This is a genomic window from Methyloceanibacter methanicus (assembly GCF_001723285.1).
GTDB classification, from domain to species: Bacteria; Pseudomonadota; Alphaproteobacteria; order Rhizobiales; family Methyloligellaceae; genus Methyloceanibacter; species Methyloceanibacter methanicus.
This window is the reverse complement of the sequence record NZ_LPWG01000012.1, coordinates 1-57,671: the sequence shown is the minus strand read 5'-3', so window position 1 is coordinate 57,671 and position 57,671 is coordinate 1. Positions and strand designations below refer to the sequence as shown.

Below are 57,671 nucleotides of genomic sequence, written 5' to 3'. Positions count from 1 at the left end.
ACCAGCGCCTGGTAGAGATCGTTGGCCGTATTCACCGCAGCCAACCAGCCGAGAAAGACCAGCACGAGCGTGAGCAGGCACTTGCCCACCTCGCGCGTCACCCAGACCCACATGCAAAGTGCGATGCCCGCCGCGAAGGCAAGACCGGCGTGAAGCGGACTGCTCGCCGCGTTGATGATGAGCCCATCGTCCTCGAGGCGGATCGAGGGCAATGGCGTGGGAAGACTGGAGATCAGTCCGGTCAAGACACCGACCGCGGCCATGGCCAAGACGATGCGAACGCGATCTGGCAACCGCGGCTCGGCATCGTCCTTCAGGAAGTCCCAAACCATTACCGATAGCGGGCAATGCCAATCTCGCCGCCGCCCCCTCTCGCCGTTGCTCTGTCCCGGCTGCCGCCGCACGGGCGCGCCCTACACGACGGACGGGAACGCCCATCGCAGGACGCGAGTATAGCGCAGGCGCCGGGCTCAAACCAATTGGCCTGGAACCAGTGCGAGCTCGATCAGGACTGCTCCGCGACCGCTTTCAGCTGGGACAGACCTTTATCGATGTCCTTGCCCATCATGCCGAGGCCGCCAAAGACGACACAGAACGCCTTCTCCACGAAACTGTGCGTGCCGTGCATGGCCCAGGCGACCTCGGTTTGATCACCCTTGGGTGTGAAGCTGAAATCGGAATTGGTCCCGCCTTCGAAGGGCCGGGTGAAGGTCACCTTGATGTTGACGGCCTTGTCCGGGTCGCTCTCGACGATGGTCATCTTACCGGCGCCGACATTGTCGTTGCCGTCCCAGCTCATCGCCGCGCCGTTGCCCGCTTCCGGGCCTTGGAACATCACCTTGGCGTTCGGATCGAGCTTGGCCCAAGGCGACCAGGCCTCCCATTTGCGCAGATTATTGACGTTCTCGAAGACCTTGGCGGCCGGCGCGGCCACCGTGACCGAACGTTCGACTTTGTACGCGTCGGGCTGGAGCGCGACGTAGATGACGAAGGCGGCGATGAGCGCCAGGAGCACAAGCAGAATTTTCTTGAACATGACGGATCCCTCCGAGGTGACGCGATCTAGTCGATCACGAGGTCGGCAAGATAGGGCATGTCTATGGCATTCACGACGGGCTCGATGTTCACATTTTCACGCGCGGCCCAGGCCAGGTGCTGCCACTGAATCGGCAGCAGCGCGGCCTCCTCGCTGAGGATCCGCTCGATCCTCTTCAGGACCTCGCGCGCGCGTCTCGTCCGTCATTGTCTGCGCTTGCAGCGTCAGCCGATCGACTTCGGGATTCGAATATCCGCCCGCATTGTATTGTCCGTAGCCGGTCGCAGAGTCCGGCGTCATGGCCAGGAACTCGTAGAAGTTCGCCGAGTCTTGCGTGTCGGATTGCCAGCCGATCATCAGGATGTCGCCGTCGCGCGCATCGAAGCGCTGCCAGTACTGCGCCTTCGGCATGGTCTGCAGATCGACCTTGATGTTGATCTTGGCGAGCATGGCGGCAACTGCCTCGGCAATACGGGCATCGCCCACATAGCGGTTGTTCGGCGCGATCATGGTCACCGAGAAACCGTCCTCGTAGCCGGCCTCCTTCATGAGAGCCTTGGCCTTTTCGAGATCGTAAGGCGGCGTCAGCGCCGGATCGTGGCCCGCATAGCCCTCCGGACTGAGCTGGCCCGCGGGCGTCGCGAAGCCGCGCATGATCTTCTTGGCGATGCCGTCCCGGTTGATGGCATAGCTCATGGCCTTGCGGACGCGCGGGTCCTTGAACGCTTCGACGCGATCCTGATTCAATTCGAATGTCAGGATCCGCGTGGACGGCATCGTGATGAGGTCGCAGCAGGGTGCCGCATCCACACGCTTGAAGTCCGTGGGCGGAACAGGCGCAATGAAGTCGACGTCGCCCGCGAGCAATGCCGCGACGCGCGTCGCCGGCTCCTTGATCGGCGTCAGCACGATCTTCTGCACATTGCCGGGCGAGGCTTTGTCCCAATAGTCGGGGACGCGCTCCAATTCGAGCCGGATGCCCTGCTCGCGCTTCGTCACCCGGAACGGCCCCGTCCCGCCGACATGGGACGAGGCGAACGAGGCGCCATGTTTCACCACCGCATCCTTGGGCCGGCCGTTCTCATCGGTGCCTGAGTAGAACACCCGGTCCATGGGGAAGATGTAGGTGGCCAGATTGAGCGTGAGCGGATACGGCGCCTTGGTGACGATGTCGACGGTGCGTTCGTCGACCGCGCTCGCCGATTCAAAAGGCTCGAACAAGGCCTTGAAATCAGGACTCTTCTTGAGGCGCTCGAAGGTCCAGACCACGTCGTCCGCCGTCAACTCGCGGCCCGAGTGAAACGTGACGCCGTCGCGCAAATGGAAGCGCAAGGTGACGTCGTCGACCTGCTCCCACCTTTTCGCCAGACGCGGCTCGAAGGAATTGTCCTTGCGGCGCCGCACCAGCGGATCGAACACGAGATGCGAGAGTTGGAGCGTCGCGCTGGCAAGCTGCTCATGAGGGTCGAGCGAGGTGGGATCCGCGTCGTAAGCCATGCGCAACGTCTTGCCCTCGGAGGCAGCAACCGAGAACGCGCAGGCCAGGAGCACAGCGACGAAGATCGGGACAAATCGGATCATAGAAGCGGTTTTTGGCCCGAAACCAGATGTCCCGTCCAGCCTCAAACGCACGTCGCGCGCATTTCGCGCACCGGCCGCCGCACGCGTCCTTGCCTCCTGTGCCCTGCCCGATAAAGTCCCCACCCGCGCCCGAACAACGCCAGGAGTGCCCTCGTGTCCGGCTTTTTCGTTACAGGCACCGACACCGAGGTCGGCAAGACGCTCGTGTCGGCCTGGCTGCTGACGCAGCTCGACGGGTCGTATTGGAAGCCCATCCAGGCGGGCACCGTTCCGACCACGGACTCTGCCACCGTGCAGCGTCTGGCGGAGCTCCCCGTGAGCCGCGTGCTGCCCGAGGCCTATCTCCTGCCCGAACCCATGGCGCCCCACGAGGCCGCGCGGCGGGCCAATATCGCGCTGGACATGGAGAAGCTCCAACTGCCGCCCCATGACGGGCTGGTGGTAGTCGAGGGCGCGGGCGGACTCATGGTGCCCATCGCGAGCGGCGCTTACATGATCGACCTTGCGGACTCGCTCGACCTGCCCATTATCCTCGTGGCCCGCTCCACGCTCGGCACGATCAATCACACGCTTCTGTCGCTGGAAGCCATCCGGCGCCGCGGGCTTCCGCTAGCCGGTGTCGTCATCAGCGGACCCGAAACCCCGCACAACCGGGCCGCGATCGAGCGCTTCGGCCAGGTCGAAGTAATTGCCGAGATTCCCTTCCTCGAGACCGTCAGCCGCGACACGCTGAAAGCGATTCCGCCCGAGCTCGATCTCCTCAAACTTGCAACGGTAAGGCCGTGAACGACCATTCGAATCCGTTAGGGACGTCCCCGAAAGACATCGTTGCGCGCGACAAGCGCTATGTCTGGCACCCCTACACACAGCACGGCACCGAGGTCGATCCGCAGGTGATCGCGCGGGCCAAGGGCGCTTCGCTGTTCGACACGAACGGCAACGAGATCCTGGACCTGATTTCGTCCTGGTGGACCTGCACCCATGGTCACGCGCACCCCAAGATCAACGCCGCAATCGCTCGTCAGGCGGAGACGATGGAGCACGTGATGTTCGCGGGCTTCACCCACGCGCCGGCGGTGGATCTCGCCGAAACGCTCGCGGGCCTGCTGCCCGGCGACCTCAACCGGGTGTTCTACTCGGACGATGGGTCCACCTCCGTGGAAGTGGCGATCAAGATCGCCTACCAGTCCTGGGTCAATCGCGGCGAGACGCGCCGCCGCACGCTGATTGCCTTCGATGGGGGCTATCATGGCGACACGCTGGGCGCGATGTCCGTCGGACGCTCCTCGCAGATGTTCGGCGCTTTCAAGGATTTATTGTGCGACGTGCGCATCCTGCCCTACCCCGCCACGTTCGAAGGAGACGATGCGGTGGAGGAACGCGAGGCGGGCGCGCTGTCGGCCATGGAAGCCTTGCTGTCGGACCATAAGGAGACCATCGCCGCGCTGATCGTCGAGCCGATGATGCAAGGCTCGGCGGGGATCCGCATCTGCCGCCCGAGCTTTCTCAAACGCCTCGTCGAGATGGCGCATGCGGCCAAGGTGCTCGTCATTTTCGACGAGGTGGCGACTGGCTTCGGGCGTACGGGCAAGCTGTTCGCCATGGAGCATGCAGGCGTCACGCCGGACCTCGTCTGCCTCTCCAAGGGCCTGACGGGCGGGTATATGCCGCTCGCCGCCACGGTGGTGCGGGATCGGCTGTTCGATCTGTTTCTCGGCCACAATTTCGATCGCGCCCTGCCGCACGGGCATTCCTTCACCGCGAACCCGCTGGCCTGTTCCGTGGCGCTCGCCGCGCTCGGTCTTTACGAGGAAGAACAGACACTGGCGCGGATCGCGGAGATCAACGCCCGCCATCGCACCATGCTCGACGTGCTGGCCGCGCGGTCCGATGTGACGCGGCAGCGCGTCCTCGGACCGGTGCTTGCGTTCGAAGTCGCGGAGGGCGGCGCCTATCAGTCCGAGGCCAGCCGCAAACTTCGCGCCTGGTACCTCGCCAACGGGTTCAACATCCGCCCGATCGGCTCGACGGTCTATCTGATGCCGCCCTACTGCATCACCGACGAGGAACTGGCCCGCGCCTATGCCGGCATGGTCGAAGGGCTCGACCGGCTTGCCTCAGGCTCGCTGTAGACGCCCATAGACGATGTGCCAGGTCACCCGGCCGCCAAAGCGGAAATTGGTGGCGCGGATGGCCCGCCGCAATTCGCCCGCCGTCAGCGGCACATAGCCGTCGCGCGGATGAAGTCCGCCGACCGCTTGCATGCGCCGCAGGAAGGAAAGCGAGTCCTTATCGGGCGTTACGTGCTCTTCTTCGACCACGCACGTCATCTCCGGCAGATGGGGCATACCGCTTCGCAGCCCCTCCGTCGAAAGCACGGTACGCCACTCGGCGAAGCAGTCCGGGCCAAGGGTCGCGAACAAGAGCACGCCGCCCGGTGCAAGTTGCCGCCGCAACCGCGTCAGCACGGCCAGCGGATCGCGGAGCCAGTGCAGCATCATACTGGTTACGATCAGGTCGAGATTGTCGTAGGCGATAGCGCGGCGGCATCCAGGACCTCGAAGGAGACATTCGCGTGGGCACCGTCCAGGTTGTTGCGGCAGGCCCGGATCATCTCCGGCGCGGCATCGGTCAGATGAAACTCGCCTTCCGGGTAACGCGCCACCAGATGGCGGCTGAGCAGCCCGGTGCCGCAACCGAGCTCCAGCACCTTCGGTGCATCAAAGTCAGGTAGGTGCTTTGCCAAGCGCGCGGCGACGCCGGCCTGCAACCCTGCGTGCGCTTCGTACACATCGGCCTTCGCGCCGAAACGCGCGGCGACGGCCGCGCTACGGCGAGACAGAATTGGCGAATTCAAGGACATGCTTGGCGACCAGCTCCGGAAATCTGCGCGGCAGGACATGCCCGCCCTCGGGCAGCCAGATCAAATTCTCCTTGCCCCAAATGGCTTCGGACATCGCCGGCGGGACGATGACATCGTCTCGGGTTGCAAGGCTAAGGACAGGACATCTAAGGGTTTTCCGAATGTCCTCCGCGTCCCACTGTATCAACCAATCCAGCCCTTCGCGCAAGCGATCCGCCTGCAAGGCCGATGCCGGCGCGAAGCCGGGCGCCCCGCAGGAGCGCCAGAAGGCTTCCATCGTGGCGGCCGGATCGCGATCGATCCCGCGCCTCAACGCCGTCACGCGGGATTCGGGGACGTGCGGGCAATAGCGGTCGAAGCCCTGGCATGAGACCAGCCCGCGAAATCGCCCGGCGCCCTGTTTCAGGAGCCACAGCACGCCAAGCGAATGGCCGACGGCGATGGCATCGCCGGGCCAGCTCGCAGCCTCGCTCGAGAGTGCTTCGTTCGGGGCCCGTCCACGAAACCGAGATCGACCAACGTCACGTCGCTTTGCCGAGCTGCGCGATCAGGGGCGTCCAGATGGACGCGTTGAATCCCCAACCATGAACGAGAACGACGTGCATGTTAGTCCGACGCCGCCCTGGCCATTTGGTTTGCCGAGGCCCGCAAGGCATCGGCCAAGCGGTCCACGTCCTCCGGCACATGCACGGCCGTGAACACGCAGCGGACCCGAGAGGTGCCTTGCGGCACGGTGGGGGGCCGGATCGCCGTCGCCCAGAACCCCGCCGCGCGCAAGGCTTCGCTGAGGCGCAGTGCCGCATCGGCCGTGCCCGCGACCACGGGAACGATCTGCGTGGACGAGCCTCCTGTATCGAAGCCGAGCCCATGGGCCAAGCGGCGGAAACGCGCCGACAGCGCCGCCACGCGATCGCGCTCCGCATCGAGAGACGGCACGAGGTCCAGCGCGGCATCGATGGCGCCCAGGACCTGCGGCGGCAGGGCCGTGGAGTAGATCAAGGCGCCGCAGCGGTTGACCAGATAATCGCGCATCACGTCGGAGCAGGCGACATAGGCGCCGAAACTGCCGAGCGCTTTCGAGAAGGTGCCGATCACCATGTCGGCCCCCTCCGACAGGCCGCGGCCGCCCTCGCCCAGGATTCCCGTCGCATGGGCATCGTCCACCACAAGAATCGCGTCGTGTTCGCGGGAAAGTTCTGCGATCTCCGCTATGGGGGCGACGTCGCCATCCATGGAGAACACGCTTTCGGTAAGAATGAATTTCGGGCGCGTATCGCCCGCATGCTTGGCGAGGAGCTCGGCAAGATGGGCCACATCCAAGTGCCGGTAGCGGAGCTGGGCGACACCGGCCGCCTGGCAGCCGAAATGCATGCTGGCGTGGTTCAGGCGGTCGGCGAAGACCAGCGGATCGGAGCCAAGGGGCCGTTTTGTCGAACAGGGCCTGCACGCCGGCATTGGCTTGAAAGCCCGAGGCCACGAGCGCGGCGGGCTTGTTCTCGCCGCGACCTTGCGCTCGATCGGCCCGAACAGCTCGAGATTGCCCGTCACGAGGCGCGATGCGCCCGAGCCTGTGCCGAACGCCCTCGCCCATTCGCAGGCCCGGTCGGCCAGGGCCGCGTGGAAGCGCAGTCCCAGATAGTCGTTGCTGGCCAGATTCACGTATGTCTCGCCACCGACGGTCAGCGTCCGTGCGTCCTTCGCGGCGACGCCCGTCAGGTCCCGGCGCAGGCTGTCCCGGCTCAGCTTCGTCAGGAAGGCTTCGTATCGGCTTTCGCTCCCACCCATGTTCCTGTATTAGCGTTAGCTCTTATCCCCAGCAATCGATGGCTTGGAGTCCCGTGACAGAAACGTTGGAAAGCTTGAATCCTTTCAATGGTCTCATTCGTCAGGCGGAGCGCGAAGACGAACCGCACACCGCGATCCGCCATGACTGGAAAACCGCCGAGATCGTGGACCTGCTCGAGGCGCCGCTGTTCGACCTGCTTGACCAAGCGCGCGCGGTGCATCGCCGCCATCACGCGGACGGCCAGGTTCAACTCGCGAGCCTGCTTTCCATCAAGACCGGCGCCTGCCCCGAAGACTGCAAGTACTGTCCGCAGTCGGCGCATTACGCGAAGAAGACGGGGCTCGAGCGCGAGTCCCTGCTCGATGTGGACGACGTTCTCTCCAAGGCACGGCTCGCCAGGGACGCCGGCGCCACGCGCTTTTGCATGGGCGCGCCTGGCGGCAGGAGGACGGCCCGGGACTTCGACAAGGTCCTGGATATGGTGCGCGGCGTGCGGGCCCTCGAAATGGAAGCGTGCGTCACGCTGGGCATGGTGACCAAGGACCAGGCCGACCGTCTCGCGGACGCCGGCCTCACCGCCTACAACCACAATCTCGATACCTCGCCGGAGTTCTACAAGGAGATCATCACCACGCGGACCTACGAGGACCGGCTGGAGACGATCGCGAATGTGCGCAGCGCCGGCGTCGAAGTGTGCAGCGGCGGCATCATCGGCATGGGCGAAACCATTGAGGACCGGGCACGCCTGCTTCAGGAACTGGCCACGCTCGATCCGCATCCGGACAGCGTACCGATCAACGCGCTGGTCCCCGTCCCCGGAACCCCCCTGGAGAGCCTCTCCAGGGTCGAGCCGCTCGAGCTCGTCCGCATGGTCGCCACCGCGCGCATCTTGATGCCGACAGCATTCGTGCGCCTGTCGGCCGGACGCGAAAGCCTGAACCGCGAAGCGCAGATCCTGTGCTTCCTCGCCGGCGCCAACTCGATCTTCTACGGCGAAAAGCTCCTCACCACCGCCAACAACGACGCGGCGGACGACCGGGCCTTGATCGAAGAGGCCGGCTTGCGGATCAAACCGGCCTGCGCCTCTTGAATCTACCGGCCTCGGATATGTCCCGCATCGTCTATGTGAACGGCGTCTTCGAACCGGAAGAAGACGCGAAGATCTCCATCTTCGATCGGGCTTCCTGTTCGGCGACGCCGTGTACGAGGTGACCGCCGTGCTCGACGGACGGCTGGTGGATTTCGAAGGCCATTTGGCCCGCCTCGACCGCTCCTTGCGGGAAATCGAGATGCCCCGGCCCATGCCCGACGAGGGTTTTCGGGAGGTGCATGAGACCCTTATCGCCGAGAACGGCCTCAAGGAAGGGATCGTCTATCTGGAAGTCAGCCGCGGTCCGGCCGAGCGCGACTTCGCCCATCCGCCCATGCCGACCCCGACCGTCGTAGCCTTCACGCAGGCGCGCCCCCTGGTCGACCATCCGCAGGCGGACACGGGCGTCGCCGTCATCACCATTCCCGATATCCGCTGGAAGCGCCGCGATATCAAATCGACCTCCATGCTGCCCCAAGTCATGGGCAAGCAGGAAGCGAAGACCCGCGGCGCCTACGAGGCCTGGATGGTGGAGGACGGCGCCGTGACCGAGGGAACCTCGTCGTCGGCCTTCATCGTGGACCGGGACGGCGTCCTCCGCACCCAGCCTCTCGGGTCGCACATCCTGCCCGGCGTGACCCGCCTGGCGGTGTTGCGTCTGGCCCAGGAAGACGGCGTGCCCGTGGAGGAACGCCCGTTCAGCGTCGAGGAAGCCTACGAGGCCCGCGAGGCCTTCATGACGGCCGCCTCGGCCTTCGTTCTGCCGATCGTGACGGTCGACGGGCGCCGTATCGGAACGGGCGAACCGGGTCCGATCGCCCGCGCCTTCCGGGCGCACTACATCGCCGCGGCGCGCGCGGCCTCCGCCTGAACGCGCCGCGCGTCCGGCGGCAACGCCGAGTAGTACTCCTTCTTCGTATTGTCGATGACGCACGAGAGCCAGTCGTCGTCGCCCCATTTGCAGCCGTGACGCTTGCTCTGGATCAGCGCCGCGACCGCGATGATCACGATCAACAAAAGCAGAATCCGCATTGGACGGTCCCTCCCGCGCGGGTCAGCCTATAACGGCCGGGCGCGGATCAGAAGACGCAGGCGACACCTTCCGGGACGATTGGGAACCGGCGCATGGGACGTTTCATCTGGCACACGGGATTCCTGACCTGCGTTGTGCCGGTGTGAGCGCGAGCACGCGTGATAATCTTGGGGTCACATCCAAAATGCGGGTCCGCCCCGGCTTGGGGGCGCCCCAAGGAGACACGCCATGCGCGCTACCGCTCGCCTTGCCGCCGTGCTCGCAACGGCGGTACTCCTGTCCTGGCCCTCCGCCGCCACGGCCGGCGAAGACGATCTACCGGATGTCTGGACGGCCTTGCGGGCCCAGACCTTCGGCGACCGGCCGATCACGGAGGACGACGGCACGGTGACACTCGATGCGCCCGTGACCGCGCTGGACGCGGCGGTCGTCCCGCTCACTGTGCATATTCCCTCCTCGGTCAAGGGCCGGCCCAAATCGCTGACCCTCTTCATCGACCAGAACCCCGATCCCAGGGTCGCGACCCTGACATTCGGGCCGGCCGTCGGCGATGGCGGCGCGCGCTTCTTCACACCCGCGTCAGGATCGAACGCTTCACGCATGTGCGGGCCGTCCTCGAGACCGAAGACGGGTCGCTGCACATGGCGACGAAATACGTGCAGGCCGCGGGCGGCTGCGCGGCGATGAACGCGAAGGACGCAGACGAGGAGCGGAAGGGACTCGGCCGCATGCAGGTGAAGGCCATTGCGCCGGACCGGGCCGGCGATCCGATCTGGACCGGTCAGGTGATGATCAAGCACCCCAACAGCAACGGCATGCAGCTCGACATCGACACGGGCGGCTATATCCCGAAGCGCTACGTCAAGGCGGTCGCTGTCACGCGCGACGGCGAGCGGGTCTTCGATCTCGACGCGACGTTCTCGATCTCGACGAACCCGAACTTCCGTTTCTCGTTCGCAAATGGCACCAACAACGATCTGGACGTCACGATCGTGGACACGGACGGAGAGACGTTCGAGGGCCGGACAGGTCCGAAAGACGCGCAAGACTCCTGAGGCCGACTATTGTCGTTCGGCCTCGGCAGCCCCTTCCCGGCTCGAATAATAGATATGCGCCTGCAGCAGGAAGTCGTCGGGCCGCTTGAGAAACAGCATCTTCGCGGTCTCGTTGCCGAAGCAGTATTTCGTGCCGTTGTAGACGGTGTTGACCGAGCAGTCGGTGTGGATGTCCTTGCCGAGCGCAAGTCCCATGACGCAGTCGCCGCCGAACGCAGGCTCCTCCCCGCTCGCTGCCTGCAAGGCCGGGGCCCCCGCCCCGAGCACGAGCACGGCCGCAACGGCAAGCAGGATCACAGCTCCGGGCGTTTTCATGCCGGCACTCTGACCGAGAAGCGGTGGCCGCACAAGGTTTTGCCGGGGACGCGGCGCTGCCTCGCGGTGTACACCAGGGGAGTGGATATCACCGCGCACAGCTCATTGACGGGCCAAGCCAATGTCCCGATGATGGGACGGGCCGCAGCATGGAGCAGCACACGGCAGCGCCAGCCTTGAGCGCCGCCGCAGTGCCGCGAACGCGAACGCCATCAGGGCGCAGATCCATGCATGCTGGGTGATGCAGGCGCACAGGGGGGCACCGACAGCCAATGGTTCAGAACTGCCGAAACTGTGGTGCGACCTTGGGTCCGGACGACAAATTCTGCAGCGCGTGCGGCACGGAGGTTGACGCCTCACTTGAGCTGACGGATGACGCGCGATCGGGGGCCCGCCAGCCGAGCCTGTCCCGGAACGCCCTCGTCTATTTCATTCTCGCGGCCGTCAGCACGCTTGTTGCGGATTTCGTCGAAGTCCAACTGGCCGTCAAGGCATCATGGGATATCGAGTCGACCCCGGCCCTCCACCTTGTTTATGCCTCGCTGGCGACGGGCGTCTTCGTCATTCTCTGCATCGTGTGGTGGCGCATTTTCGGGGGCACGACGTCGGCCTATTTCAAACAAGGATTGGCGGTTCGGGTGATCTGCCTCCTGCTGGGCTTGGCGATCATGTTCTACGGCCCGATCACGGGCGCGATCTACGAATGGTCCGATCCGGAAGGCCCCATCTGGTACCAGTTCGACCTCCTGGCGGCCCTGCTCGCCACGCTGTTCTATGTGGGATATCTCGCGTTTGTGCGGTGGCGCAGCGACTGACCTCGTGCGGGCTACGCGGCGTGCACGCGACATCAGAGACCGAGTCTGAGTTCTAGCTTCGGGCCCGAACGCAACGCCCTTCGTCAGGACTGCGCCCGGGACAGTGTCAGCGACGGCAGCTCGCCAAAAAGGTGTTTGTATCCCTGGGCTGCCCGGCTGAAGTGAGGAAGGCCGCAGGCCAAGTAAGCCTCGGTCAAGACTCTCTCTCCGCCGGATGCGCGCAACAGCATACGACGCAAATTCGACAGTCTAAATCTCGAGAGATACTGCTTTGGCCCTATGCCATAGGTATGCAGAAAGGCTCTTTCCAGCGACTTGATGTTGGTCGGGAGCGCCGCGCAAATCTCCGCGATCGTAATTGGACTGTCGATGTTTGCTTCCATGTAATTGATCGCATCTCGGACGATCCGAAGAGCTTCCTCTTTGCCTTGATGCGATGCGATAACCGGCAAGACCCGTCTGGCTCCTAGGAGCCGGGTCAACACGACAAGCACGTCGTCCTCGATATCATTTATGGACTGGTTTGCAGCGAGCAAGCCCGCCTCACGGGCGCGATGGGTTGTCGACTCGATGAAACGCGCGTTCTTGAGAATTTTTTTCCTCAGCACCCTGTCGCTCTCAACGTCGGGTCTCCAAGCGTCAACACCTCGGTTGGAAGGCTCAAGACCAATCTGTGCCAAGCTTTGACGATCAAGCTGGATTGTCAGCCAATTCGAGTTTGGCGACAGGCGCGTATTGAGTTCCTCACCCTCCCTAAAAAGCAGCATGCTCCCCGGCGGCAAGACAAGGCCATTGACGAGTGAATTCCCTTGCTCGTTCAGCAGGGCACCAAATGTCATGCGATCCGGCGCAAACGGCCCTCGGGCAATTACAGGAAGATCGTATCGGCCCCAATCGAGCCGTGTGCGCTCATTTCGCGCCTGCACCACCGTCCCGTGGAACTGGCCAGGCACATCTAGAGAATGCTCGAATTGGCTCCCTTGGACGGCCTCCTCCATCGCCTCTGGATCGAAGAAGTCCAAACCAATGAGATCAACAGCCAGTTTCTGAGAAGCAAGTGGCGCCATGTCGAAATGTGGATATCAGCAAATCGTCAGATCCGTACTCTAGCACACGTTGCGTCGTAGGTGAGCGAAGCCTTCACCAGGGCCAATGACAGGCGGCAGCTGCCTGGGCGGCGCAATCGACGAGGGGATCAGCCGGAAGCAAGCGGGGTCCGGGGGGATCGTGCGCATGGCCCATCGCGTAATTTTTGGAGGAGATACAATGTACTTATGGAAATGTAGCGGCGCATTGGCCCTTGCCGCGCTGATGGCCTGCGGTGGCATTGCTCACGCGCAGGACAATGACGCTGAGAACATCCGCGGTGCGAGCACGGGCCCCACCACGGCCCCGGGCTTCGACCATCCCTGGGACACCATCCACCTCAAGGATGTCAAACCCGCCGATAATATGTACCCGGTGCTTCAGCGCCCGGAGCAAGACAAGGCGGCGGCCGAGAAGCTCTCGAAACTCGGCAAGAAGCCCAACATCTTCATTTTCCTGATGGATGACACGGGCTTTTCGGACCCCGGCTTCACCGGCGGGGGCGTCGTGGTCGGCAACGCGACGCCGAGCATGGATAAATACGCCAACGAAGGCCTGTTCCTGACCTCGGCCTACTCGACGCCGTCCTGCTCGCCGACCCGTTCGACCATCCATACGGGTCAGAACCCGCTGCACCACGGCATCCTGCGCCCGCCGATGTATGGCGAGTCAGGTGGTCTCGACGGCGCCATCACTATGCCGATGCTGCTCAAGGAGCAGGGTTACTTCACCCAAGGCGTGGGCAAGTGGCATATGGGCGAGAACAAGGGTTCGATGCCGCAGAACGTCGGCTACGACGATTATCTCGGCTTCCTCGGCGTCTCGGACATGTACACCGAATGGCGCGACATCTACTTCAATCCCGAGGTCGCGCTGTCTCCGTCACGCTTCAAGATGATGCAAGAGGACGCCTTCAATCACCACGAGGTGCATTGCACGCCGGCCGATAAGGACAACTGCGAAAGCGGCAGGCTGATCGATCTCAACTACATCAAGGACCTCGACCAGCACTGGCTCAAGGTCAGCCTCGATTTCCTCGACGGCAGAAAGGACAACGACCAGCCATTCCTTCTCTACCACGCTACGCGCGGATGCCACTTCGACAACTATCCTCCGGACGAATATGCGGGGAAATCCGCGGCGCGGACGGTGTTCAGCGATTGCATGGTGGAGATGGACGACATCTTCGGTGCGATCATGAAAAAGCTGGAGGAAACCGGAAAGCTCGACAACACGCTGGTTCTCTTCCTTGGCGGCGACAACGGTCCCGAATGCGAAGTCCCGCCGCACGGGCGCACGATGTTCCGTGGCTGCAAGGGTTCGGCGTGGGAAGGTGGCGTGCGCTCGTCGGCCTTCGCCTATTGGAAAGGCATGATCGAGCCGCGCAAGTCGGATGGGCTGTTCGACTACGCGGACATCCTGCCGACGGTGCTTCATCTTGCGGGTGTCCCCGGTGCGCAGCTTGCGGACAAGTTCCCCAAGGACCGGTACGTCGACGGCGTGGATCAGGCCTCTTTCCTGATCGCGGACGATGGGCAGTCGAACCGGCGTAGCCGCCCCTATACCTTGAACCAGTATTTCGCCGGCATCCGGGTGGACGAGTTCAAGTACATCTGGACGGGCGAGTTGCAGAACAGCGTCGTTCAGAAGGGCGACTGGGGCGGCTTCAGCGGCTCGCTCTTCACGGACACGGGCGGCGCGATCATGTTCAACCTCTACGCCAGCCCGCAGGAGGACGTGAGCATCGGCGTGCGTCACATCCCGATGATGGTGCCGGTGATGAGTGCTGCCGCCGACTACATGAAGGAACTCATGAAGTATCCGCCGCAGTTCAAGATCGGCTTCTTGAGCAACAATCCGCCGATGTACAACCTGGCACCCGAAGCGCGTAAGGCGATGCAAAAGGTGTTCGAAGAGCGGGGCCTCGGACGGGCCAATCCGTAAGGTCCTTCCGAACTAACACAACAAGACCGCGCTGCTTGTCACGGCGCGGTCCTTCTTTTTTCGCCGTAGAGCATAAGAGCAAATGTCCGCTTTTGGATGGGCGTGACCTCGCCCGCGGCCTTTTTAGCACGAGCCTCAGTCAGTCTCTCGGGATTGCCGTGGCCGCGGAGCACAACGGCGGCCCGAGAATTGAAAGCGCCCGGATACCGTATGGCACCGGGCGCCAGGGAGCCAGCTGCGCGCGGTACCTCGTGAACACCGAGCGCAACTGGTGGAGAAGCTACTCCATGCGTGGTGAAGCTATTCCATGACTCTAAAGACGTTCAGCGTACCGCCCTGCGGGATGAACTGCAGGCCGGCGGCCTTGGTCATGGCGGTGGAGCCGATGGCACCGAACTTGTCGTTCAGGTCGAGACCCGCGGTGACCGGAAGACCGATCCACCCGCCGATGCCGGAGTACACGCCGACATACTGCTTGCCACCGACCTTGTACGTGACCGGGTTGCCGATGATGCCCGAACCCAGCTTGCGGCTCCACAGGACCTTACCGGAACTCCGGTCGACCGCGCGGAAGTCGCCACCAAGCGAGCCGTAGAACATCAGACCACCGTCGGTGACCATCGTACCACCCCAGTTCGGATACGGATCCGGGATCTCCCAGACCGTCTTGCCGGTCAGGACGTCGTACTTCTTGATCTTGCCGGTGGTGCCAGGCTTCTCAGGATACATGTACACGTTCGCGAACACATAGACCGTGCCCTGGTTCGTGTGCGTGCGCTCCTGAGGCTCATCCTCCATGCACCAGTTGTTGGTGGGCATGTAGAAGATGTTCGGCTCCTTCGGATCGACCGAACCAGGCTGCTGGTCCTTGCCACCCATAGCAGACGGGCAGGCAGAGACGTTGCGGCCAACTTCGAGCGGCGAGTGGTCACGAACCTTGATCGGACGGCCGGTCTTCATGTCGACCTTCTCGGCCCAGTCCACGGTCACGTACTTCGTGGCGCGCAGAAGGGAGCCGTCGGTGCGGTCGAGCACATAGGCAAAACCGTTACGGTCAAAGTGAGTGAGAGCCTTCACCTTCTTTCCGTCGATATCCATGTCGGAAAGAATGTTCTCGTTGATGCCGTCATAGTCCCACTGGTCGAAGGGCGTCATCTGATAAGCGAAGACAGCCTCGCCGTTTTCGATCTTGCGGCCAAAAATGGTCATGGACCATTTGTTGTCGAACGCACCAGTGTTGCACTCCTCATGGGTCTTATCGGGGCAACGATATTGCGGGCTCCACAGGCCGGGGTTGCCGGTCGAGTAGTAGACCATCTTCAGCTCAGGATCGTAGGAATACCAACCCCACGCCGTGCCGCCGCCAATCTTGTAGTCCTCACCGGGGAAGGTCTTGATGCCAAGATCCTCACCAGCCTGACCGAATTGGGGGTTGGCCTTGTTGGTCTCAGGCGTCAGGCACACGTCCTTGTCGGAACCCGTGCTGTGGCACACCCAGACCTCGGAGCCGTCGTTTAGATCAAAGGCGGCAACACGGCCACGCGCGGCGAACTCGTTCCCACCAAAGCCCATGAACACTTTGTTGTCGGCGATCAACGGCGCCGGGGTCATGGTCTCGCCATGGTCGGGATAGGCGTATTTGACGACCCAGAGCTCCTTGCCCGTCGTCGCTTCCAAAGCGATCAAGTATCCGTCGAGCGTGCCGAACACGAACTTGCCATCGGCATAGGAGCCGCCACGGTTGACGGTGTCGCAGCAAGCGCGCGGAATGGCGGACTCGTCACGGTCGGTCTTCTTGACGTAATTCCAAATCTGCTTCGGATTGTCGGGATCCGTCAGATCCAGAGCCTGCACGATGTTGCACTGTGCAGTCGTCGGGCAACCAGAGATCATGAACAGCATGGTCTTGCCGCCGACGTCCTTGATCACAAGCGGCTGACCTTCTTGCCCTCTGAGGGCACCCTGGCTCTGGAGCCAGATCATCTGCATCTTGTTCACATTGTTCGTGTTAATGTCCGACAACGTGCTATGGCGCGTCAGAGCGAAATCACGACCGGGAGCAGGCCATTGATCGGGATCGGCCATGCGAGCTAGCTGCTCCTTGTCCGTATCCAATGCCGATGCCTGGCCTGCCAACGCCATCGTCACCGCGACGATGGTTCCGGCCAGAATGCCGTACTGCAGTCTCATTAGCTCGTTCCTTCCCTAGCTACTCAGTTCATTGAGCCGAATAGCGCTGTTTCTGACCCAATCTTTCGGAGCCCGGCAGCCCGACCTGTTTCAACAGACCCACGACCAAGCTCACGTACTTATTCAACTGATCAGTTGAATAATGTCAATGGGTATCGGCAGGATTCCCAGGAATCTTGCCACAACTGACTGTGTTTGAATGTAATTTTGCCTCATTGCAGTTCGACAGACTGCCGCCGCAACGAGATATTATATTTAGCGGTTGAACGTTTAAGGTGCTGGCGAGTACCCTGCAGGCGGCATGATTTGGCGTGCCGAAAGAGGAACGGCTCACGGCCCAATGGGCGTCATTTGGCGGGAGTGTGTGGTGCCAACTAGGAAGCAAAATCCCGCAGTCGCGGTTACGCTCGTACGTAAGATCGAGTCGTCCCGCCAGATGGTGTTTGCGGCATGGACGCAGCCGGCGCTGCTTGTTCGCTGGTTTGCACCTGGCGAGAATGTGGTCACGGACGTTGAAGCGGACATCCGGGAGGGTGGCAGGTACCGCGTCGAAGCGCTCGACTCCGACAACCGGCCCTATTCGATTTCTGGCACATATCTTGAGCTCGTAGATGGCGAGCGCATCGTACTTTCGTGGAACTACGATGGGCCGGTCGCGGCATTGCGCACAAAGGCAACGCTTGTAACCGCAGACCTCCGCGAGATCAGCCCGATGCTGACAGAGCTTACCCTCACGCACGAGAAGAACCCCAGCCGAGAGGCTGCGGGACTCAACAGGGCCAACTGGAAGTCATGCCTTGCGAAACTCGAGGCCGCGAGTCAGTCGATTCGAGACAAGCCCGCGCTAGACGAAACCCCGAAGGATTTCTTCAGCGAAGGGCACAGAAAGATACAGGATCATTTCGGCACGCGCCGACTTGCAGACCGCCTCGGCTCATTGTCAGTTCATGATGAATTGAAAGCGGCCGACGCTGCCTTCATAGCCAGACAGAATATGTTCTTCATTGCGAGCAACGATCCTTACGGGCAGCCCAACTGTTCGTACAAGGGAGGCGCACGCGGCTTCGTGACGGTCGTCGACGAACAAACATTGGCCTTCCCCGACTACAACGGCAACGGCATGCACCTCACGACGGGCAACATCAGCGAGACATCCAAGGTCGGACTGCTTTTCATCGACTTTGAACGGCAGGCTCGCCTTCGCGTCTTGGGACGAGCGGAAGTCTCAACGGCGGACAGCTTGATCGAACGGTACCCGGGCGCACAGATGATCGTGCGTGTCCACGTCGAGTCCGTCTTTTCCAACTGCCCGCGGTATGTGCACAAGATGCAGCTCGTTGAGGAATCGGCGTTTATTCCAGGCGAGGCCAGCAACTCGCCGACCCCAGACTGGAAGCGTTTGCTTGCCGTCGCCGACGCTCTCCCTGAGTCGGACGCCGACGCGGCGGGCACCGACACGGATGGAGAAAAAGCAATGAACCGAGACAGCTAGGATATCGATCGGCAGGCGCATAAGGCGATGGTTCAGTATCACCGCAACCGATTGGACGACGTGTTCCATGCGCTGGCGAACGTTTCGCGGCGGAACATCGTCAGGATGCTGTCCAAGAAACCTTACAGGATCACCGAGCTTGCACCGAAATTCGACATGTCCCTTGCGGCCGTATCCAAGCACGTTCAGGCTCTGGAAAGAGCCGGAATCGTAGACCGCGAGGTCAATGGTCGCGAACATATTTGTCGGTTGAACGCGGATGCCCTCAGTGAGGCCCATGAGTGGCTGGACGCCTATCAAGGATTTTGGTCCGAACGCCTCGACGCTCTGCAAGACGTTCTCAAACAACACCGCCCCAAGCGTGGTGGCAAGATGTCGCCTGATTCAGACTAGGGCTCACGAGACATTCTGCATAGGCCGATAGCTAGCTCAGGCTCAGTGCGCAATCCTTGTCCGAAATACAGATGAGAGCCGACATGTTCGCCGAGCGTTGGCGAAGACGTCCGGCCCCTACCCGTCGACTATGTTGAGGCTTGGCGGAGCCAAGCGGAGAAATGGCGAACCGCTTGCTCGACGCGCTGGCAAAGTGGAACCAAGCTCTCGAAGCGGTTTCGCCGGTCCCATCCCCTAGCGATCGCGAGGGACAACGATGATCCCATCCGGTTTCCGCGCGATACCTCCCGACCGTTCGGCCGGCCAGATGCCTGCTCATGACCCAAAGCGGACATGTTATCGGAAACGTCGTCCGTATACGTCCCTGTGTCGGAAACGCCTACGGTGAGACGGTCGGATAGGGCTCAGTCGACGCTCGGATCGAGTGGTGCCCAGCTCTCCGCTGGAGGCAGGCCGTCGATATCGAAAAAAGCGATGGCGAATGCAAACGAACGGTTGGGTGCTGCATCGCCGCATTGGATCCAGAAGATATTTCTGCGCCGCAACAGGAAGTCTTCCCAATTCTCATTGCTGACGTAATTTGTCGCAGCGCGCGGAGGCGCCAACGTGGCTTATGGTCCCGCCATGTTGGGAGTGCGGAAGACGTCATGGATCCGAGTCGCCGTTGCCATCGCGTATGCGGCGGGGATGCTTCTGCTGCCGTTCTCACACCGTACGGTCGCGGCGCCCTCTTCCCCCAATGATCTCGTCGTCTACGCGTTGCCGGACGGAACGGTGCCCGTCATCTGTCGTAGCGGCCGTACCGCTGGATCGTCGGATACATCCACCCCGGCGACGGATAAGTGCCCCAAGGTCTGCGATGCCTGCCGGTTGACGGCCGCCCCGGGCCTCGGGTCGGTTCCAGCGATCCCCATTGCCCTGCGATCGTCCGTGGCCACCACGGTCCGCTATTGGGCCCTCGCCCGGGCTCCCGAGAACAGCGACTTCCCCTACGACGGACAATCCCGCGGTCCACCTCGGACCTAGTCGGCTTCTGCGTCTCCACAAATCAATCGTGTTTGGCTGCCGGCACACGCTCGTGCCCCGGCATGCCGCAGCATCGCTTGCTCCAAGTTCCCTTGGTTTGACCGCTTGGGCGCGGCTCTTGAGCTGACCCATCGGTCTGCCCTTCAGGGCTGTCCTCTTGGGCCGTCCTCCTGGGTTGCAAGCACGGCATCGCGAGTGGCTTGGCGCAGTCGGAGCGGCAGCACTGCGGTGCGAGACCGAATCACAACCGAACTCAAGTTCTTAGCTGGGGAAAAACAAGCATGCTTGGCATGTATCCAACCTTCTATGTGCCCTATATCGGCTCCGCGTGGGTCATGGGCATCATTGGCGTGATCCACGTGGTTGCGTCTCATACGTCGGTCGGCGCCGCGTTTCTGTTCGCGGTCTTGGAGACGAAAGCCTACCGCGACGATCAACCCGAGATCATGGGATTCATCAAACGCTACGGGGTGTTTCTACTCGTTTTCTCGTACATCATCGGCTCCATCACCGGTCCGGGCATCTGGTACGCGATCACCGTCGCAAGCCCGCGCGGCGTAAGCGGGCTCATTCACAATTTCGTCTGGGTATGGGCGGCCGAATGGGTCTACTTCACCGTCGAGGTCATTGGCGTCTACGCGCTCGTCTATCTTATCGGCAAGGTCGACCGGCTTACCCATCTCAAGCTCACTTGGTCGTTTGCCTTGGCTTCATGGGCCACGATGCTGCTCATTGTCGGCATCCTCTCCTTCATGATGTGGCCGGGAAATGAAGGCTGGTACCTGACGGGGTCCACCAACGACGCCTTCTACAACATCAACTTCTTCGCCCATCTTGGAGTCCGCACCGGCTCCATGTTCGTCATGGCCGCTGTCGTAGGCTTTATGGTCGCAGCGGGGATCAAGGACGAAGATCTGAAGCGGGGCGTCATCCGGGTTATCGCGCCGATTGGTCTGCTTGGCGGGCTCTTCTCGGTGATGATGTTTTTGTACTACCTGCAAACCCTGCCCACGAACGCCAAAGTCATGCTGCAGGCCTACCTGATCCCGGCCTATGCAAACACGATGATCGGCATCTTCGTGGCGACCACGGCGTATCTCGTCTTCGTGTGGTGGAAGCCGCACCGGCTCAAACTCTATATCGCGGTCCCGATGTTTCTGGCGATTGCGGTGCTGGGTGTCTGGCCCGAGGAGCGGATGCGCGAGAGCATGCGCAAGCCGTATGTGGCAGGGCAATACATCTACTCCAACCAAGTCATTGCCCGCGACGTACCCGGCAAGTCCATCCGTGGGGAGGTGGATCTCATTGCCGAAAAGGGGCTTCTCAAGCTGCATCCCTTCATCCCCGACCGGCTCCGTGAAGTCACGGACGACAACCGGCTCGAAGTGGGAGAGCTTCTAGCGAAGATCGCCTGCGCGAACTGCCATGCGTTGGAACCTGGAGCGCCGCTTCGCAGCATCCCCGACAAGCTCTACGGCTCGCCGGACAAGGACATGATTGCAGCCTTCCTTCGCGGTCCGCTCAAGCATGGAGCGGCGCCCTACATGCCGCGAATCGATCTACCGGACCAAGAAGTCGATGCTATCGCCGCCTATTTGGCGTCGGTGAACGCAGGCACGCTTGAGAAAAGTGCTGCAAGCCACACATCGGCGCCCATCACGGCATTGATAGAGCGCGAGGGGAAATAGCAATGGATATTGGAACCGTAATGAATGTCATGCGGGATCCCGCCGGGATTCCCGCTCATCCGGAGCTGTTCCGGATCTTGATGATCGTGACCTGGGTCTTTCATATTGCCTTTGTGACTCTCACGCTGGGCGCGGCGAGTCTCGCCATCTACGCGTTTTGGCGGCGTGACACGGGTCCATATTGGACGCGTCTGTCAATTGCCATGACCAAGGTCGCAAAGGTTGGCGTATCGCTATTGATCGTACTTGGCGTGGCGCCACTTCTCTTTACCCAGGTCATCTACGACCCACAATGGTACGCCTCGAACGTGCTGTCGGCGGGGTGGGCCATAGGGTTCATTTTTACACTGATTATCGCTTATTGCCTGTGGTTTGCCTTCTACTTCAGCAACAAGGAGGGCGCCAAGCGCCATATCGGCATATTCGCGGTAATTGCCCTTCTGCTCTTCTTGCTCGATGGGCTGATCATGCATGCATTGTCCTATCAGGCTCTGCTGCCCGGACAATGGATGGACTGGTATGCGCCCGATGGGGTCGTCGATACCCGCGGCGCTTATCTCCATGCCATACAGTGGCCGCGCTATTTCTTCATCATATCGCTCTCGGTCCCGGCGATCGGTCTCTACCTTCTCGCGTATGACGACTATCTGAAAAGCCGTCCGGACCTGCCGGAGGGCTATCTCGGCTTTGTGAGGCCGTTGGGCCGGAAACTCGGCGCCAGCGGCAGCTTGTTCGCTCTCATTCTGTTCGTCTGGTGGCAGTTCGACAATCCATCCGATTCCAATCTCATCGTACAGCCGGGCGGATGGGCCGTGGGTGCGGCTCTCCTCGTGCTGTGGTTCGAAGTGACGTTCTTCGCGGACAAGCTGCACGGCTATCTGCTGTTGTGCGGAGGATTGGTCGTTCTGTTGCTCCTGGCAATTTGGCGGGAGGTTGTCCGCGCCACTTACCTCAGTGCCTACGGATACTCGATCGTGGACCAGAAAATAAACGCGGATTGGCCGTCCTTGGCTCTGTTCTTCCTCACGCTTGCCGGCGTCGGAGGCCTTGTCGGAGGGTTTTATCTGTCGCTTCTATACCGGGCCGGCCGCGTGCAAGGCGTCTATCAGGCCGATCGCTCGATCGCCGCAATGGGAACAGGAGCGGTGGCGGTGCTGGCTGTTTGGATCGCTGTGTTCTTTCTCTACGGCATCGCAATCTTCATCGAAAACACATTCGCCTATTAATGGGAGGCAGTCTGATGAATTTCACCACACACCTGAAAACCGGACTTGTGATTGCCGCGATGGCGCTCGTTTCAGGTTCCGCCAAGGCGCAAATGGCCGACGCGGTGCAGGGCAAAAGCGCGCGGCTGTTTGCTTTGCGTGCCATGGCCAGAACGGCGTCTCCAAGGCGCCCGGCGTTCCGCATCTCGCGGGGCAGGATCGCGTATACCTTGAAAGGTCTCTGACTGCCTACAAGGGCGGCCAAGTTCGCCAAGATCCGACTATGACGTCCATGGCCAAGCCTTTATCGGACAGGGACATCGCCAACATAGCCGCGTATTTCAGCGGCTTGCCCCGTCGTGAAAAATAGAAACTGAGGAAGCCCACAAGGGAGTGAAACCATGGCTCGACCAAGTAGACATCGAGAGCGCAAGCCGGCGTGGCGTCTGGCCTTTCTGGTGCAACTATGCGTGCTCTCGATATTTCCACTCTATGCATTTTCTCACTCAGGCGCGGCGCCAATCTCGGTTGAGAATGCGTGGTCGCGCGCCACGCCAGGTGGCGTCAAAGTCGGCGTCGGTTTCGCTACGATAAGGAACCGCTCCGAACAGGACGATCGACTGGTATCGGCGACCACCGATGTGGCTGGCAAGACCGAGATCCATGAGATGACCATGGAAGGCGGCGTGATGAAAATGCGCCGGATACCGGATGGGCTGATGGTGCCGGCGGACGGCGAAGTCCTCCTCAAGCCCGGGGGCTATCACCTGATGCTGATGGATCTGAAGCAACCGCTTACGGAGGGGGATCAGTTCTCTGGTGTTCTTACTTTCGAGAATGCGGGTGCTGTGAACGTGATCTTCAGCGTTATGGGATTGGGAGCAGCGTCGACCGACGGTGCTCACAACCATCACTGACACGTAGCTTTCGACCAACGGAGCATCCGTATGCACTGGCCATTTGGCGTATCCATCCGCGCGAAGTCTCTCTCGAACAGAGGCGCTGCCGGCGACAGCGTTACGCGCACGGCGTCCACAGTCTTCTGGCTTTGGATTGGCTATCAGACCGTCAAGGGCATCATAACGACAACCGTAGTTTGGTTGCCGCTGCTCTACTACCTTCTGTCTTAGACAAGGACAGCGGGGTTGCTGAGCACCGACCACAATGATCGCACCTTTGCGCCTCTACGCCGCCGCACGGATCGCGCTGGACGGAAATCGTGAGCCTGGAGACATAGAGAAGGTGGAATGAGCTTTCTGAGTGGGTCGAGCCTCTGGCTTTGGCGCGAAGGGCGCATATCGCGCACGAAACACAAGGCCTGCCCGGATGACGGCAGCAGAAGTGCCCCGCTGCGACAGTAGCAATCAGCGTTCGCCCAAGGGGACGACGTATCGCTGCTACGGTTTCCTGGGGACGTGTGTTCCCCACAAGAGTGGTGGGCGCACAAGGACTCGAACCTTGGACCCGCTGATTAAGAGTCAGCTGCTCTACCAACTGAGCTATGCGCCCTCAGAGCCTGTCGTCGTGCGACGCGGCCCGGCGCTTCGGAAGCGCCAAGGGAGGTGCCTTTAGCACTCCGGCGGGCCGCCTGTCCAGGTCGCGCGAGCCAAAAATTTGCGGTTCGGGCTACCAGAGCCCGCCGAGCTCGGATTGGCGGAACGTGACCCTTCGATTGACATGCGCGTTGAGCACGAAACCCAAGCCGATCATCATGGTCAGCATCGAGGTGCCGCCGTAGGACACGAGCGGCAGGGGCACGCCCACCACCGGCACGAGCCCCGTGACCATGGCCACGTTGATGAAGACATAGGCGAACAGCGTCAGCCCCATGCCGCCCGCAACGAGCTTGGCGAACATGCTGCGGCACCTGAGCGCCATGAAGGTGATGAACGCCAACGCCAGCAGATAGAGCGCCAGCAGCACGACGGCGCCGACGAACCCCATTTCCTCGGAGAACATCGTGAAGATGAAGTCGGTGTGCTTCTCCGGCAGGAAGTTGAGCTGGGCCTGGGTGCCGTTCATGAAGCCCTTGCCGCTCAATCCGCCCGAGCCGATAGCGATCTTGGACTGGAGAATGTGATAGCCCGATCCCAACGGATCGCGTTCGGGATCGAAGAAGGTCAGCACGCGCTCCTTCTGGTAGTCGTGCAGCATCTCCCAGGCATGGGGCAGAGCCACGATCACACCCGCAATCGCCCCCGCGAAATAGAACCAGCTGACACCGGCCAGAAACATCATGCCCGCGCCGATGATCGCGAACAGCGCGGCAGTGCCGAGATCGGGCTGGGAGAGCGCGAGAAGAGCCGGCACGCCAATCATCAGGAGCGGCGGAATCAAGGCGTCAGGACGCCAGATCTTTTCCGGCGGGAGCCACTGATAGTAGCGCGCGATCGCGAGGACCAAGGCGATCTTCATCATCTCGGAGGGCTGAAAGCTCGCTTCGCCTACGCCCAGCCAGCGCCGCGCGCCCCCGCTCTCGACACCGATGAGCGGCACCAGCGCCATGAGCGCCAGCGCAAGTAGGAACAGGGGATAGGCCCCTTTCAGCCACCACCGTATGTCCGAAAAGGCGATGGCGAAGAGCAGCGCCAGGCCGAAGCAATAGCGCAGGACCTGGCGTGAAGCCCAAGGATCGAACGAGCCGCCGGCCACCGAATAGAGTGCGGCGATCCCCACGAGCACGATCGCTGTCACCAACGCCAGGAAGGGCCAGTTCAGCAGCAGAAGCTTCTTGGCGAGATCCAGCTTCACGGCCGGGGCTTGCGCGAACAGCATCCTCATCCGCCATCCTCCACGACGGCGATCCGGCCGGAGCCCGTCCCGGTGCTCGCGGCTGCAAAGACCGGGCGCTTCGCCGCGTCGCGCAGAAGCGCTTCGGTCATGACGTCCTTGACGATGGGGGCCGCGGCACGCGAACCGCCGCCGCCATGTTCCACCACGCACGCGGCCGCATAGCGCGGCTTGTCGGCCGGCGCGTAGGCGACGAAGAGCGCGTGGGTCTCGCGCTCATAGGGCGAGAGCTTGTGTTCGTTGCGGGCGTTCACGACCTGCGAGGTTCCGGTCTTTCCGGCCATCAGCACGTCGGGAATCTCCAGCGCCGAACGGCGGGCGGTCCCTCCCGGCTCGTTGACGACGCCGATCATCCCGCGCCGCACGATCTCGAGGTGTCCCGGATCGAGTTGCAGCAGCGGCCATTCGGGGTCCGGGGTCGTCCGGAGACAGGACGAGCTTCGGCAGTACGGCGCGGCCGGTGGCGACCCGCGCGCCATGACGGCGAGCTGGAGCGGCGTGGACGAGACGAAGCCCTGGCCGATTCCGGCGATGACCGTTTCGCCGCCATACCAGGGCTCCATGAGGTGCGCCCTCTTCCAGGCCACGTCCGGAATGATCCCCTGCTTCTGGCCCGGCAGACCGCAATCGTAGACCCGGCCCATGCCGAGGTGACGGGCGACGGCCGCGAGGTGGTCGATCCCCATGCGCTTCGCGGTCTCGTAGAAATACACGTCGCAGGACTGCTTGATGGCCTGGTGCACATTGATGCCGCCGCCATGGGCCTTCCAACAGCGGAACCGGGCGCGGCCGAGCCTGTAGACGCCGGGGCAGCGCATGGTCTCACGCGCGTCGATCACGCCGGCATGAAGCCCGGCCAGGGCCGTCACGACCTTGAAGGTGGAGCCCGGCGGATACTGACCGCGAATGGCCCGGTTCTGGAGCGGCTGATCCTGGGCGCGCGCGATTCGGGCCCACGCCTTGGGATCGACTTTGAAGACCACGTCATTGGGATCGAACGTAGGCGTCGATGCCAGTGCGAGGATGCCGCCCGTCTCGACATCGAGCACGACCACGGAGGCCACCCGATGCTCCTTCAGACGCTCCTGGGCCATGGTCTGCAGATGATGGTCGATGCTGAGCACCAGATCCTTGCCCGGCGTGCTCGGTGTCGCCCCCAGTTCGCGCACGACGCGCCCGCGCGAATCCACCTCGAACTTCTGGGTCCCCGGCGTGCCGCGCAGCTCTTCGTCGAACGTCCTCTCGCGCCCGACCGGCCCCGCGCGGAATCCGGGAAGCCGCATGACGGGGTCGAGATCGACCTCCCCCTTGCCGGCCATGCCCACATAGCCCACCAGGTGCGCCATGGGCCGCGCGTGATAATATTTGCGGTAGGCTGAGCGGTCGGTCTGCAGTCCGGGAATTTGCGGTGCCAGCACGTTGAGCAACGCGAATTGACGCCAGGTCAGCCCTTCGGCCACGAGCACGGGATAGTAACCGCTCTGGCGAACGGCTGCCCGCTTGACTCGGTCGCGCGTGGCCCGGGAGATCGGGACGATCCGCGAGAGCCTGTCGAGCGTTTCGGGCAGACTCTTGCAGAACGCCGGCAAGACGAGGAGGCGCAGGTTCTCCTTGTCCTCGGCCAGGAGAGCCCCGGTGCGGTCGCGGATCGATCCGCGCGACGGCGCCACGAGCTGGACCATCAGGCGGTTCTCGTCGGAGAGGAGCCGGTAGTCGGACGCGTCCTTGATCTGGAGCTGATGCAGGCGCCAGCCCAGCAAACCAAACAGACCGGCCTGCGCGCCGCCGACCAGAAGCGCGCGCCGCGAGAAGCGGTAGCTTTGCCTGCGGGCGTAGTCGGGCTTCTTTTTCGCGCCGTAGTGAAGCGCCCTCGACTTGCTCATGACGCGCTCCGGAAGATTCGGTGGCGCGTATGGCCGATGCGCCCGGTTTCGACCCAAAGCAGGCCATAGAGCACGAGCGGGAAGAAGACGATCGAGGCCGCGACGCCAAATGCGATCGGCCACCAATCGATCCAGCGGAGATAATAGAGACTTGCCAGGAGCCAGCCGAACAGGCCGAGCGTGCAGATGAGGGCCGTCCACGCGAGCCACTGAAGCCAGAGATCACGGCGCTCGCGGAAGGCGCCGGGCCTCAATCCGACCGTCGCGGCGATCAGGCACATCAGCGCCCAGAAGCCCAAGGGGCCGCCGCTGAGAAGATCGGCTAGCAGCCCCAGGACCGCCGCGGCCGCCGGATGAAGCTCCGTATCCGGAATCGCGCGCCAGCAGAACACCATCATGACCACCAGCAGCGGCAGAACGAATGTCGCGTCGGCCGGCAATCCCCAAGGCACGGCGGTGGCGATCACCGCTATCAACACGGAGAACGCCGGGAGGAACCGCGTCATCGCTCAGCTTGCGCCTGTCCCACGACAGGTGGGGATATGGAAGCCACAGGTGGAGACACGGAAGCGGCAGGGGCCGCCATGGAGGCGACGGGCGGCAACGGCACGGCTGGACCGGCCGCGGTCCGATCGTCCTCCGGCTCCGGTCGCGGCGCAGCGGACAAGGCCCCGCCCTTGTCGGCCACGACCGCAGGATCTGTGCGTTTGAGGGCCGGCGCGTCGAAGAACAGAACACTGACGACATCGAGCGAATTGAGCTCGGCGAATGGGCGGACCGTGTAGGCGCCGGGTTTGCCGGCGACCACGCCCACCCCCAAGGCCCCGCGGCAGGACGCCGTCGCTGCCCGAGGTGTAGACCTCATCGCCCAGCTCGATTTCCGCGCCCGCTTCCAGGAAGCCAAGCTGCAACTCGGCGCCATTGTCTCCGAGCGCCATGGCGCGGGCGCCTCTTGGCCCCACAAGAACGGGGATACGCTGTTTAGGTCGTTCAACAGGAGGACGCGCGCGACGTTGTCGCCCGCCTCCACCGTCCGCCCCACGAGCCCGTCGCCGTTGATCACGGCGTAACCGATCCGCACGCCATCCTGCCGCCCGAGATTGACCAAAGCGCTGCGGACAAACGGGCCGCGTGCATCGGCGATGACACGGCCCGAGGCATAGACGAGCGCGGGGTCCTCGGCCGCGTGCAGGAGCTTCCGCAGGTGTGCCACCTTGCGCTCCAGGAGCTGCGTCCGCCATCGCCACTGCTTGAGTTCGTCGTTCTCCTTGGTCAGCCGGTCGATTTCCTCGACCCCGTTCTGGTGAACACGGACGTGCAGACGGACGCGATCGATGGCGCGGCGCGCTTCGATGGCCGGCACTGAAGCCAGCTCCAGCAACGGCGCGGACAAGTCGACCAGCTCGTCGCGCGCATCCGCCAGGGCTCCATGACCGATCCGGCTCAGAACCAGGAGCACCGCGCAGAGAAAATAAAGGCCAAAACTGAGCAATTCGACCGGGGCCGTCCAGGAAGGCCGGTGTCTTTGGAACAGAGATGGGCTGCGCTTGGGCATTGGCGTTCAGTCTACTGAAGCACCCTCAAGGGGTGCCTTGTCCTCACCTAAGAGGCCTCGCGACTAGACGAAGCCATTATAACACATCCGGCTACGGTTTAATCAGGAGATCGGCCATCTCATCCAGCCGCTCGAGCGCGATGCCTGTTCCCCGGACAACGCTCCGCAACGGATCCTCCGCGATCTTGAATTTCACACCGGTTTCTTGCTGGAGGCGCACGTCGAGCTTCTCGAGCAGCGCGCCGCCCCCTGTCAGATAGATGCCGGATTCGGCGATGTCCGCCGTCAGCTCCGGCGGCACGTCGGCGAGCGCCTGACGAATACCTCCCACGATCTGCTGGATGGGCAGCGTCAGCGCGTCCGCGATCTCATGGGGCCCAAGCGTGATCTCCGCCGGGAAGCCGCGCTGCAGGTCCCTGCCCTTCAGCCGGATGGCCGCATGCGTGCCGTTCGCCTTCGCCACGGCCGAGCCGGACTCTTTTTTGACAACCTCGGCGTTGGGGACCCCGATCATCAGGTGATGCTTGAAACGCGCATAGTTGACGATGGCCTCGTCCATGGCGTTGCCCGCGGTGCGGATCGACTTCGAGTAGATCACGCTGCCCATGGACATGACGGCGATGTCGGTCGTGCCGCCGCCAATGTCCACCACCATGGACCCGCGTGGCTCATGGATCGGAAGGCCCGCCCCGATCGCGCCGGCCACGGGCTCGGAGATCAGGTAGACGCGCCGGGCGCCCGCCGAGAGCCCGGCCTCGTGGACCGCGCGGCGCTCGACGGAGGTGGCACTCGCCGGAACGCAAATCATGACCCGGGGGCTGCCGAACAGGCGCCGCTTGTTCCCACGGCGAATGAAGTACTTGATCATCTCCTCAGCCGCGTTGAAGTCCGCGATCACCCCATCGCGGAGCGGCTGAACGGTTTCGATCTTGGTGGGGGTCTTGCCGAGCATCGTCTTGGCCTCGTGGCCAGCGGCGATGACTTTCTGAACGTCGCCGCGCTGCTCGATGGCGACCACGGAGGGCTCGTCCAAGACAATCCCGCGTCCCGGCACATAGACGACTGTGTTCGCCGTGCCCAAGTCAATGGCCATGTCCGCGGAAGAGCCCAACCACGAGAACATACACCGCCCCACTCGCTCGCCCCGACGGCGAGCCTCAAACGCTACTGATATCCGCTCTGGGCCGCCGACCCGGCCGCCCGTGACGGACGAAGACATCCCGAACGACAGAAAACGCCCCCAATCAAGGGGTTCGCACTCCGCCGCAACGCGTAATATGTTGCGTCAAATCGGTCCCATGGGCAATGCGTGAGCTGGTTCTTTCGCAAAAACTTTTTACACCGCGCACGGACCGGTGGCAGAGGCGCGTCCGCACGCGCCACCTTAGAGCGCCGCCCGTCCGAAAATGCCCACATGCTGAGCAGCGGGACGTTGGACCGCCCCGGTCGGCCGCGACGGGATCCGCCGCGGCCGGTTGCCGTCGTGGGACACGCTCGAAAACGAGGCAGGCGCCCTAAGAGGCGAGCATGGTCTCCGGCTTCCGCCGTGCCTCGCGCGCCAGCAATTTGTTCAGAGCGCTGACATAGGCCCGGGCCGAAGCGACCATCGTGTCCGTGTCGGACCCCCGGCCCGTGGCGATCTTGCCGTCGGCCTCCAAACGCACCGTCACCTCGGCTTGCGCGTCCGTGCCCTCGGTCACGGCACTCACCTGATAGAGGGCCAGCCGCGCCTCGTGCGGTACGAGCGCGCGAATGGCCTGGAACGTCGCGTCTACCGGGCCGTCGCCGACCGCCTCGTACATATGCTGCTTGTCGTCGATGTGGAGCGTGATCGTCGCCTTCTGCGGGCCGCCCGTTCCGGCAATCACAGTCAGCGAGGTGACCCGGATGCGGTCCTGCGCCGAGGCGATCTCCTGGTCGACCAAGGCTTCGATGTCCTCGTCGTAGACATGCTTCTTGACGTCGGCCAAGCCCTTGAAGCGCACCGAAGCGTCCTCGAAGGCATTGTCGCCGAGCTCGTAGCCCAGTTCCTTCAGCTTCTCGCGGAAGGCGTGGCGTCCGGAATGCTTGCCCATTACCAGGGAGGATTCCTTCACCCCGACACTCTCGGGCGTCATGATCTCGAACGTGCCCGCATGTTTCAGCACGCCGTCCTGATGGATGCCGCTCTCATGGGCAAACGCGTTCCGGCCGACGATGGCCTTGTTGTACTGGACCGGGAATGCCGTCACCCGCGACACGAGCTTCGAGGCCCGGGTCAGAAGAGTCGTGTCGACGCCGGTCCACACGGACATCACATCCGACCGGGTGTGGATCGCCATGACAACCTCTTCCAGCGCCGCATTGCCCGCGCGTTCGCCCAGCCCGTTGACGGCGCATTCGACCTGGCGCGCGCCGGCGCTCACGCCCGAGAGGGAGTTGGCGACGGCCAGGCCCAGATCGTTGTGGCAATGGGTGGAGAAGACGATTTCGTCCGCGCCGGGAACCCGCTCCCGCAGCATACGGATGAGATCGCCGAACTCGTCGTGGTAGGCGTAGCCGACCGTGTCCGGGATGTTCACGGTCGTGGCGCCCGCCTTGATCGCGGCCTCCACGCAGCGGCACAGGAAGTCTTCTTCCGTGCGCGTTGCGTCCATCGCCGACCATTCGACATCGTCGGTCAGGCCGCGCGCACGGCTCACCGAGGCCGTCACCCGAGACAGGCACTCCGCCTCATCGATATCCATCTGGTATTTGCGATGAAGCGGCGAGGTGCCGATGAAGGTGTGGATGCGACCGCGCGCGGCAGGCCGGACGGCCTCGGCGCAGCGGTCGATGTCGCCCGGCTGAGCACGCGCCAGACCGCAGATGACGGCGTTTTTGGCCCGCCGCGCAATCTCCTGCACGCTTTCGAAGTCACCCTGGGAGGCGATCGGGAAACCCGCCTCGATGACATCCACGCCCATCTCGTCGAGGAGCTCGGCGACCTCCAGCTTTTCCTCGAAGGTCATCGTGGCGCCGGGGCATTGTTCCCCATCGCGCAGCGTGGTGTCGAAAATAATGACGCGGTCCTTTTCGTCGCGCGCTTTGGTGTCCGTATTCATGTGCTCGTCCTTAAAACGAATGGCGCTCGGTCAATTGTGACCGGATGAGCCTTTGACTTCGTGGGTTCGTTTCGCTGTCCCCTGACGCCCGCCTCGGTCGACCCGAGACTGCCGGTGCTCAGGGGCACATAAGGAGGAGCGGAAGGGCGCGCGCGCGCAGAGACGGCCGCGGTAGCGCAATGCCACCCAGCCCGTCACGATTCTGCTTCTCAAAGCGCTGCGTCATGAACCCTTCTCCGCGAAGGCCCTACGGAAGCCTGCGATGAGCGGAAAATAAGGTGAACCGCCAAGAAGAGCAAGAGCAAGACGCCGCATTGACCCAACCGGCATGATCGGGAATGTCCGGCGGACGGCAAGTTTGGCAAATTTGCCCCCTCGTCAACCGGGCCCGAAAACGCCAGGCCCGCCAAGCCTCTCTTCCATGGAGAGAACTCGCACAAGGACCCGGCACCATGGTATGCGGCGGCGGGACAGTCTCGTAGACAGGCGATGCAACATTGATCAAAGTCCGCGCAATCGCGGCAACAGGGCGGCAAACACCACTTGGCACAGTTCATCGACCAGTATCAAACCGGCATCGCGCTCACCATCCTGGCCGCGACGTTTTTCGCTTTCCTTTTCGAACGTTACCCGCCGTCCGTGGTGGCGACGGCCGGTGCGGCCGCTTTCCTCGTGCTCGGCTTGATCGACACGAAGGATCTGATGGGCGTGTTCTCGAACAGCGCGCCGATCACGATCGCTGCCATGTTCATCCTGTCGGGCGCGCTGGTCAGGACCGGCACCCTGGAAGCGGCCGCCTCGTGGGTCACGTCCCATGCCGAAGAGCGCCCGAAGACGGTCCTGGTGCTGTTTCTCCTCGGCACGATGGCCGCCTCGGCCTTCATGAACAACACGCCGGTGGTCATGGTGCTCATCCCTATCGCCGTGCGGCTCGCGCGCACGGTAAATATGGCACCGACGCAGCTCCTGATCCCCCTCTCCTACGCCGCGATCCTCGGAGGCACCTGCACGCTGATTGGAACCTCGACCAACCTGCTGGTCGACGGCGTCGCGCGGCAGCAAGGGCTTCCCGCCTTCTCCATCTTCGAAATCACGCCGGTCGGTCTCGTGGCGGCGGTGGTGGGATGCAGCACGATGCTGCTCCTGGCGCGCGTGCTCTTGCCCGCGCGCATGAGCGCGGCGGACCTGATGGACGAAGAAGGCAAAGTGCATTTCCTGACCGAGCTGACGGTGTGCGACGGCTCCCGCTTTTCCGGAAAGACCCTGGGCGAAATCAAGGAGTTGAACCGCGATGGGATCCAGCTCCTGGCCGTGTACCGTAACGGCAAGGCGAGCCGCGATACGCTCGCCGACCATGTTCTCGAGGCCGGCGACCGCATCGTCATCCAAGCCACCATGCCCGAGGTGCTCACGCTGCACGGCGAACGCGGATTCGACATCCTTGGCGTTGGCGGTGGCGAGACCGACCGGGATCACATCATCGTCGAAGCGGTGCTGGCACCGGGCCGCGGGACGCACCACACGGTGACAGCCATGCGGCTCGGGCGATTTGGAGTCCGCCTCCTCGGCATCAGCCGTCATCGCTACCTGCCCGGCATCGACCTCGAGTCGGTTCAACTGCGCGCCGCCGACCGGATTCTCCTGGAAGGCACGCCCGAGGGGCTGGCCGCGGCCGCCGACGAAGCGGATTTCATCAACATGTCCCAACCCCGCTCCCGGAGCTTCCGGCGTAAGAAGGCCCCCGTCGCGATCATTACCCTCGTCACCGTCGTCTTGCTGGCCGCCTTGAAGTTCATGCCCATCGGAGGCCTGGCCGTGCTCGGCGTGGCCGCCATTCTGCTGCTGCGATGCATCGATGCCGAGGAGGCCTGGGAGTCGATCAATGGCGGCATCCTGGTCTTGATCTTCGCCATGCTCGCGATCGGCGTCGGCTTGGACAAGACGGGCGCGGTGGAGGCCATCGTGGGCGCGATCGAACCGGTATTGGGCCGGAACTCGGGCTATGTGCTGCTCGCGGTCGTCTACTTCCTGGCTGCGGTTCTGACCGAGCTTATCACCAACAACGCCGTGGCCGTGGTGCTGACCCCCATCGCTATCGGTTTGGCCGAAAGTCTTGGCCTCGACTCGAGGCCGTTCCTCGTCGCCATCATGATGGGCGCGAGCGCCAGCTTCGCCACGCCCATCGGTTATCAAACCAACACGATGGTCTATGCCTCGGGCAACTACCGCTTCAGCGATTTCCTGCGCATTGGCGTCCCGATGAACATCATTGTCGGCGCCGCCACTTGCTTGGCGATCGCCTTGTTCATGCCGCTCTCGAAGTGAGCGCGCGAGCGTTCTTCAGACATCGAAGATCGCCTAGAAATCGAAGATCGCCGCAAACGGGTTGTTGCCACGCCGGGAGGCGCGCCGGGTCGCCCTGCGCTCGCCCGGATTGTGCGTCACCGTGACATTGCTCGGCAGGCCCCCCGGGATCGGCTGGCCCTTCAGCGCGGCGACCATCCGCCTGTCGTGCCCGTACACGTCCTTGTACCGCTCCAGTTCTCCATCCTCGCCCACGATCGCCGTGAAATAGGTAATGTAGACGGGAATCCGGTTCCTGATCGCGATCTTGTTCGCATCGGCCCCGCTATGCATGGCCGACGAGACCCGCGCCGCCGTCCAGTCCTGGTCGTGGCCGAGCAGGACGGTCGCCAGCCTGTCCGGATTTTGGACCCGCACGCAGCCGTGGCTGAAGGCACGCACCGAGTTGGAGAACAGGTTCTTCTGGGTGGTGTCGTGCAAATAGACATCGTGCGAATTGGGGAAGCGGAATTTCACGAGCCCCAGCACGTTGCGCGGTCCCGGCGGCTGATAAAGCTCATACCGGCGAATATCGTTGCGACTCCAGTCGACCCGGTCGGGGTCGATGTCGCGGCCGTTCGCGCCGCGGATGCGCAGGCCCTGCCGCCGCAGGACGGACGTATCCCAGCCGCTGGAGAAGAACCCGCTGCCCCGGCGCAGATAGGGCGCGATTTCATTCTGCTTGATCGAGTTCGGCACATACCAATTCGGGCGGAACACGATCTCTTCCATCTCGTCGCTGAAGACCGGCGTCTGCGTATGCGTCTTGCCGACGATCACGCGCGTCTCGTGAACGGGGTTCTCTTCCTTGAACACCCGCACCTTGAATTCGGGAATGTTCACGTTGACGTAGAACGCGCCCATGTCCTGCGGGAGCCAGCGGTAACGCTCCATGTTCACGAGCAGCAGATCGATCTTCTGCTGCCCCGTCACGGCCGGCGCCGCCCCCGAGCCCTGCCCGTTCAACATGCGCCGCGTGCCGGATCCGACCATGCCGTCGGCGTTGCCGCCTTGGGCTTTCTGAAACGCGAGCACGGCCTGGTGCAAGTCGTTGTCGAAGAGATACTCGTCGGCGCCTTCCTTGGCCGGGGTCTCGAGGCGCTTCCGCAACAGAGCCACTTGGCCGTGCTTGACGCCGAGCTTGAGGGTTGGCCCGGCGGGGATCTCCACGTCTTCGGGCGTGTCGGCGACCGGCTTGGGCGCCGCTGTCCCGCGGCGCTCGGCGATCAGCTGCCGGCGCAACGCCTCGAACTGAGGATGCGTGGGCTGAAAACTCCGCAAATAGGCCGCCGGGTCGGACCGGATGGCGATGAAGCCGATGACCTCGGCCGGGTCCGGCAAATACATGCTGGGGTCGAGGCTCTCGCTCAGATCCTGCGGCTTGATCCGGCCGCCCCGCGCATCGCGCGCATATTCGATGACCGCCGCGCTGATCTTGAGTTCGGCATCGGCGAGCTTGGCCACCGCACCGGGGGCGCTCGCATCAAAACCCGCAAGGTTCGGCAATTTGTAGTCCGCGGCGCGGAGCCCGTAATCGTCGGCCTTGGCGATTTCCTTGAGGACGGCCTTGCCGCGGGCATTCAGGCCGTTTTCGCCAACCCACAGCAGCTTCCGGTCCGGGACGGAGTAATACTCGGCAAGGGCGATCTGCTCGGCCGCGTCCTTCATCGTCACGGCGCCGACCTGATCCTGTACGGAGACGCGGACGGCTTCGGACCGGGTCACGAGCTCGGCGGGACCGTCGGGCTCCGCCGCAACGGCTGGGGCGCCGAACGAGACCGCGAAAGCAACCCCGATGGCGGCTGATCTCAAGCCGGCTGCTGTCATTCGATAGCTCCCTCTGGACCCCTGGTCCATCGTCCCCAAGCCTACAGCTCCTTCTCCCCGCACATCCGGCCCGAATCCCTTGGATTCCGGTCGAATTGCCCGATTATGCGCATCAAAATCGCATTCGACCACCGAATTCCGGCTCTGACATGGCAGAGCTCACGGGAAAGTGTCGGCCGGGGATAACCTCTATCCGGCCAAGGCCGTATCGAGGAACTCGCTGAGCGATATAATTTTTCCGCCGTCGATTTCAATGAAGTCGGCCAGCTCCGTCGTGAACGTGTCGCCGGATGTGATATTTTGGACACGGGCGCTCCAGCGGACCGCCGCCTTGTTCCCATCCATCAGCAGATCTTCGATGGCGAATTCGTCCAGGCCGAAACTGTCGGCGATGGTCCCGAACAGCCCCGTGATGCCCTCGCGTCCCTGAACCGAGGTCGCCAACATGCTGAACTCGGGCGATCCGACGATCCGGAACTGGGCGTCGTCGGCGAACATGGCCCCCAGCGCCTCGACCTCCCCTTGGATGCGGGCGGCGTAGAAGCTCTTGAGAAACGCCTCGAACTCGCTGCTGTCCATCGCTTCACTCCCCTTATGCCTCGTTCGCTGCAGCCCGCGCGCCCCGCGAAGTCGTACTTGTCTTCGGTGCCGTCTTCTTCTTGTTCTTGGCCGATGCGCGGGTCTTGGCCGTTGCACGTGTCTTGGCCGTTGCCCGTTTGCCGGCCGGCGCCTTCTTCTTTGCGGGCGCCCGGGCCGGTTTGGACCCGGCATCCGCCGTGACCGTCTCGGGCAAGTCGCCATCAGGCTGATTGACGAACACGAGGACCGCAAGAGCCGTGAGATAGAAGCGGAACGCCGCCGGCTGACCGTTCCAGGTTTCAGACTGCCACATCAGGAACCACTCGCCGGCAACGACCATGAAACCGAAGAACCAAACCAGGAACGCGACCAGCCCGCCTGCGATCGTCCAGCCCTTCGCGCTGTCGAAGACGGCGCCCGGGTCCCGCCGGACCTGAAACAGGCGGATGGCGCCGGCCAGGAACAGGACGCCTGCCAGCGCTTCGCCGGCGATGATCAGCGCATAGGCCGCATGCCAAAGTTCGGGACTGGTGATGGCCCGGTACATCAGCGTATTGCCCGGGTAGGTCGTGTCCATGCTCATCACATGCTTCACGAACAGAAAATTGGCTTGGTAGTCGGTGAGATTGCCGAACACGACCAGCAGACAGAAGACTGCGAGACACGCGACCATGACGATCTTGGCGATCCGGGTGATGTACATGGGGTCCCCTGCCCTTGCGGCCCTCAAAACTTGGGCATCGTGTCCTGGAACTTCTGCGCCCGTGTGACGATGGCGTCAGCTTAGACCAAGGGGCTCCGGTTCGCGCCGCCGGCACAAAAGAAAATGGCCGGGACGAACCCGGCCATTTCGGTATCTTCCAAAGAGGGTCGCGACGCGACTAGTTCTTGGACTTGTCGACCATCTTGCTCTCGGCGATCCACGGCATCATGGCGCGCAGCTTCTCGCCGACCACTTCCATTTCGTGGCTGTCGCACTTGGCGCGCATAGCCTTGAAGCTCGGCTGGTTGATCTTGTTCTCGAGCATCCAGTTCTTCACGAAGGTGCCGCTCTGGATATCGGCGAGGACCTCCTTCATCGCGGCCTTGCTCTCGCCCGTGACAACGCGCGGGCCGGAGACATACTCGCCGTATTCGGCGGTGTTGGAGACCGAGTAGTTCATGTTGGCGATGCCGCCTTCGTAGATGAGGTCGACGATCAGCTTCACCTCATGCACGGTTTCGAAATAGGCCATTTCGGGAGCGTAGCCCGCCTCGACCAGGGTCTCGAAGCCATTGCGCATCAGCTCGACGAGGCCGCCGCAGAGCACGGCCTGCTCGCCGAAGAGATCCGTCTCGCATTCCTCGCGGAAGGTCGTTTCGATGATGCCCGCCCGGCCGCCGCCGATCGCGGAGGCATAAGACAGAGACAGGTCGTGCGCGTTGCCCGTGGCGTCCTGGGCGATGGCCACGAGGCACGGCACGCCGGCGCCGCGTTTGTACTCGGCACGCACCGTGTGGCCCGGGCCCTTGGGTGCGACCATGCAGATATCCATGTCCGCGCGCGGCTCGATGAGATTGAAGTGGATGTTCAGGCCGTGGGCGAAGAACAGGGCCGAGCCCTGCTTCATATTGGGCTTGAGCTCTTTCTCCCAGATCTCGGCCTGGAGCTCGTCCGGGGTCAGCATCATCACGACGTCGGCCCAGGCGGCGGCCTCGGAGACGCTCATGACCTTCAACCCCTCGCCTTCGGCCTTGGCGGCGGAGCTGGAGCCGGGACGCAGGCCGATAGCCACCTCGGCAACGCCGGAATCCTTCAGGTTCAGGGCGTGGGCGTGGCCCTGGCTGCCATAGCCGATGATGGCGACCTTCTTCCCCTTGATGAGATTGAGATCGGCATCCCGATCGTAATAGACACGCATCCCTGTTCCTCTACGTTCTAGAATTTCAATATCTTCAAAACTCGGCTGTCACCATTGGGTCCGGGTTGTGCCGCCGGACCGGCGAAAACGCAAGCGACGGATTACATCCGCTCCGCCCCGCGGGCGATGGCCGCGACGCCGGTGCGGCAGACTTCGACCAGGCCGAGGGGCTGCATCAGCGCGACGAACTGCTCGATCTTCGATTGGCGCCCGGTGATCTGGAACACGAAATGCTCGAGCGAGGCATCGATGGCCGTGGCGCGGAACGCTTCGGCCAGCCGCAACGCCTCCACCCGCTTCTCGCCGACGCCCGCCACCTTCACCAGCGCCAGCTCCCGCTCGATGGTCTCGCCGCAAACGGTGAGGTCCGTGACCGAGTGGATCGGCACCAGCCGGTCGAGCTGATTCTTGATCTGCTCGATGACCATGGGCGTGCCCGTCGTGACGATGGTGATGCGCGACAGATGCGCCTCGTGCTCGGTCTCGGACACGGTCAGCGACTCGATATTGTAGCCCCGGCCCGAGAACAGGCCGATGACGCGCGCGAGCACGCCGGGCTCGTTGTCCACGAGCACGCTGATCGTGTGTGTCTCGAGGCTCTGTTCAGGCTTCTCGAGCGAATAGGCGGAACCGGGCTGCCCCATCAGACCATTACCTTGCCTTCTTCGGAGATGGCGTTCTCGATGTCCTCTTCCGTCAGGTCGTCGCCCATCAGCATGTTGTTGTGCGCCTCGCCGCTCGGAATCATCGGGAAGCAATTGGCGTGCTTGTCGACCCTGCAGTCGAAGATGACCGGCTTCGGCGTCTTGATCATCTCCAGGATCGCGTCGTCGAGCTCGCCGGGTTTCTCCGCGCGAATGCCGACGGCGTGATAGGCCTCCGCCAGCTTCACGAAGTCCGGCAGCGCCTCGCTGTAGGAGTGCGAATAGCGGCCGCCATGGAGCAGTTCCTGCCATTGGCGGACCATGCCCATGTACTCGTTGTTCAGGATGAAGATCTTGATGGGCAGGTCGTATTGAACCGCCGTCGAAATCTCCTGCATGGTCATCAGCACCCGAGCTTCGCCTGCAATGTCGACGACGAGCGAATCCCGATGCGCCATCTGCACGCCGACCGCGGCCGGAATGCCGTAGCCCATCGTGCCGAGCCCGCCGGACGTCATCCACCGGTTCGGCTCGTCGAAATGGAAGTACTGCGCCGCCCACATCTGATGCTGGCCCACTTCCGTGGTGATGTAGGTGTCGCGATCGCGGGTCAGCGCGAAGAGCCGCTCGATGGCGTATTGCGGCATGATCACGTCGCTCTTCTTCCGGTAGTGCAGGCATTTGCGCTTGCGCCAGGTCTCGATCTGCTCCCACCAGCGCGCATGCGCCTCTTTGTCGACCGACGGGTTCTGCGCTTTCCACGCCGCGATCATCTGATCGATCACGTACGCGCAATCGCCGACGATCGGGATGTCGACATGAACGTTCTTGTTGATCGAGGACGGATCGACGTCCACGTGGATCTTGGTGGAGCCGGGCGAAAACGCATCGAGCCGGCCAGTGATACGGTCGTCGAAGCGCGCGCCGATGCAGACCATGACATCGCAGTCGTGCATGGCGTTGTTGGCCTCAAACGTACCGTGCATGCCGAGCATGCCGAGCCATTGCTTGTCCGAGGCCGGATAACTGCCGAGTCCCATCAGGGTCGAGGTGATCGGATAGCCGGTCATGCGCACGAGCTCGCGCAGACTCTCACTGGCCGCCGGCCCCGCATTGATGACGCCGCCGCCGGTATAGAAGATCGGCCGCTTGGCATTGGCCATCGCGCTTACGGCCGCTTCGATGGCGGCTGGGTCGCCCTGCCGCGGGGGAACGTAGCTCTTATGCTGCGAGTTCGAGACGCCCTTGTAAGTCCCGGTCATGAACTGGATGTCCTTGGGGATATCCACCACGACAGGACCCGGGCGCCCCGAGCGCGCGACGTAAAATGCCTCGTGCAAGACCTCGGCGAGCTGGTCGACGTCCTTCACAAGATAGTTGTGCTTCGTGCAGGGGCGCGTGATGCCGACCGTGTCGCATTCCTGAAAGGCATCGTTCCCGATGAGATGCGTCGGCACCTGACCCGTGATGCAAACCACCGGGATCGAATCCATCAGCGCGTCCGTGAGCCCCGTGACTGCGTTGGTCGCACCTGGGCCCGACGTCACGAGCACGACGCCGACCTTGCCGGTCGAGCGCGCATAGCCTTCGGCCGCGTGGACCGCGCCCTGCTCGTGGCGGACCAGCACGTGCTGGAGCCGGTCCTGCTGGAATAGCTCGTCGTAGATCGGCAGCACGGCCCCGCCCGGATAGCCGAAGATGTGATCCACGCCTTGATCGGCGAGCGCCTGAAGCACGATCTGCGCGCCGGTCATTTTGACTGAGCCGTTCTCGGTGGCTGACATGTCTCTTTCCACTGACAAAACCGGGCCCCAGCGGCTGGACCAGCCGCTGCCCGGTAGAACTCGATTGGTAATGGCAAAAACGCCGGATTAGGCCGCGCACCCTAGGGCCTCTATGTCACAGGGTCAACGGGAAATGCGAATGAATGACAACATTTTTTGCTGCTATCTTTGCATAAGTTATCCAGATTAGGGCGAATCTATGCAGAAAATTTCATGCCTTGGAAAGATGATGACGGGGAGCCCAATCTTTTACCCACAAGCGTTCTAGACAATGACGCGCGATGCGCCTAAGCCTCATACGCTTGTTGGGGCAGCCTCGAAATGAGGGACCAAGCCGCGCCGGCGCCTCGGTGCTCTGGCGGGTCGTATCTGAAAACACATTTCCATCTAGTCCATTTAGTCACAGCCTGAATGCAGCACTCTGCAACTTCAGAACCGGCCGGTGCCGACGCTAACGGCAATGAAACCGGACACGGCCATGGGACGGCGGATCTGCCCATGACCAGCCGCGCGTTCTGGGCCCTCACTTTCGGCTCGATCGGCGTCGTCTATGGCGATATCGGAACGAGCCCGCTCTACGCGCTGCGCGAAGCCGTTCTCGCCACCGGCGGATCGCACGGCGTCGTCACCCAGGCGGCCGTGCTCGGCGTCCTGTCGTTGATCTTTTGGGCGCTGATCGTGGTCGTCACGCTCAAATACGTGGTGCTGCTGCTCCGGGCGGACAATAACGGCGAAGGCGGCACGCTGGCGTTGACCGCGCTGGCCTTCACCGCGCTCGGCAGACGCACGCCGCTCGTACTCGGCCTCGGTATTGTCGGCGCGGCGATGTTCTACGGGTCCACGCTCATCACCCCGGCCCTGTCTGTGCTCTCGGCGGTCGAGGGCCTCAACGTCGCCACGGATGCGTTCGAGCCCTATGTCCTGCCGATTACGGTCGTCATCCTGATAGCGCTGTTCTCGGTCCAGTCGCACGGAACCGCCCGCGTCTCGACGCTGTTCGCACCGATCACCACGGTCTGGTTTCTGGTGCTTGCGTTTGCGGGCGCGGCGGAGATCGCCGGAAACCCTCGCGTCCTCATGGCCCTCAATCCCTATTACGGGCTCAACTTCCTGCTCACGCACGGCATGGTCGGCCTCGTCACGCTCGGCGCGGTGTTCCTGGTCGTGACCGGGTCCGAGGCGCTCTACAACGATCTCGGCCACTTCGGCCGGCGTCCGATCCAGACGGCGTGGCTTTATCTCGTTCTGCCCGCGCTACTTCTGAACTATTTCGGTCAAGGGGCATTGGTCCTGGCCCAGCCGGAGAAGATTTCGAATCCATTCTATCTGCTGTTTCCAGACTGGGCGCTCTACCCCATGGTGGCGCTCGCGACCATGGCGACGGCGATCGCCAGTCAGGCTGTGATCACAGGTGCCTACTCCATCACCCGCCAGGCCATGCAACTCGGCTTCCTGCCGCGCATGGAAGTCCGCCACACCTCGGAATCCCAGGCGGGCCAGATCTACATGCCCCGCGTCAACTGGCTGCTCCTGACCGGCGTCCTGCTTCTCGTCTTCATGTTCCGCTCGTCGAGCGAGTTGGCCTCGGCCTATGTGCTGGCCGTGGCGGCGACGGTGCTGGTGGCCGGCCTTCTGGGCTTCATCGTCATTTGGCGGCTCTGGCACTGGTCGCTGGGCTGGACCATTGCCGTCATGGCGCCGCTGCTGTTCGTCGACGTCGCGTTCGTGATGGCCGCCATGCTCAAGCTGGTCGAAGGGGCCTGGCTGCCGGTGCTCGTCGGCATGATGCTGATCCTCGTGATGCTCACCTGGATGCGCGGAACCAAGCTCCTGGCGCAGAAGACACGCCGCATCGAGGTTCCCTTCGAACCCTTGATCAAGAGCCTCGAGAGCAAGCCGCCTCATCTCGTTCCCGGCACCGCCGTCTTCTTGAGCGCCGATCCCGAATTCGCGCCGACCGCGCTCTTGCATAATCTCAAGCACAACAAGGTTCTGCACGAGCACAACGTCATCCTCACGATCAAGAACGAGGACATTCCGCGTGTCGCGCCCGCCGACCGGGTCCAGTTGGCACCGGTCAGCGACAAGTTCATGCGGATGACCCTGCATTTCGGTTTCGTGGAACGGCCCAACGTGCCCAAGGCGCTCGCCATCGCCCGCAAGAAAGGCTGGCAATTCGACATCATGTCGACGTCGTTCTTCCTGTCGCAGCGGACCGTGCGGCCGGATGCGCGGTCCGGAATGCCCCAATGGCAGGACCGGCTCTTCGTCTATCTCGCGCACAACGCGGATGACGCCTCGAACTACTTCCAATTGCCGACGGACCGGGTCGTGGCCATCGGGACCCAGGTCACGGTCTGATCCGGCGGCGCTCCTTTGCGGGTCGAAGCCTGGTCTGGCGAACGAGGCCCTACGATCGCTCCCCGATCGCCGCGGCAGCCGCTTCTCCGCTGGGGACCTGCGTCCAGTCGGCCATGAAGCGCCGTGCCCAGGTCATCTGGCGCTTGGCGTAGCGGCGGGACGCGGTCTTGGCCTTCGTGGCCGCGTCTTCCAGGCTTATGGCCCCCGAGAGATGGGACAGGAGTTCGGGCACGCCGAGGGCTCGCATGACCGGGAGCCCTGGATCGAGGTCCAGCGCCGCCAGCGACTCCGCTTCCGCCAAGGCACCCTCCCGCAGCATGGCGTCGAACCGCGCATCGATGGCCGCGTAGACCGCCTCGCGTTCCGGCGCGACCAGGATCTTCAGAACGGCCTCGTCCTTCAGGAGCGGTGTTCCGGTCGTCTCCTGCCAATCGGCGAGCGAGACGTCAGTGGCGTCGATGACCTCCAGGGCCCGCACAAGGCGCTGCGTGTCCGTCGGCCCAAGACGCGCGGCCATGACCGGATCCCGCGCTGACAACGCCGCGTGGAGATCCGACCCGGAGGTCGTCGCCGCACGCTCCCGCCAGTGCCGGCGGATGTCTTCGGGAATGTCGGGAACGGGCGACAGCCCCTGAAGCAGAGCCATGAAGTAGAGACCGGTCCCGCCGACGAAAATCGGCACCTGCCCGCGCTTGCGCGTTTCTTCGATCGCAGCGGCGGCGTCTTCGACCCAGCGCCCCACCGAATAGGCCTCCCGCCCCGACACCGTGCCATAGAGCCGGTGGGGAACGATCTCCATTTCCGCGGCACTGGGGCGCGCGGTCAGTACCTGAAGCTCCCGATAGACCTGCATGGAATCGGCATTGACGATCGTCCCGCCCAGGCGCTCTGCGAGCGCAAGTGCCGCGGCCGACTTGCCGCTGGCGGTGGGACCGGCAATGAGAACGGCTTCAAACACGACGGACCACCGTTGGACCTCGCAATGCCGGTGCCGAGCCGCGTCAGATGATCGGAACGGCGACGAAGCGGAGTTCGCCCTCGGCATCGGCGAGCAGGAACAGGACGCGGCGGCGGCCCGATTTCCGGACCGCACGCAGCCGGGTGACAACCTCTTCCGGCTGGCGCACGGCTTCCTGGGTGACCTCCACGATCACGTCGCCGGCCTTGATCTGCTTCTTCGCGGCAGCGCTTCCCGGTTCGACACCCGTGACCACGACCCCTTCGACCTTTCCGCTGATGCGGTACTTGTCGCGCAGCTCGGAAGTCAGCGGCTCGATGGTCAGGCCAAGGAGGTCGCCGCCGCCGAGTCCTTCATCGAGCTCCGGCTCCTCCTCGTCTTCTTCGGGCAGCCGGCCAAGTGTCACGACGAGGTCGACGGTCTCGCCGTCACGCAGGAGCTTGACCGGCACTTCCATGCCGACCGTGCCAGCGGCGACCGCACGCGGCAGATCGCGCATCGTGCGTATTGTCTGCCCGCCGAAGTCGAGGATGACGTCCCGCGGTTTGATCCCCACGGTTGCCGCGGGGCCGCTTGGCGTCACCGAAGCAACAAGCGCGCCCTTCGGCGAATCCAGCCCCAGCGTGGCCGCCATCTCGTCGGTGACGTTCTGGACATGGACGCCCAACCATCCCCTGCGGGTCTCGCCGAATTCCTTCAACTGGTTCAGGACCGTGACGGCCGTGTTGGACGGCACGGCAAAGCCGATCCCGATCGATCCGCCGGTCGGCGAGATGATCGCCGTATTCACGCCGATGACCTGGCCATCCATATTGAACAACGGACCGCCGGAGTTGCCCCGGTTGATCGCGGCGTCGGTTTGAATGAAATCGTCATAGGGCCCCGCGTTGATGTCGCGCTTCGTGGCCGAGACGACGCCGATGGTTAGACTGCCGCCGAGCCCGAACGGGTTGCCGATCGCCATCACCCAGTCGCCGACGCGCAGCACGGAGGAGTCGCCGAACGACACGGCTTTGAGGGGCTTGCGCGGCTCGACCTTTAGGAGTGCGAGGTCCGTTTTGGGATCGTGTCCGAGGATCTTGATCACCTTCAGCTTGGACCCGTCCGTGAAGTTGACGATGATCTCATCGGCGCCCTCGATCACGTGGTTGTTCGTCACGATCAGTCCCGACGGGTCGATCACGAACCCGGACCCGAGCGAGCTGACCTTCCGCGGTTTCCCGTCGGGGCCCTTGTCGTCGAAAAAGTCGTCGAAGAACTCTTCGAAGGGAGAACTCTTCGGTCCTTTGCGAACCGGAGGGGCCCCTTCTTCCCGTTCGTCGATCGTCTGGGTGGTCGAGATATTGACGACGGCCTCCTGAAGGCCTTCGGCAATGTCGGCCACGGAGACCGGCCCCCGGGCAAAGGCCGTTCCGGGCCCATGAGGCGCCGCGATGCAGAGCCCCGTCCCAACGGCAATCGCGGTTACGATGCCCCGAAGGTGCCGAGCCCAGCTCCGGCCTGTTCGTCCAGACATCTTTTCGGGCACTCCCATCATCACGCCGAACCATTGGGCGCGGACGCCACTCTAGCGAAAACGGCGGGCCCAGAGGAAGCAAGCTTTCGCGACTTGGCAGACAAGAAACCGGCGCGCTTGATCCGTGCCCGAACCATCGTCACCCCCGTATCAGCCAAACAAGGAGCACCCCGGCCGTGACCGCTAGGATCCCCGCCAGCCGCAAGGTCGATTCCGGGGTCTCGGACGCCGCTTCGAGGAGCCGGCGTCCAAACCGGGGCGCGAGGGCCCAAACGAGACCCTCGATGACCAAGACGAGGCCGATGGCGACACCGAGGTCGTCCATGTCCGCCAGACCCGCTAAGGCGTATCGGTGGCAGGTTCAGACGACTCGGCCGCGCGGGCCGGCTCCGTTCCTGTGCTCAAGGGCTCGCGGATCGCGCTCTTGTCCCCTTTCGGCAGGCTGGTGGAAGCGCCGCTCGCACGCCCGCCCGCGTTGTTGAAATACTGGAAGAACTGGGAATCGGGACTGAGCAGCATCCGCGTATCGCCGGACTGCAAGGCGCCTTCATAGGCCTGCATGGAGCGGTAGAAGGCAAAGAAGTCGGGATCCTTGCCGAAAGCTTCGGCGAAGACACGGTTCTTCTCCGCATCGCCCGCACCGCGAATACGCTCCGACTCGCCGGTTGCCTCGGCCTTCAGGACCGTGACCTGCCGCTCGGCATTGGCGCGAATGCGGCGGGAGGCTTCCTCGCCTTCGGCGCGGATCTCCGATGCCTCGCGCTCGCGTTCCGTCTGCATCCGGCGATAGACGGCGAGGCTGTTCGCCTCCGGCAGATCGGCTCTCTTGATGCGGACGTCGACGACCGTAATGCCGAGGGCCTTGGACTTGGCGTTCATCTCATCGGTAATCTTCCGCATCAGCTCGTTCCGGTCGTCCCGGACGACGGCTTCGAAGCTCGCCGAACCCAGGACCCGGCGGAGCGCGGCTTCGAGGAAGTCGCTGAGCCGCGTGCGTGCGTTGAACTCGTTGTTCACCCGTTGGTAGAACAGCAGCGGGTTGGTGATCCGCCAGCGGGCAAAGGCATCGACGACAAGACGCTTCTGATCGGAAGCGATGACTTCTTGTGGCGCGGAGTCCAGATCAAGAAGCCGCTTGTCGAAGAACACCACGTTCTGAATGAACGGGATCTTGTAGTTCAACCCAGGGTTTTCGATGACCCGCTTGGCCTTACCGAACTCCAGAACCAGCGCCTGCTGCGTCTGGTAGACCGTGAACAGCGTCAAGTAGGCGCCGATCGCGAGAATGCCGACCAGCAGGAGAATGAGAGTGAGGGCGACGCGTTTCATTACTGCTGCCCTCCGCTCTGAACCGAGGGAGCCGTCGGGGCCGTCGCGGCCGGCGCCTTCCTCTGCAACTCCGATAAGGGCAGATAGGGCACCACGCCGCCGCCATCCTTATCGATAATGATCTTGTCGGTGTTCGACAGCACTTCCTGCATCGTGTCGATGAAAATCCGTTGCCGCGTCACCTCAGGCGCCTTCGCGTATTCTTCAAGAACCTTTTCGAAGCGCTCGGCCTCACCCTTGGCTTCGGCGATCACGCGGTCGCGGTAGCCTTGCGCGCTTTGGAGAATGCGCTCCGCCTCGCCGCGCGCCTCCGGAACGATCCGGTTGGCATAGGCTTGCGCCTCGTTCTGGAGACGCTCCTCGTCGGCCCGGGCCGCCTGGACGTCGCGGAAGGCGTCAATCACCTGTGCCGGCGGATCGACCTTCTGGAGCTGAACCTCCACGACCTGGATGCCGGCCTGATAGCCGTCGAGAATGCGTTGAATGAGCTGCTGCACCTTGCCCTCGGTCTCGGCGCGCGAGGAGGTCAGGATCGGCTCGATGTCGCTCTGGCCGATGATCTCGCGCATGGAACTCTCGGAGACGTCCTTCACCGAGCCCTGAGGGTTTTGGATCTTGAACAGGTAGTCGGGCGCGTCGCTGATCTTCCACACCACCACGAAGTCGATATCGACGATGTTCTCGTCGCCCGTGAGCATCAGGCTCTCTTCCGGCACGTCCCGCACCGAAAGGCCGCTGCCTTCCGATGAGCGCATGCCGATCTCGATCCGGTTGAGACGGGTGACCTTGGGAAGCTCGACCTCTTCGATCGGGTAAGGCAGGCGGAAATGCAGACCCGGGGGCAACTGGCGCACATATTCGCCGAAACGCATGACGATGCCGACCTCGTCGGCCCTCACCGTGACGAGGAAGCCGAACCAGCCGACCACTCCGGCTACGACCAGGGCGATCAGGCCCGGAATCAGCCAGCCGCCACCGCCACCGGGCATGGCCTGGCGCAGCCGATCCTGGCTCTTGCGTAGAATGTCTTCCAGATCGGGCTGTTGGCCGCCGCCGGGACCGCCGGGCCTCGGGCCCCAGGGCCCGTTATTGCCGCCACCGCCGCTCTGATTGCTCCAAGGCATATTGTCTCTCGTCCTGATTTCTGAGGGGGCTGCGCGCGAAGCCGCCGGATTTGGGCCGCGCCCAGCGCAGGGACACTAGGCGCACCAAGTGGCGGAACCGCGACAAGAATCCGAGAGGTTATAGGCCAGGACCAGGGGCCACGCAATCGAAGGCGGTGGCCGGAGCTCAGAGCCTCTCCAGGATCACGATGCTGAAGTCGTGGTCGTCCTTTGGGCCGGCCTCATGGGCCTCGCGGCAGACCTCCGTCCAGACGGTCGGATCCAGTTCCGGGAACCAGGTATCGGCCTCGGGGCTCGCGTTGACCTCGGTCAGGTAGATGCGGTCGGCTTGCGGCATGACCTCGCGAAAGACGTCTTCGCCGCCGATGATCATGATCTCGCCGGCCCCGGTCTCGGCGCAGGCGGACCGGGCGGCCGCAAGCCCCTCCTCCAGGGTATGGGCCACGACGACCCCCGGCGGCACGTCGAAACCGTCCTCGCGGGTCAGCACGATATTGAGCCGGCCGTCCAGTACCCGCGGCAGCGATCTGAAGGTCCGGCGCCCCATGATCACGGGATTGCCCATGGTCACCTTGCGGAAGAACTTCATGTCCGAGCGCAAGTGCCAGGGCAGCCCTCCGTCGAGGCCGATGGCCCGGTTCTGCCCCATCGCCACGACCAGGGCGATCTTGGGCGGCTCGGCCGCACGATCCTTGGTCACACAGCCACCTCGGCCCGGATGGCCGGATGGGGATCGTAGCCGACGATCTCGAAGTCGTCGTAGACAAAGTCGAACAGCGACGTCACCTCGGGATTGATCTCAAGGCGCGGCCGCAGCCGCGGCTCGCGCGCAAGCTGCTCGTCCGCCTGCTCCAAATGGTTCAGGTACAGATGCACGTCCCCGAACGTGTGCACGAAGTCGCCGGCCTCCAGCCCCGTCACCTGCGCGACCATATGAGTGAGCAGCGCATAGGAGGCGATGTTGAACGGCACGCCGAGGAAGATGTCGGCGGAGCGCTGATAGAGCTGACAGGAAAGCCGCCCGTCGCCCACATAGAACTGGAACAGGCAGTGGCACGGCGGGAGCGCCATTTTCGGGATTTCACCGACATTCCAGGCACTCACGATGTGCCGGCGCGAATCGGGATTGTGCTTGATCCCCTCGACCAGGGCCTTGATCTGGTCGACCTCGCCGCCGGAAGCGGTCGGCCAGGAGCGCCATTGCTTGCCGTAGACGGGCCCCAGATCCCCGCTTTCATCGGCCCATTCGTCCCAGATGGTGATCCCGTGCTCCTTGAGATAGCGGGTATTGGTCGAGCCCTGCAGAAACCATAGCAGTTCATGGACGATCGACTTCACGTGCAGCTTCTTGGTGGTCATGAGCGGGAACCCCTCGCTCAAGTCGAAGCGCATCTGCGCCCCGAACAGGCTGAGCGTCCCGGTGCCCGTCCGGTCCTCCTTGCGCAGGCCCGCGCCGCGGACTTGGGAGAGAAGATCGAGATATTGGCGCAACGTCAGTGTGTCCCTATATTGACCGCAGTCCGGAACGCCGAGACTCAGGGCCGGGCTCGCTACTTTGTCGATAGACTTGTAGAAGGAGCGTTCAATGCGTGTTCTGACAGTTCTCCTCGGCCTCGCGGCCTGTTCCACCCTCGCTCTCGCCTCCGGCGCGGCTTTTGCCCAAAGCATTGGCATCGAGCGCGTCCGGCAGATGGCCTTCGACCGTGGCATCGTCCGGCTGGAAGAGATCGAATACAAGCGCCGGCGGAATATCTGGGAAGTCGAGGGCGAGGATGCCCGCGGCAACGACATCGAGATGCACGTGGACGCCACCACGGGCCGCGTTCTCAAGATGGAACGCGACTAGCCTCTCCGGCCGGCCCGGCCAACCCACTGGCAGAGAAGCCTATTCATGCAGTGAAGATTGGGAGTTATCCACCTCCCAACCTTTCATTTAACGCGTGGGAGGCTTATATATGTGGTGTCGGCTTCGGCCGACTATGGCGATAAACGGTTGACGTAATAAACCATTCGGACCCGGGGGCGGTACCCGGCGGCTCCACCAGGTTTCAGCCATTCTAGTCCCTGACGTGCATGGCATGAGACTTGCGAAAAGTACCGGCACGGACTGAAACGTGGCGGGGCCGAAACAGGATCGACGAGGGTGTAAAGGTCGTACTTTCGCTCGGCATGGTATCCGCCGTTATCGGGCCGAACCTTATAGTTGCCAATGACAACTATGCGGAGGCACGTCTCGCTGCGTAATGCGGCGCGATAGCCTAAATTAAAGCCCTAGCTTCCTCGCAGAAGTTAGGCGCGGTTTCGGAGGGCACCGGGCAACAGAAGCCCTCCACTTTTGACGGGGTGACTGCCTACGTCGCCAACAATGGAGCGGCGCCATTACATGGCAGACGATGGAATTCGATACGATCTACTGACGCAGAACGCGCTGCGTGGCGTGGTTCGCGAGGTTCTCACGCAAGTCCAGCGCGACGGGCTTCCAGGAGAGCACCATCTCTATATCGCCTTCGACACCTGTGCCGAGGGCGTGTCCATCTCCAAGCGATTGAAGGAACAATATCCCGAGGAGATGACCGTCGTCCTCCAGTATCAGTTCTGGGATCTGTTCGTTTGGGACGAGCGCTTCGAGGTGAAGCTTTCCTTCGCCAACGTGCCCGAGCGGCTGGTGATCCCCTTCAACGCCGTGAAGGCCTTCTACGACCCATCGGCTCAATTCGGTCTCCAGTTCGGGAAGCCCGGCGCCGCCAACGATTCGGCGCGCCAGCATATGGCATCCGCCTTGCCGGACGTGGTGGGCGACCCGTCCGACGACAGAGCGAACGCCGAATCCCCCCCCGGACGAGCCCGGCGAAATCGAAAGCGTCGAGGTGGTGATGTCCCGGCCGCCGGCCGAGGTCGTTCAGTTGGACAGCTTCCGCAAGAAGTAGCCGTTTTCTTGGGCGTTCCGGCCGGACCGATGCCTGGGCCGTGATCAGTTTCGGTCGCGCTTTCGTCCGTACAGACCGGATCGCCGCGCCTGTCGACATGGCACGATTTCTGATTGATGCTTCCCGGGTGCGGGCCACGCACTACCTTGGGGAGACGCGTCGTTGAACAAGCTTGATCCTGTCCGCCCCGCGCCACTGGCGGAAACGGGGGCCCTTGCGCCTATCCAGGACTATCTGAACGAGATCCACGCACGGGTCTCGAAGATCGAGGGGGGCGCGCCCGCGGACTACATCCCGGAGCTTGGCAAGGTCGACCCCAACCTGTTCGGCATCGCCATCGCCACGGTCGATGGACAGCTCTACACCGTGGGCGATGCCCGCGTCCCGTTCACGATCCAATCCGTGTCCAAACCGTTCATGTACGGCTACGCACTACAGCACCATGGGCGACCGCGCGTCCTGGAGCAGGTCGGCGTGGAGCCGACGGGCGAAGCCTTCAACTCCATCGTGCTGGACGAGGTCGCCAACCGCCCCTTCAATCCGATGGTGAACGCCGGCGCGATCGCCATCGCCGAGATGATGCAGGGCGGCACGCTGGACCAGCGCATCAACAACATGCTGGAGCTTTTTTCGAGCCTCGCGGGACGGAAGATCGAGGTCGACGAGGCGGTGTACAAGTCGGAGCTGGCTACGGGCCATCGCAACCGTGCCATCGCCTATATGATGCTGAACACCGCCATGATCGAACGCGACCCCGAGGACGTGCTCGATCTGTATTTCCGTCAATGCGCCCTGAAGGTCACCGCCTGCGACCTCGCGATCATGGCGGCCACGCTCGCCAACGACGGCACCAACCCCGTTACCGACCACAAGATCTTCGACACGCAATATGTGCGCGACGTTCTCAGCGTGATGAACTCGTGCGGCATGTACGACTATGCCGGCGAATGGGCCTACGAGGTCGGCATGCCGGCCAAGAGCGGCGTGTCGGGCTGCATCATTGCCGCGATCCCGGGGCAGATCGGGATCTGCGTTTACGCGCCCCCGATCGACAAGCAAGGCAACAGTGTGCGCGGCATCGCCGTTTGCCAGGACATATCGCGCGAATTCCAGCTCCATGCCTTCTACAATCACACCAACGTTCGCAGCGTTCTGCGGCGCGATTACCGCGCCGACATCGTCCGCTCGAACCGTTTGCGCACGTTGGAAGAACGGACCCTGCTGGCGGAGGCCGGGCACTCGATCTCCGTGCTCGAAGCGCAAGGCGCCCTCTTCTTCGGATCGACCGAGCAGCTCTTGCGCCGTCTCACCGTCCTCGCGCGGGACTCCAAATATCTGATCGTCGATTTCAAGCGCGTGCACCATGCGGACCGGGCTGCATGCAAGCTGATCGTCCGCGCGGTGCGGGCCATGGCGGCGAGCGGCACCGAACTGGTCTTTGCGTCCATAGACGACGAGGGCGCGCTCGATCGTTTGACGCGCGCGCTGGCCGAGTCCGAAGAGGGCCACGCGGTGCGCCAGTTCCGCGACGTGGACGCGGCGCTGGAGTGGTGCGAGGACCAGGTCCTTGCGAGCGACGGCTCCAGCGTCGGAACCAAATTCTCGCTGAATCAGATCAACCTGTTCGACGGACTCACGCCCGACGAATGCCGGCTGGTGGAAGGGATCGTGCGCCCTCTCTCTTCGACAAGGGCGACGTCATCATGCGCGAGGGCGATCCGGCCAAGCTGTTCTTCGTCCTCGCGCGCGCACGGTCAGCGTGGAAATCCAAGTCCACGACAAGCCCGGCAAGCATAAGCGCGTCGCCTCCATCGGACCCGGTCTCACCTTCGGCGAGATGGCGCTCCTCGACGGCGGCAAACGGTCGGCGGACGTGATCGCGAACGAGAAAGTGATCTGCTACGGGCTCGGCGTCGAGGAACTGCACGAGCTGGCCGAAGAGCATCCTAATGTCATGATCACCATCCTCGGCAATCTGACGCGCGAATTCTCCGACGCCTCCGGCACGCCAACGAGGAACTCAGCGTCTTGGAATAGACCGTCCCCTTACGCGGCGGGCGCGTGGACGTTCTCCGCAGTGGCCCGCGGCTCATTGGACGGGTTCAAGGGCACGTTGAGCTCGACATAGAGCCCGGCCTTGCGGAACTCGGTCTTGGTTTCGCCGCCGAGATTATGGCGGATGCCTGATCGATGAGCTGGGACCCGAAGCCCTTCCGGGCCGTGGGCTTGGGCGCCGACGGCGCCCCTTTCTCCTCCCACACCAAGTGGAGACGATTCCGGCGCTGGGTCTTCCAGGCGACCGTCAACTGGCCCGTATTCTGCGACAGCGCGCCGTATTTGACCGCGTTGGTCGCGAGCTCATGCAAGGTCATGGCGAGGATCGAGGTGCATTGCGGCGGCAGCAACACGTCCGATCCCTTGATCACGATCTTGGGCCCGCCCTCGCGCTTGTAGGGTTCCAGTTCCCGTTCGACCATCGCCTTCAGGCTTGCGCCGGACCACTGGGATTCCAGCAGCAGGTCGTGGGCACGGTGCAGCGCCCGCAGGCGCTCGGCCAAGGTGCGGGCCATGGTCTGCGTCGTCGGATCCTTGGCCTGGCGCAGACTGGCCTGCACGAGCGACTGCACGATCGCCAGTGCGTTCTTGACCCGGTGATTCAACTCGCCCACGAGCATGGTCTGACGCTGCGCCACGCGCCGCCGCTCGGTGACGTCCCGGAACACGAGGACCGCGCCGGCGAGCGTGCCGTCCTGGCCGATGATCGGCGCGCCGGAATGCTCGACCGGCAACTCCTTGTCGTCCCGGGTGATCAGCATCGCGCCGGATTCCATGCGCGAGACCTCGCGTTCGCGCAAGGCTCTCAGCGCGGGATCGTCGACGGGCTTGCGCGTCTCCTCGTCCACCACCCGGAACACGACCCAAATCGGCCGGCCCCGCGCCTCCGCCGCCGACCAGCCCGTGAGGTCTTCGGCAACCCTGTTCAGCAGGAGCACGCTCCCGCTCGGATCGGTGGCGATCACGCCATCGCCGATCGACCCTAGCGTCGTGGAGAGCCATTCGCGCTGTCCACGCAAGTCCATGAGCGCCACTTGCCGGCCGCTGTCCGCCCGCCGCACGGCCCCCAGTGCCGTCCAGGCGAACACGCCGAGGACGACGATACTGGCGACTGCGAAGATCACCAGCGTTGCGGCGCTGTCGTAAAGCGCATGGACCTCGGCCTGCCGCGCGAACCATCCAAGAATGGGTGGGACCGCCAGGATACCAGGCAGCAGCCGCCGCAACATCTCGCCGGCGGGAGACTTCTCGAAAATCGCCGACGCGATTCCCCGTTCCGGCGAAGCCGCGATCAGCCCGGTGGCGAGCAGGACGATGGCGACAACGCCATAGGCGGTCAGGCGCATGAATGGAAACGGGTCGCCGGTCGTGTCGACGCCATAGGCTGCCCCCGTCACCACGAGCAGCACTTGGGCCAGCAGGACGAGTGTGAGAACTTGGCTCAGAACCGCGGGCGCCACGCGGGCATGCTCGGCATAGAACAGCGCGACCCCGAACAGGATGAGCGCCACCAAGATGCCGGGCGATGTCCCATCAAGGACCGGGATCGGGGGCGGCGATGCCGCTTGCGCCAGGAAGAGGTCCTCCTCGAAGGACCCGGCCTGCGGGGGCAAATCGTCCGGAATCAGAAACGTGTCGAAGCCGAGGTCGCCCAGCGCTCCCTCTCCGAACATCAGAAAACCGAACAAGGTCAGCACCACGCCGATCGTCCTGGCGACGAAGCGGATGCGGCGGAAGGTGAAGCAGACGAGGCCGAGACCGGCGAGGATGACGCCAAGCGCGGCAAGGGGCGGCACGCCGGACACGCTCGGCATGGCGCTTTCGGGAAAGATTCCGATCCAAATGGCAAGAACGACCTCGCCGATGACGCACGCCGCCACGGCCGCGAACCGGGCATAGGCTTCGCAGGCTTGCGCCGTCTTCGACTGAGGCAGCACAATCTTGCTAGACGCCGCCGTCACACTCCCTCCTCGTCAGGCCGCCTGGCATGGAGCGCCATCGCAACCGCCATGAAAGACTTGGCCACAAAGACTCGGCCAGAGATCCTTGGCCAGAGATCCTCGGCCAGAGATCCTTGGCCGCAAATCCTCGGCCATAAATCCTCGGCCATATCCCAGGTTCTCTCATCCCTCGCCGCAATGGTATAGCCTTAGGCTCCGATTGTCCGGTCGCGGCCGCGCAAAGGATTCCAGAAACTCTCACCGTGACCAATCTCCAAGTTACAAAAAGGAAATCGCGCCCATGTCCGTAGCCGACGCCCCAAAATCCTCCTCTGGCCCGCGTACGGAGACGGACGCGTTCGGGCCGATCAAAGTGCCTGGCGACCGCTATTGGGGCGCGCAGACCCAGCGTTCGCGCCAAAACTTCCAGATCGGCGACGAGCGGATGCCGCAGCCCATGATCCGGGCGATGGCGCTCGTCAAGAAGGCCGCGGCGCTCACCAACCTGGAGCTCGGACGCCTCGACCAGGGGCTCGCCGAGGCCATTGCCACCGCGGCCACCGAGATCATCGACGGGAAGCTGGACGATCATTTCCCCCTCGTGGTCTGGCAGACCGGGTCGGGCACCCAGACCAATATGAACCTCAACGAGGTGATCGCGAACCGGGCCAGCGAGATCCTAGGCGGAGAGCTGGGCAGCAAAGAGCCCGTACATCCGAACGACCACGTCAATATGGGTCAGTCCTCGAACGATACCTTCCCGACGGCCATGCATGTCGCCGCCGCCGAGGAGATCGCCTACCGGCTCGACCCGTCCCTGTCCCGCCTGTATGCGGCCCTCAAGGAGAAGGCCGAAGCCTTCCAGGACATCCTCAAGATCGGCCGGACGCATATGCAGGACGCGACGCCCTTGACCCTCGGCCAGGAGTTCGGCGGTTATGCGGCCCAGATCGATCTCGGCATCAAGCGGCTCAAGATGACCCTCCCGGGCCTGTACGCCCTGGCGCAAGGCGGAACGGCCGTTGGCACGGGGCTGAACAGCCACCCGGACTTCGGGGACGTCTTCGCGCGCAAGATGGCCGAACTGACGAAGCTTCCCTTCGTTTCGGCGGAGAACAAGTTCGAGGCGCTGGCCGGGAACGATGCCTATGTGTTCGCGCATGGCGCGCTGACCACCGTCGCCGCCTCCATGTTCAAGATCGCCAACGACATTCGCCTGCTGGGCTCCGGCCCGCGTTCGGGCCTTGGCGAATTGCTGCTTCCGGAAAACGAGCCCGGCTCGTCGATCATGCCGGGCAAGGTGAACCCCACCCAATGCGAGGCGGTGACCATGGTCTGTGCGCGCGTGATGGGGAACGAGACCACGGTGAGCTTCGCCGGCAGCCAAGGGCATTTCGAACTCAACGTGTTCAAGCCGGTCCTGGCTTACGCCCTGCTCCAGTCGGTGCGGCTTCTTGCGGATGTGGCCGACAGTTTTACAAAAAACTGCGTGGTCGGCATCAAGGCCAACCGGGAACGCATCACCGAACACATGGAGCGCTCCTTGATGCTGGTGACGGCGCTCGCGCCCCATATCGGCTACGACAAGGCCAGCGAGATTGCCAAGACCGCGCATAAGCGCGGGAGCACGCTGAAGGAAGAGGCCGTGCGGCTCGGCCATGTGGCGGCCGACGAGTTCGACCGGATCGTCCGTCCCGAGGAGATGGTGGCCCCGAAGAAATAGCCCCCGCAACCATGGCAAAGGCCCGCAACAAACGCTCCGTCACCATTGCCCGGCATCGGACCAGCATTTCCCTCGAGGAACCGTTCTGGGATGCGTTGACCGGCATGGCGCGGGACGACGGCAAGTCGATCGCGGGCCTTGTCAGCGAAATCGATCAGGCACGGACGGACAAGGGCGACGGGACCAGCCTGTCGGCCGCGCTTCGTCTTTATGTGCTGGAGCGCATGAAGCGCGGACAGACCGGCAACTCCTGAGGGGCTCCGCCTAGCGGCCCCCGAACATGCCGCCAAAGATGCCGTAGTTCCGCTTCCAGTCGTCGCGCTGGGACCGGCGCAAGACACGGCGGCGTTTGCGCGCCGGCGGCGCGGCGGCCGGTTCGGCGTCCGCCGCGTCCGTCTCGGCTTCCGCCGTTGCGGTCTCGCCGTCGAGAAGCTCCGCAATCGGATCGTCTGACGCGGCATTGTCGTTGGCGGGCGCATGGGTCGGCAGCGGCGGCAGCAGCTCGTCGGGAACCGAGGCGGTGGCATTGGCTTCCGAAGCCCCGCGTTCCGCGGCGGCTTTCGCCTCGGCCTCGATGCGCTGACGCTCCGCATGCTCCGCTGCGGCACGCGCCTCCGCGGCCGCGCGCTCCTTGGCAGCCTGCTCGGCCGCCGCTTTTGCCTCCGCCGCGGCTTTCGCCTCGGCTGCGGCTCTGGCTTCCGCCTCAGCGCGTTCCTTGGCGGCTCGCTCGGCGGCGGCTTTGGCCTCGGCC

At 63.4% G+C, this 57,671-nt stretch carries 52 protein-coding genes, 1 tRNA gene, 1 other RNA gene and 2 pseudogenes (1 of these 56 running past the window's edge); 23 read left to right on the top strand and 33 right to left on the bottom strand.

Going from position 1 to position 57,671, the window contains the following annotated elements; genetic code table 11:
• The 3 genes from AUC68_RS09955 to AUC68_RS09945 form a co-directional block, all read right to left on the bottom strand.
• Positions 1-293, bottom strand: the start of a protein-coding gene (locus tag AUC68_RS09955) for a hypothetical protein (RefSeq protein WP_141701197.1). The gene continues 298 nt to the left of window position 1, outside the view; the window shows 293 of its 591 coding nt (coding positions 1-293); it begins with the start codon at positions 291-293; its stop codon lies beyond the left edge, outside the window.
• A 212-nt stretch (positions 294-505) separates the two neighbouring features.
• On the bottom strand, positions 506-1,036 hold the full coding sequence (locus AUC68_RS09950; protein ID WP_069437516.1) for an SRPBCC family protein: 531 nt from the start codon (positions 1,034-1,036) through the stop codon (positions 506-508).
• Positions 1,037-1,132: 96 nt separating this feature from the next.
• Positions 1,133-2,617 (bottom strand): ABC transporter substrate-binding protein, encoded by a 1,485-nt coding sequence (locus AUC68_RS09945; RefSeq protein ID WP_204377013.1) that lies wholly within the window; start codon positions 2,615-2,617, stop codon positions 1,133-1,135.
• 153 nt (positions 2,618-2,770) lie between these two features.
• On the opposite strand from AUC68_RS09945, the gene bioD reads away from it, so the two are divergent.
• Together bioD and bioA are read left to right on the top strand one after the other, a co-directional pair.
• Positions 2,771-3,403: a dethiobiotin synthase gene (gene bioD, locus AUC68_RS09940; protein WP_069437515.1), complete on the top strand. Its 633-nt coding sequence runs from the start codon at positions 2,771-2,773 to the stop codon at positions 3,401-3,403.
• Entirely contained in the window at positions 3,400-4,749 is a 1,350-nt protein-coding gene (gene bioA, locus AUC68_RS09935) for an adenosylmethionine--8-amino-7-oxononanoate transaminase (protein WP_069437514.1), read from the top strand. Before bioD ends, bioA begins: the two co-directional genes overlap by 4 nt.
• Here bioA and AUC68_RS09930 read toward each other — a convergent pair.
• The 4 genes from AUC68_RS09930 to AUC68_RS09915 form a co-directional block, all read right to left on the bottom strand.
• Positions 4,735-5,118: a methyltransferase domain-containing protein gene (locus AUC68_RS09930; protein WP_069437513.1), complete on the bottom strand. Its 384-nt coding sequence runs from the start codon at positions 5,116-5,118 to the stop codon at positions 4,735-4,737. The genes bioA and AUC68_RS09930 overlap by 15 nt on opposite strands.
• Before the next feature lie 11 nt (positions 5,119-5,129).
• On the bottom strand, positions 5,130-5,408 hold the full coding sequence (locus tag AUC68_RS09925; RefSeq protein ID WP_158008290.1) for a methyltransferase domain-containing protein: 279 nt from the start codon (positions 5,406-5,408) through the stop codon (positions 5,130-5,132).
• A 37-nt stretch (positions 5,409-5,445) separates the two neighbouring features.
• A complete protein-coding gene (locus AUC68_RS16800) occupies positions 5,446-5,922 on the bottom strand; it encodes an alpha/beta fold hydrolase (RefSeq protein ID WP_280138550.1) in 477 nt (158 codons plus the stop codon).
• 164 nt (positions 5,923-6,086) lie between these two features.
• Positions 6,087-7,265: an aminotransferase class I/II-fold pyridoxal phosphate-dependent enzyme gene (locus AUC68_RS09915; RefSeq protein WP_069437510.1), complete on the bottom strand. Its 1,179-nt coding sequence runs from the start codon at positions 7,263-7,265 to the stop codon at positions 6,087-6,089.
• Between the two features lie 74 nt (positions 7,266-7,339).
• Between AUC68_RS09915 and bioB the strand changes: the two genes are divergently transcribed.
• Entirely contained in the window at positions 7,340-8,356 is a 1,017-nt protein-coding gene (bioB, locus tag AUC68_RS09910) for a biotin synthase BioB (protein ID WP_244500477.1), read from the top strand.
• 17 nt (positions 8,357-8,373) lie between these two features.
• Positions 8,374-9,227 (top strand): annotated as a pseudogene (locus AUC68_RS09905) (D-amino-acid transaminase).
• Here the strand turns inward: AUC68_RS09905 and AUC68_RS09900 are convergent.
• Positions 9,194-9,388 carry a hypothetical protein gene (locus AUC68_RS09900; protein ID WP_141701196.1) on the bottom strand — a complete coding sequence of 65 codons (195 nt, stop codon included), beginning with the start codon at positions 9,386-9,388 and terminating at the stop codon, positions 9,194-9,196. The pseudogene AUC68_RS09905 and the gene AUC68_RS09900 sit on opposite strands and share 34 nt — an antisense overlap.
• A 229-nt stretch (positions 9,389-9,617) precedes the next feature.
• Between AUC68_RS09900 and AUC68_RS15965 the strand changes: the two genes are divergently transcribed.
• A complete protein-coding gene (locus AUC68_RS15965) occupies positions 9,618-10,076 on the top strand; it encodes a thiosulfate oxidation carrier protein SoxY (RefSeq protein ID WP_083240613.1) in 459 nt (152 codons plus the stop codon).
• On the top strand, positions 9,992-10,444 hold the full coding sequence (locus AUC68_RS09895) for a thiosulfate oxidation carrier complex protein SoxZ (RefSeq protein ID WP_244500476.1): 453 nt from the start codon (positions 9,992-9,994) through the stop codon (positions 10,442-10,444). The genes AUC68_RS15965 and AUC68_RS09895 overlap by 85 nt, the downstream gene beginning before the upstream one ends.
• 6 nt (positions 10,445-10,450) lie before the next feature.
• Here the strand turns inward: AUC68_RS09895 and AUC68_RS09890 are convergent, their stop codons facing one another.
• The gene (locus AUC68_RS09890) at positions 10,451-10,759 is read right to left on the bottom strand and encodes a hypothetical protein (protein WP_069437508.1); all 309 of its coding nucleotides are present in this window, start codon (positions 10,757-10,759) and stop codon (positions 10,451-10,453) included.
• Positions 10,760-11,031: 272 nt separating this feature from the next.
• On the opposite strand from AUC68_RS09890, the gene AUC68_RS09885 reads away from it, so the two are divergent.
• Positions 11,032-11,574 (top strand): zinc ribbon domain-containing protein, encoded by a 543-nt coding sequence (locus AUC68_RS09885; RefSeq protein WP_083240612.1) that lies wholly within the window; start codon positions 11,032-11,034, stop codon positions 11,572-11,574.
• An 83-nt stretch (positions 11,575-11,657) separates the two neighbouring features.
• On the opposite strand, the gene AUC68_RS09880 is transcribed toward AUC68_RS09885, so the two are convergent.
• Entirely contained in the window at positions 11,658-12,641 is a 984-nt protein-coding gene (locus AUC68_RS09880) for a helix-turn-helix domain-containing protein (RefSeq protein ID WP_069437506.1), read from the bottom strand.
• A 199-nt stretch (positions 12,642-12,840) separates the two neighbouring features.
• Between AUC68_RS09880 and AUC68_RS09875 the strand changes: the two genes are divergently transcribed.
• Complete coding sequence (locus AUC68_RS09875) at positions 12,841-14,604, top strand: sulfatase-like hydrolase/transferase (protein ID WP_193407086.1); 1,764 nt, start codon at positions 12,841-12,843, stop codon at positions 14,602-14,604.
• Between the two features lie 300 nt (positions 14,605-14,904).
• Here AUC68_RS09875 and AUC68_RS09870 read toward each other — a convergent pair whose 3' ends face one another.
• The gene (locus AUC68_RS09870; RefSeq protein WP_069437505.1) at positions 14,905-16,794 is read right to left on the bottom strand and encodes a PQQ-dependent dehydrogenase, methanol/ethanol family; all 1,890 of its coding nucleotides are present in this window, start codon (positions 16,792-16,794) and stop codon (positions 14,905-14,907) included.
• Positions 16,795-17,230: 436 nt separating this feature from the next.
• Here AUC68_RS09870 and AUC68_RS09865 point away from each other — a divergent pair, with 436 nt between their 5' ends.
• From AUC68_RS09865 to AUC68_RS09835, 6 genes are all read left to right on the top strand, one after another.
• Positions 17,231-18,286, top strand: coding sequence for an SRPBCC domain-containing protein (locus tag AUC68_RS09865; protein ID WP_204377012.1), 1,056 nt, complete (start codon positions 17,231-17,233; stop codon positions 18,284-18,286).
• A gap of 60 nt (positions 18,287-18,346) precedes the next feature.
• Positions 18,347-18,679 carry an ArsR/SmtB family transcription factor gene (locus AUC68_RS09860; protein ID WP_342027479.1) on the top strand — a complete coding sequence of 111 codons (333 nt, stop codon included), beginning with the start codon at positions 18,347-18,349 and terminating at the stop codon, positions 18,677-18,679.
• 1,307 nt (positions 18,680-19,986) lie between these two features.
• Entirely contained in the window at positions 19,987-21,393 is a 1,407-nt protein-coding gene (locus tag AUC68_RS09850; RefSeq protein WP_069437502.1) for a c-type cytochrome, read from the top strand.
• Positions 21,394-21,395: 2 nt separating this feature from the next.
• A complete protein-coding gene (locus AUC68_RS09845; RefSeq protein ID WP_069437501.1) occupies positions 21,396-22,619 on the top strand; it encodes a hypothetical protein in 1,224 nt (407 codons plus the stop codon).
• Positions 22,507-22,968 (top strand): c-type cytochrome, encoded by a 462-nt coding sequence (locus AUC68_RS15960; protein WP_244500504.1) that lies wholly within the window; start codon positions 22,507-22,509, stop codon positions 22,966-22,968. Before AUC68_RS09845 ends, AUC68_RS15960 begins: the two co-directional genes overlap by 113 nt.
• Before the next feature lie 31 nt (positions 22,969-22,999).
• A complete protein-coding gene (locus tag AUC68_RS09835) occupies positions 23,000-23,515 on the top strand; it encodes a copper chaperone PCu(A)C (RefSeq protein WP_069437499.1) in 516 nt (171 codons plus the stop codon).
• 516 nt (positions 23,516-24,031) lie between these two features.
• Here the strand turns inward: AUC68_RS09835 and AUC68_RS09830 are convergent.
• From AUC68_RS09830 to AUC68_RS09800, 7 genes are all read right to left on the bottom strand, one after another.
• Positions 24,032-24,107: transfer RNA gene (locus AUC68_RS09830), tRNA-Lys, on the bottom strand.
• Positions 24,108-24,224: 117 nt separating this feature from the next.
• Entirely contained in the window at positions 24,225-25,379 is a 1,155-nt protein-coding gene (gene rodA, locus AUC68_RS09825) for a rod shape-determining protein RodA (RefSeq protein WP_069437498.1), read from the bottom strand.
• Positions 25,376-27,271 carry a penicillin-binding protein 2 gene (mrdA, locus tag AUC68_RS09820; RefSeq protein WP_069437497.1) on the bottom strand — a complete coding sequence of 632 codons (1,896 nt, stop codon included), beginning with the start codon at positions 27,269-27,271 and terminating at the stop codon, positions 25,376-25,378. The genes rodA and mrdA overlap by 4 nt, the downstream gene beginning before the upstream one ends.
• Positions 27,268-27,777 (bottom strand): rod shape-determining protein MreD, encoded by a 510-nt coding sequence (mreD, locus tag AUC68_RS09815; protein ID WP_069437496.1) that lies wholly within the window; start codon positions 27,775-27,777, stop codon positions 27,268-27,270. Before mreD ends, mrdA begins: the two co-directional genes overlap by 4 nt.
• Positions 27,774-28,826: a rod shape-determining protein MreC gene (gene mreC, locus AUC68_RS09810; RefSeq protein WP_069437495.1), complete on the bottom strand. Its 1,053-nt coding sequence runs from the start codon at positions 28,824-28,826 to the stop codon at positions 27,774-27,776. Before mreC ends, mreD begins: the two co-directional genes overlap by 4 nt.
• 91 nt (positions 28,827-28,917) lie before the next feature.
• Entirely contained in the window at positions 28,918-29,919 is a 1,002-nt protein-coding gene (gene mreB / locus AUC68_RS09805) for a rod shape-determining protein (protein WP_280138548.1), read from the bottom strand.
• A 421-nt stretch (positions 29,920-30,340) separates the two neighbouring features.
• A complete protein-coding gene (locus AUC68_RS09800) occupies positions 30,341-31,909 on the bottom strand; it encodes a 2-isopropylmalate synthase (RefSeq protein WP_069437493.1) in 1,569 nt (522 codons plus the stop codon).
• Between the two features lie 543 nt (positions 31,910-32,452).
• Between AUC68_RS09800 and AUC68_RS09795 the strand changes: the two genes are divergently transcribed.
• A complete protein-coding gene (locus AUC68_RS09795) occupies positions 32,453-34,234 on the top strand; it encodes an SLC13 family permease (protein ID WP_069437492.1) in 1,782 nt (593 codons plus the stop codon).
• 33 nt (positions 34,235-34,267) lie between these two features.
• On the opposite strand, the gene AUC68_RS09790 is transcribed toward AUC68_RS09795, so the two are convergent.
• The 6 genes from AUC68_RS09790 to AUC68_RS09765 all read right to left on the bottom strand — a co-directional run bounded on the left by AUC68_RS09790 (position 34,268) and on the right by AUC68_RS09765 (position 40,987).
• Entirely contained in the window at positions 34,268-36,079 is a 1,812-nt protein-coding gene (locus tag AUC68_RS09790; RefSeq protein WP_069437491.1) for a L,D-transpeptidase family protein, read from the bottom strand.
• 189 nt (positions 36,080-36,268) lie between these two features.
• Positions 36,269-36,658, bottom strand: coding sequence for a nuclear transport factor 2 family protein (locus tag AUC68_RS16430; RefSeq protein WP_069437490.1), 390 nt, complete (start codon positions 36,656-36,658; stop codon positions 36,269-36,271).
• Between the two features lie 13 nt (positions 36,659-36,671).
• Positions 36,672-37,361 carry a DUF2165 family protein gene (locus AUC68_RS09780; RefSeq protein ID WP_069437489.1) on the bottom strand — a complete coding sequence of 230 codons (690 nt, stop codon included), beginning with the start codon at positions 37,359-37,361 and terminating at the stop codon, positions 36,672-36,674.
• 178 nt (positions 37,362-37,539) lie between these two features.
• A complete protein-coding gene (gene ilvC, locus AUC68_RS09775; RefSeq protein WP_069437488.1) occupies positions 37,540-38,559 on the bottom strand; it encodes a ketol-acid reductoisomerase in 1,020 nt (339 codons plus the stop codon).
• A gap of 101 nt (positions 38,560-38,660) precedes the next feature.
• The gene (ilvN, locus tag AUC68_RS09770; protein ID WP_069437487.1) at positions 38,661-39,203 is read right to left on the bottom strand and encodes an acetolactate synthase small subunit; all 543 of its coding nucleotides are present in this window, start codon (positions 39,201-39,203) and stop codon (positions 38,661-38,663) included.
• The gene (locus AUC68_RS09765; RefSeq protein WP_193407085.1) at positions 39,203-40,987 is read right to left on the bottom strand and encodes an acetolactate synthase 3 large subunit; all 1,785 of its coding nucleotides are present in this window, start codon (positions 40,985-40,987) and stop codon (positions 39,203-39,205) included. The genes ilvN and AUC68_RS09765 overlap by 1 nt, the downstream gene beginning before the upstream one ends.
• Positions 40,988-41,485: 498 nt before the next feature.
• On the opposite strand from AUC68_RS09765, the gene AUC68_RS09760 reads away from it, so the two are divergent.
• A complete protein-coding gene (locus AUC68_RS09760; RefSeq protein ID WP_069437486.1) occupies positions 41,486-43,348 on the top strand; it encodes a potassium transporter Kup in 1,863 nt (620 codons plus the stop codon).
• A gap of 49 nt (positions 43,349-43,397) precedes the next feature.
• Here AUC68_RS09760 and miaA read toward each other — a convergent pair whose 3' ends face one another.
• The 7 genes from miaA to AUC68_RS09725 form a co-directional block, all read right to left on the bottom strand.
• Positions 43,398-44,306: a tRNA (adenosine(37)-N6)-dimethylallyltransferase MiaA gene (gene miaA / locus AUC68_RS09755; RefSeq protein ID WP_069437485.1), complete on the bottom strand. Its 909-nt coding sequence runs from the start codon at positions 44,304-44,306 to the stop codon at positions 43,398-43,400.
• A 43-nt stretch (positions 44,307-44,349) separates the two neighbouring features.
• Complete coding sequence (locus tag AUC68_RS09750; protein WP_069437774.1) at positions 44,350-45,822, bottom strand: Do family serine endopeptidase; 1,473 nt, start codon at positions 45,820-45,822, stop codon at positions 44,350-44,352.
• Between the two features lie 139 nt (positions 45,823-45,961).
• Entirely contained in the window at positions 45,962-46,147 is a 186-nt protein-coding gene (locus AUC68_RS09745) for a DUF2065 domain-containing protein (RefSeq protein WP_069437484.1), read from the bottom strand.
• A gap of 14 nt (positions 46,148-46,161) precedes the next feature.
• On the bottom strand, positions 46,162-47,151 hold the full coding sequence (gene hflC, locus AUC68_RS09740) for a protease modulator HflC (RefSeq protein ID WP_069437483.1): 990 nt from the start codon (positions 47,149-47,151) through the stop codon (positions 46,162-46,164).
• Entirely contained in the window at positions 47,151-48,275 is a 1,125-nt protein-coding gene (hflK, locus tag AUC68_RS09735; RefSeq protein ID WP_069437482.1) for an FtsH protease activity modulator HflK, read from the bottom strand. Before hflK ends, hflC begins: the two co-directional genes overlap by 1 nt.
• 166 nt (positions 48,276-48,441) lie before the next feature.
• The gene (locus tag AUC68_RS09730; RefSeq protein ID WP_244500475.1) at positions 48,442-48,975 is read right to left on the bottom strand and encodes a dihydrofolate reductase; all 534 of its coding nucleotides are present in this window, start codon (positions 48,973-48,975) and stop codon (positions 48,442-48,444) included.
• A complete protein-coding gene (locus tag AUC68_RS09725) occupies positions 48,972-49,766 on the bottom strand; it encodes a thymidylate synthase (protein ID WP_069437481.1) in 795 nt (264 codons plus the stop codon). Before AUC68_RS09725 ends, AUC68_RS09730 begins: the two co-directional genes overlap by 4 nt.
• 94 nt (positions 49,767-49,860) lie before the next feature.
• On the opposite strand from AUC68_RS09725, the gene AUC68_RS09720 reads away from it, so the two are divergent.
• The 5 genes from AUC68_RS09720 (at position 49,861) to AUC68_RS09700 (ending at position 53,330) form a co-directional block, all read left to right on the top strand.
• Positions 49,861-50,121, top strand: coding sequence for a PepSY domain-containing protein (locus AUC68_RS09720; RefSeq protein ID WP_069437480.1), 261 nt, complete (start codon positions 49,861-49,863; stop codon positions 50,119-50,121).
• Positions 50,122-50,198: 77 nt separating this feature from the next.
• Positions 50,199-50,609: a transfer-messenger RNA gene (ssrA, locus tag AUC68_RS09715) on the top strand.
• 49 nt (positions 50,610-50,658) lie between these two features.
• Positions 50,659-51,246: an SspB family protein gene (locus AUC68_RS09710; RefSeq protein ID WP_083240679.1), complete on the top strand. Its 588-nt coding sequence runs from the start codon at positions 50,659-50,661 to the stop codon at positions 51,244-51,246.
• A gap of 118 nt (positions 51,247-51,364) precedes the next feature.
• Positions 51,365-52,999 carry a glutaminase A gene (gene glsA, locus AUC68_RS09705; protein ID WP_069437479.1) on the top strand — a complete coding sequence of 545 codons (1,635 nt, stop codon included), beginning with the start codon at positions 51,365-51,367 and terminating at the stop codon, positions 52,997-52,999.
• The gene (locus AUC68_RS09700; protein WP_069437478.1) at positions 52,962-53,330 is read left to right on the top strand and encodes a cyclic nucleotide-binding domain-containing protein; all 369 of its coding nucleotides are present in this window, start codon (positions 52,962-52,964) and stop codon (positions 53,328-53,330) included. Before glsA ends, AUC68_RS09700 begins: the two co-directional genes overlap by 38 nt.
• On the opposite strand, the gene AUC68_RS09695 is transcribed toward AUC68_RS09700, so the two are convergent.
• A complete protein-coding gene (locus AUC68_RS09695; RefSeq protein ID WP_069437477.1) occupies positions 53,305-55,218 on the bottom strand; it encodes a sensor histidine kinase in 1,914 nt (637 codons plus the stop codon). The two genes, AUC68_RS09700 and AUC68_RS09695, sit on opposite strands and share 26 nt — an antisense overlap.
• A 280-nt stretch (positions 55,219-55,498) precedes the next feature.
• Here AUC68_RS09695 and fumC point away from each other — a divergent pair, with 280 nt between their 5' ends.
• Positions 55,499-56,920 (top strand): class II fumarate hydratase, encoded by a 1,422-nt coding sequence (fumC, locus tag AUC68_RS09690; RefSeq protein WP_069437476.1) that lies wholly within the window; start codon positions 55,499-55,501, stop codon positions 56,918-56,920.
• Between the two features lie 11 nt (positions 56,921-56,931).
• On the top strand, positions 56,932-57,174 hold the full coding sequence (locus AUC68_RS09685) for a ribbon-helix-helix domain-containing protein (protein ID WP_069437475.1): 243 nt from the start codon (positions 56,932-56,934) through the stop codon (positions 57,172-57,174).
• Positions 57,175-57,184: 10 nt separating this feature from the next.
• Here AUC68_RS09685 and AUC68_RS16795 read toward each other — a convergent pair.
• Positions 57,185-57,671: pseudogene (locus AUC68_RS16795) on the bottom strand (hypothetical protein); the annotation flags it as partial.

Excerpts from the sequence above, each read along its gene's own strand:
- mreB (WP_280138548.1), bottom strand. The coding sequence starts at position 29,919 with ATGGCCATTGACTTGGGCACGGCGAACACAGTCGTCTATGTGCCGGGA.
- AUC68_RS09760 (WP_069437486.1), top strand. The coding sequence starts at position 41,486 with ATGACCAGCCGCGCGTTCTGGGCCCTCACTTTCGGCTCGATCGGCGTC.
- AUC68_RS09875 (WP_193407086.1), top strand. The coding sequence starts at position 12,841 with ATGTACTTATGGAAATGTAGCGGCGCATTGGCCCTTGCCGCGCTGATG.
- AUC68_RS09845 (WP_069437501.1), top strand. The coding sequence starts at position 21,396 with ATGGATATTGGAACCGTAATGAATGTCATGCGGGATCCCGCCGGGATT.
- AUC68_RS09870 (WP_069437505.1), bottom strand. The coding sequence starts at position 16,794 with ATGAGACTGCAGTACGGCATTCTGGCCGGAACCATCGTCGCGGTGACG.
- AUC68_RS09835 (WP_069437499.1), top strand. The coding sequence starts at position 23,000 with ATGGCTCGACCAAGTAGACATCGAGAGCGCAAGCCGGCGTGGCGTCTG.
- AUC68_RS09745 (WP_069437484.1), bottom strand. The coding sequence starts at position 46,147 with ATGGACGACCTCGGTGTCGCCATCGGCCTCGTCTTGGTCATCGAGGGT.
- AUC68_RS09865 (WP_204377012.1), top strand. The coding sequence starts at position 17,231 with ATGGTGTTTGCGGCATGGACGCAGCCGGCGCTGCTTGTTCGCTGGTTT.
- AUC68_RS09900 (WP_141701196.1), bottom strand. The coding sequence starts at position 9,388 with ATGCGGATTCTGCTTTTGTTGATCGTGATCATCGCGGTCGCGGCGCTG.
- AUC68_RS09710 (WP_083240679.1), top strand. The coding sequence starts at position 50,659 with ATGGCAGACGATGGAATTCGATACGATCTACTGACGCAGAACGCGCTG.
- AUC68_RS09685 (WP_069437475.1), top strand. The coding sequence starts at position 56,932 with ATGGCAAAGGCCCGCAACAAACGCTCCGTCACCATTGCCCGGCATCGG.
- hflK (WP_069437482.1), bottom strand. The coding sequence starts at position 48,275 with ATGCCTTGGAGCAATCAGAGCGGCGGTGGCGGCAATAACGGGCCCTGG.
- AUC68_RS09780 (WP_069437489.1), bottom strand. The coding sequence starts at position 37,361 with ATGTACATCACCCGGATCGCCAAGATCGTCATGGTCGCGTGTCTCGCA.
- AUC68_RS09930 (WP_069437513.1), bottom strand. The coding sequence starts at position 5,118 with ATGATGCTGCACTGGCTCCGCGATCCGCTGGCCGTGCTGACGCGGTTG.
- hflC (WP_069437483.1), bottom strand. The coding sequence starts at position 47,151 with ATGAAACGCGTCGCCCTCACTCTCATTCTCCTGCTGGTCGGCATTCTC.
- fumC (WP_069437476.1), top strand. The coding sequence starts at position 55,499 with ATGTCCGTAGCCGACGCCCCAAAATCCTCCTCTGGCCCGCGTACGGAG.
- mreD (WP_069437496.1), bottom strand. The coding sequence starts at position 27,777 with ATGACGCGGTTCCTCCCGGCGTTCTCCGTGTTGATAGCGGTGATCGCC.
- AUC68_RS09790 (WP_069437491.1), bottom strand. The coding sequence starts at position 36,079 with ATGACAGCAGCCGGCTTGAGATCAGCCGCCATCGGGGTTGCTTTCGCG.
- AUC68_RS09720 (WP_069437480.1), top strand. The coding sequence starts at position 49,861 with ATGCGTGTTCTGACAGTTCTCCTCGGCCTCGCGGCCTGTTCCACCCTC.
- mreC (WP_069437495.1), bottom strand. The coding sequence starts at position 28,826 with ATGCCCAAGCGCAGCCCATCTCTGTTCCAAAGACACCGGCCTTCCTGG.
- AUC68_RS09765 (WP_193407085.1), bottom strand. The coding sequence starts at position 40,987 with ATGTCAGCCACCGAGAACGGCTCAGTCAAAATGACCGGCGCGCAGATC.
- mrdA (WP_069437497.1), bottom strand. The coding sequence starts at position 27,271 with ATGAGCAAGTCGAGGGCGCTTCACTACGGCGCGAAAAAGAAGCCCGAC.
- AUC68_RS09945 (WP_204377013.1), bottom strand. The coding sequence starts at position 2,617 with ATGATCCGATTTGTCCCGATCTTCGTCGCTGTGCTCCTGGCCTGCGCG.
- AUC68_RS09890 (WP_069437508.1), bottom strand. The coding sequence starts at position 10,759 with ATGAAAACGCCCGGAGCTGTGATCCTGCTTGCCGTTGCGGCCGTGCTC.
- AUC68_RS09850 (WP_069437502.1), top strand. The coding sequence starts at position 19,987 with ATGCTTGGCATGTATCCAACCTTCTATGTGCCCTATATCGGCTCCGCG.
- AUC68_RS09750 (WP_069437774.1), bottom strand. The coding sequence starts at position 45,822 with ATGTCTGGACGAACAGGCCGGAGCTGGGCTCGGCACCTTCGGGGCATC.
- AUC68_RS09800 (WP_069437493.1), bottom strand. The coding sequence starts at position 31,909 with ATGAATACGGACACCAAAGCGCGCGACGAAAAGGACCGCGTCATTATT.
- AUC68_RS09950 (WP_069437516.1), bottom strand. The coding sequence starts at position 1,036 with ATGTTCAAGAAAATTCTGCTTGTGCTCCTGGCGCTCATCGCCGCCTTC.
- AUC68_RS16430 (WP_069437490.1), bottom strand. The coding sequence starts at position 36,658 with ATGGACAGCAGCGAGTTCGAGGCGTTTCTCAAGAGCTTCTACGCCGCC.
- AUC68_RS15965 (WP_083240613.1), top strand. The coding sequence starts at position 9,618 with ATGCGCGCTACCGCTCGCCTTGCCGCCGTGCTCGCAACGGCGGTACTC.
- AUC68_RS09885 (WP_083240612.1), top strand. The coding sequence starts at position 11,032 with ATGGTTCAGAACTGCCGAAACTGTGGTGCGACCTTGGGTCCGGACGAC.
- ilvN (WP_069437487.1), bottom strand. The coding sequence starts at position 39,203 with ATGGGGCAGCCCGGTTCCGCCTATTCGCTCGAGAAGCCTGAACAGAGC.
- AUC68_RS09880 (WP_069437506.1), bottom strand. The coding sequence starts at position 12,641 with ATGGCGCCACTTGCTTCTCAGAAACTGGCTGTTGATCTCATTGGTTTG.
- rodA (WP_069437498.1), bottom strand. The coding sequence starts at position 25,379 with ATGAGGATGCTGTTCGCGCAAGCCCCGGCCGTGAAGCTGGATCTCGCC.
- AUC68_RS09915 (WP_069437510.1), bottom strand. The coding sequence starts at position 7,265 with ATGGGTGGGAGCGAAAGCCGATACGAAGCCTTCCTGACGAAGCTGAGC.
- ilvC (WP_069437488.1), bottom strand. The coding sequence starts at position 38,559 with ATGCGTGTCTATTACGATCGGGATGCCGATCTCAATCTCATCAAGGGG.